Origin of the sequence: Ochrobactrum sp. RH2CCR150 (assembly GCA_014138095.1) — a bacterium.
Lineage (GTDB): Bacteria > Pseudomonadota > Alphaproteobacteria > Rhizobiales > Rhizobiaceae > Brucella > Brucella gambitense.
Genome location: JACGXE010000003.1, coordinates 114,110 through 168,538 on the forward strand (window position 1 = coordinate 114,110; position 54,429 = coordinate 168,538).

The following is a 54,429-nucleotide window of genomic DNA, read 5'->3' on the forward strand; positions in this document are numbered from 1 at the left end:
GCAGCCGGGTTTAAATATCTCCCCGGCGATCCGCAGATTGAAGCCATGGCTATCGAGGCCCAAAAAGCTTAGTTCTTATCTCCCACCGCTTTTGGCGGGACGATGCGGGACTGTGTCTGCACTGGCGCGCTTTTCGCTATCTCCGGCTTCTTGGTCACCGAACCGGTAATCAGCGTTGCGCTATCCGGCTTGTTACGACCACCGACAAGCTGATCCTCATGCACCCAGCCGATCATATTGGTTTTCGGAACAATGATACGATGCCAACGGCCAGTTTTACCGTAAGAGCGCATCTCGCGCCCTTTTTCCACGGTGCCGATGGCTGCGGATTTATCCCAGGCGTTTTTGTGAATGGTCAGCTGCGTCCGGGCATAAACCACTGAAGGCGAATGCGCGGGCGTGTTGACGCCGCGCGGTGGCATCATATGCGGGCCAGTCGGCGCTGAGGCCACGACCTGATTGGTCGGACGTGGCGGCTTTGGCGCCTGAACGGTCACTTGAGTGGGGGGGTGCACTGCTGCCTGCTGAACCGGTTTTTGCACGATAGGCGCGACAGGTGCAGATGGACGCGGCACAGGGCCAACGGCAGCACCGTAATCCTTGTCCTTGGATGGCGCGGTCGTTTCTGGTGCCTTCGCGGTAACGGTTGGCTTGCTCTCTGTACGAGGCGAGGTCGATGCGAAAGGATTGGTCGCAGACCGCTGGAACAGAGCTACCAGCGCGTCCTGCGGGCTTTTGTGCTGTGATGTGGCCCACAGACTGAAAGCGCCGAGACCGAGGATGGCTGCCAGAGCCAAAACGGGCGCAGACGAACCAGATCCGCCCTTGGCAGTGCGGGCTCTCTTTTTCGGTGCAGCCTTTCGGGCAGGCTTCCGTGCAGCCATATGTCTGACCCCTGTTCGAATCGCGATCGCTAGACGCTAACAAGTCTTCCTTCGCATTTCGTTACCTTGGGGGGATCGGGCCATGGCTGGCCCGCCAAATAGAAAACGCCGCTTTCGCGGCGTATCCAAGTCATTATGAAGAAGCTGATCAGTGTCCGGACGTCTTGCCGTCACAGGAAGTTTCACCGGAAACCTTATCCTGTTGTTTCTGGTTCGATTCCTGCTCTTCAACTGCGTCGCGCCACTGGGCCCATTCGCGCTCGTGACGACGATAAAGTTCATCGGAAACAGTCTGGATACTCATTTCGATCCTCCGTTCATCTGGCGAAGCAAATAACACGGAGCTGTCCAGAACGTTGCATCACAAAGCGTAAGCGCTTGAAATCTAAATCGGTTTATATGTTTATAACCTTTTCAGACCTCAATTTTCCTGAACGGAAACACCGCCTTCTCCGATTTTCAACTCAATCCCGGCGGGTTTTGTCTCTTCGCGATAGACGTAAAAAGCCAGACCAGCCGCAACGACGACCAAAGCGCCGATAATCAGATAAAGCCCGTTTCTGTTCACGTGTAACTCCTCATTATGATCGATAAAGGTGGAACGCCTGAACGCGGCATCGGTTCCGATAAAGAAAACCCACGCAAGCTGATGCCTGCGTGGGCTGTTGGCCGATTGATCTAAGGATCAATGTATTACGGCGGGCAGGGTTTCTGCCGGAACCATATGGGTGAATGGCGGCAGATAGGCCTGTGCCAGCACGAGAAGGCCGATGAGCGACGCCAGTGCAATCGAGTGGAAAAACACGTAGCGCAGGATTTTCGACTCATGGCCGTACCATTGGGTGGCGGTAGAGGCGACGACGATGGATTGCGCATCGATCATCTTGCCCATGACGCCGCCCGATGAGTTGGACGCAGCCATAAGCACCGGCGACAGCCCAAGCTGTTCGGCAGTGATCTTCTGCAATCCGCCGAACAGAACATTGGACGCCGTATCCGAACCGGTGAGAGCAACGCCGAGCCAGCCCAGCATTGCGCCGAAGAACGGATAGACCCAGCCAGTTTGTGCGAATGCAAGGCCGAGCGTGGCATCCGTGCCGGAATAGCGGGTGACATAGCCCAGCGCCAGCATGGCCGCGATGGTGATGAGCGAGAAGCGCACCACATAGGCGGTCTTGCCGTATTCCTTCAGGAGCTCGAGCGGATTGAAGCCGAGAACCAGCCCTGCCACGATGGCCGAAAGCAGGATGCCCGACCCGGTGGCCGACAGCAGGTTAAGCGTATAGACTGCCGCTTCTGAATGGGCGTCGGCAACGACGGGTGGCACTTTGAACACCAGATTATGCAGATAAGGCACCTGAACCTTCAGCACCCAAAGCGAGTCGAGCCATGTGCGGAACTGCGGAGTTCCCCACAGAAACACGAAGACCGACAGGATCAGCCATGGCAGCCATGCGCGAAAGACGGTCCCGCTCGCATGTTGCTGGGGCGGTGTATAGGGCGCGGCCACTTCGTCCGGATCGAGACTGGTGGACGTCCAGATGCGTTTCGGTTGCCAGATACGCAGAAATCCGGCGAGCGCTGCCATGGAGCAGACGGCGGCAATGACGTCGACCAGCCAAGGGCCATGGAAGTTTGAAACCAGATATTGCGGAATGGCAAAGGCCACACCCGCAACAAGCAAGGCAGGCCAGACTTCCAGCATGCCCTTGCGTCCGGCAAAGGCCCAGATCAGCCAGAAAGGCACAATAACCGAGAAGAACGGCAGCTGTCGTCCGATCATGCCGGAGAGTTGCAGAAGGTCGATGCCGGTCACGGCGGAAAGCGCAATGACCGGCGTTCCAAGTGCGCCATAGGCGACGGGCGCGGTGTTTGCGATCAGCGATAGGCCTGCCGCCGGAAGAGGGGCAAAGCCCAGACCCATGAGCATGGCGGCTGTCACGGCCACTGGCGTGCCGAAACCGGCCGCACCTTCGAAGAATGCGCCGAAGGAAAAGGCGATGAACAAAAGCTGGAGCCGTCGATCCGGCGTTATCCCGGCGATTGAATCGCGCAGAATGTTGAATTGTCCGGTCTGTTCGGTAAGGCGATAGAGAAAAATAACATTCAGGATGATCCAGCCGATGGGCAGAAGCCCGTAGGCCGCGCCATAGACGGCTGTTGCACCTGCCTTGTCGGCGGGCATTCCAAATCCAATGACGGCGATGACGAGAGCAGTCAGAAGACCAAGTATTGCTGCAGTATGGGCTTTCATGTGGAGAAAGCCGATGCCGCCCAACAGGACGACAATTGGCAAAGCGGCGAGCAATGTTGACCAAAACATGCTGCCCAAAGGGTCATATACTTGATTCCAGGGCATGGTTCCTCCCTTCCTGGACTGAAAAATGTTCCTCTCTTCGATGCAAAATGCTTCATCGGTCTGGGTGCCGATGAATAGGCAATGGACAGCCATCCTCTCCCAGGAGGTGCCTATTGCCGATAGTTGACTTATGTTGACGATTGATTGGTAAACTTACTTTACCAGGACTGTCAATTCTACCGCGTCTGCTACTTTAGGCATGGCGATGCTATTCAAGCCCGAAACAAGACTGTTCTTCCCGCGCTGACGTTACGTCAGAACTATGCCTTGTCGGGAAGTTACGCACCGCTAGCAGCCGCTTTTTCGTCGTTATTCCAGCGCATAATAAAAGGCTTCTTTGAGAGGAGGCTGTCATGGTCACGCGCGCATTGCCGCCGAAGGAATTCGAGGCACAGACTGTTCGTCAGGGCAGGCAGGGAACGCAGGTTCTAACCGTGTTGATTGCCAGTCTGATGGCATCCATCGTCGTGTGGATGTTTGTCGGGCTGTTCGGATAAAGCCGGGCTGATGAGCGGCATTCACCTTTAGTCGTCGTTCACCGAACAAGCGGTGCAGCGAGGGATGCTGCTAGTGCGAATCGCGCGCGCGGTAGCAGCGGGAGCCTGTTGAGGCCTTCGACGTTGCATTGAAGGGCAGGTTTGCGCATGTGAACCTGCCCTTGATCTTTGGTGCTTCAGGTCAATCGCGGGTGCTGGTCGCGGTGTAGGAGGGTCTTTTGGGGATATCCGACCTGTTATGTGTCAACCCGTCGATTTTTTTATGAAAGTTTGAAAATAGCGCTTGCCTTAAGAGAGCGAATTCTCTAGTGAACGCAACGTCCGAAAGGGCCACGGAGCGTAGCGCAGCCTGGTAGCGCACCTGATTTGGGATCAGGGGGTCGGAGGTTCGAATCCTCTCGCTCCGACCATTTTTCCCCCACCATGATTGATATAAAAAACCAAGCTATCCTGTGCTTGGCTTGAACCGCGCGTCTTTATCGCGTTGACATGGATTGGTGGGTCTACTATTGCCTTGTTGAAATTCAGAGCCTCCCACGGGGCGGCAAGAAGCATAGTCCAAGGTTCTTCAAATGGTTGCACGCATTTTCCGTCCAGCTAAGACTGCCATGCAGTCCGGTCAGGCCAAGACAGATCAATGGATCCTCGAATACGAGCCGGAAAGCCCGCGCAAGGTCGAGCCATTGATGGGCTACACGTCGTCAGGCGACATGAGAAGCCAGATTCGCCTCGCATTCGATAGCCAGGAAGACGCTATCGCTTATGCAAAGCGCTATGGCATTGCCTATCGCGTTGCCGAGCCGAATGAGCCTAAGCGCCGTAAAGTGTCCTATTCGGACAATTTCCGCTTCGACCGCACGATACCCTGGACGCATTGACAGCTTTCCCGGCCTGGCAATTTGCGCTAAGGCCGGCATATGACGCCCGGGTTTCCACGAAACCTGGGGCGCCGCAAATGTCGCCGATTTTTAAAAGACGTGGTCCCGTAGCTCAGCTGGATAGAGCACCGGCCTTCTAAGCCGTAGGTCGCAGGTTCGAATCCTGCCGGGATCGCCACTTTTTCAATAACTTAGCTTCATCAAATTGCGAAAGTTCCAACTCGATAATTTTCGAGTTCCAACTTTTCTTCTTCATTTGTTCTGATCGCGCATCCTCTGGCGTCCCCGTCGCCGCGCAGCATCTGCCTGGCGAACGGCAGTTAAATCTACCGGCTGATACGGTTTATGAATGGCGTTGGCGCTCGAAATCGAGTTCGCCATCTTGGCAGCTGTTCCAGCTGGTGTGGCTCCGCCCGCCTGGGCTTCAATCGCGCCAGAGCGCCGCATGTCGGCCAGTGTGCGCTTATCGTCGGGGAAGCAAAGTTCGCGAATTACCGCAAAATCATCTGGCAGCGTAAATCGAGAATACGGTGCGCCGCTGCGATTGCGGAGGACCGCACCAACTTCGCAGGGGCTATCTTTCAAATAAGCGTCCATCAAGGCGAGGGAACGCTTTCCCAACGTGCCAATAGCGGACCGACCTGTCTTGGCGCGTCCTACAGGGAAGTAGCGGTCTATTCCCTTTCCTTCGATTCCACTGATTGTCAGTTTGCGTAGGTCTGCTGGGGAGAACTGGGTATCCCATGCAAGTGCTATGGTGACAGCGAGGCCGTGATATTTCTCGCGCCACGCTCTTTTGGCCAGCCGCACAACTTCCCATTCGCGCCACGAACTGGAGCGGGGTTGCGGAGCACGATTGGATATTGCAGATGATGGGTCGTTTTTCTGGCCGGTGTAATTCAGCCCCTTGCAGACATTCCAAAGCGCCCGCCAGATCTTAATTGTTCGCCATGCCTCTCGCAGAGATACGTTTGTCTCGATCATCGCTCGAAAGCGAGAGAGGGTTTCAAGCGAGATTTCGGGGCTGATTGGTGGCAGATCTCCGAATACAGGTGAAATTCTCACCCAGGCGCGCTCTCACTCTTCGCGGGTGCGCGGTTTTTTGTTTTTGGACCATTCTTCTGTTTTCTTGTAGCGCTCGAACGCTTCGCCTATCGACCCGATAGGCCAACGTGGGCTAGTATCCTGCGCCCGGCCCTGCCTGTGTCTCTGCCAGCGCTCGTTCCAATCCGCAGCTATTTTCCATGCTGCGGGGCCGTCCACGCCGCAGCGGACCGGCAGGAAGCCAGCATCCTTCATCACCTTGGTGGGTTGCCAATAGCCGTACTTGCCCTTTTTAACCACGTAATAAGGGATATCCACTTTACTCACCAAGACGCTCCAATCTTGCCGCCACCAAGCCGCTAGATTGCGCAGGAGATTGATTCGTTTGCAAGATACGCTTGTGACGCGAGGCGCGCCATTCATCAATGGCGTCCAAATCGTAATACCCGGTGTCGGGATCCGACGGCGGAAAGCCGCGCTGTAGCAAGCGCGGTAAAAGTTCGCCGAACCTCTCCAGTGTGAGGCCAAGACGGCGAGCAGCCTTCTCCGGTGGCACGTCGCGTGGATCGACCAAGAACTTAATCGCCATGACGGTCGCCTCCTGATGGGCGGGTCAGCTTAAAACGGCCATGTTCTTCCATTTCCTCAAAGCTTAGCTTCGGAATTTCTGACAGCCGTTCCGTTCCCCGAACACGGATTGTGCGATTACGCGAGCGTCAAAGGAAAGCTTCCCCATCACGCCACCTCACTGCTTGGAGGAGTAGGGAGACGAGCAAGAATAGTCGAGATTTTTACGGGGCGGTACAGGATATCGTATTTGCCGTGTTCGTCCTTGTGGCTGTATTCATATCGCCACGCTTCGCCGCCGCTGTGATCGACAAGCCCGTCTCTTCGGGCTTCCAATAGTTTTTCCATCGGCCACTGGTGATGATAAAATTTCCCGCGTTCGATGCCCTGCGCCCCCGCTTCGTCGGGCTTATCCGCTACTGGATGGAGGGCGCGGATATAATGCTGCATGGATTGATGAACGGTCGCGCCGCCGCAGCCGCATTCGCGACCATTGCAGCACAATTGTAGGTCATATTCGCTGTGGGCGTCGATAACCTCGCAAGCAGCTTCCAGACCTTTCCGAAAGCTATCCTCCAACGCCAGCTCACGCGCTGCGGATGGCTCAAGCGCGGAGAGGATGGCCGAAGAAATGCGCGACCAGTCTTCAAGTGGCAGGTTCATCTGAACATGTGCAAGTTCTTCCACGGCTTTGCGGGCCGCTTCGATCTCATCCACGTTCACCCACACCGCTGCTAGGTGAGGGGCGGCAGAAGCATCTCGCAACCACTGATATTCCGGGTGTGGCTTCGACAGTTCATCAGCGTGTGCTTGTGCATCGTTCTCCGGCCAATCGGTAGGAACGGCCCACATGCGAGCGTCAATAGCGTCATTGTGCGGATGCTTCACTTTCAGGCTCAGCCACCATGCATTGAAAGCATTCGACATGCGAACAGCCGATAGATAATCTGGCGCTGCAATCAGATCGTCAGGATCGTGGGTATTGACGGCCCAGAGTGTTTCCGCCTGTACTGCCTGTTCTGGGATGGTCATGGGCGCGTCCTCGCAATCCCTGACTGCATCAGTCGGGACAATGGCAATGTGGGAAGGGCGGATTTGTCGATGCGACCGGGCTTTTCGTATTTCGGGAAGCCAGCGCTTTTGATCGTGCCTTTTGGTCGAACGATGCCCTTTGCCTTGTCGCTCATCCGTTTGGTTTTCGCAGCACGTGGTGTATCAACCGTGCGGGTTTTGTATCCATGGCAGGACATGCAAACCGCTGCGCAGTTATCGAGCGTCGGTTCCTCGCATGTAGCTGACGGCAAGCGAAGATAGCGTAGTCGGTTAATGGTGGCGTAAAGACGTTGTGAGAGCCTCGCCCGAAAGGGGCTGACAAGCGCATTAATAAATTGAATATGCGCTCTTTTCAGCCCCGCCTTGAGCGGAAGGTCAGTATGACGTGCCCAACACGAGGTACAAGCACCACATCAATATTAAGAGAAAAATGCCAATGAGTATTTTAGTTACGGTTTCTGGTTTCATCGGGTACCTGTAATAAGAAGCCATCGGCCCTCAAACGCCTCTGCGTATTTCAGATAGCTATCGCCTTTAGAGTGTTAGTCGATAGGCGCCGGTGGGCGAGTATTCCCTCAGCAAACTAGCGACGTTGTAACAGAAGATACGCTATCGCCGCAGTCACACCGACGGCGGCCCAAACAGAAATGATACCGGGATTGTCTTTGGTGTACTGAATAGCCTTTTGCCCTTGATCCCGCGCCTCGGTTGCGATGTCGCTTACGACGTCGGTTGTTGTGTGAAAGGCGTGTTCTACGCTTTCGGAGGCGCTGCTTGTTTGTTTAGCTGCTCTGGAGGACAAATCTTTTATTTGCTCACGCAGTATTGTGATCTGTTCCGCTAGTTTTTCTTCGATGCTCTGAGCCATTGTGCCCTCCTTTTAGTTTCCTGGGCTCCGCCCTCAACGTCCTACCGATCAATGGTCTCTGCCATTATCCGGTGTTTATCGATGAACGACTTTAGCGCGATCCGAAGGCTGTATTCATCATAGGTGCCTTCCTGAAAACGACGTGTTAGGTATCTCGCCGCACCGGTGCGCAAAGCCTGGGTGTCTCCCGGTTTGCGAGCATTCCTAAGAAGGCGGGAAATCATAGTAATGTTTCTGGAGTTCAAGGCTATGGAAGACATGACGTCCTCCTTCGTTGCGGGCTAGGCTTTTGAAGCCTGAACGACAGCGCCCGTTCCAAATGCTGTCGTGATATTTACTATGCGCCTTATGTGACCGGAAAGCAATTAAGGCTAAGATGTGGGCCGGGCGTGTGGAAACGGCAAACGTCAAAATTCAAGTGTAGCGCGACATCACGCTAATCTTATCAAGAACGAGAAAAGTGCTCTGCTTTTCGGCCTAAAATACGATTTCAAGAATATCTAGACATCGATGGGGGTCAAGAAGCCCAACCACACAAGTACTGTAACTAGAATAAAAAGCGCAAATATTGATATCTGAATAATGGCTCGATTTTTCCGTTTCATCGACCACGACGTGCTATTCTAGCGATGCGTTCAGCTATTATACTAGGAATTGGAAAGGGGGGCTTAGCCGGCAGCTCACCGTCCTCTTTTTGGCCCGCTGAGCCGGTGCGCGTCTGGTTTGTGGCTTCCTCGGTTTTTCGAAAGCCTAACAAATCCAGCATTTTTATCGGATCGCGTCGGGTTGCTAAGAACGCTGACATTGGCCCCTCATCTTCGTTCAATATGGATGGAGGAGCGTCGTTTGAAGAACCACTTACATGCGTGCGAAGAATTGCTTCACGCAACGACTTCAGATCAAGTTTTCGAAGGAACCGGTTGTAGATATTGGAAGACATAAAAATCTTCCTTTTGTTAGGGCTGGGGTCGTCCCCTTGTCCGCAGCGCCCGTGTCAATTGCTGCCGAGAACATCACCATGCGCCTTTATCTGCGCCATTGCAATGAAGACGGACTCAACCGCATTCACTGCCATAGCTGGAAACAGCTGATTCAAAATCATCCTGTGCGCTTCGCAATCGGCGAAACTCAGAGTAGCAATCGTCTCGGCCTTGGCTTTCGCTGACGCAATTGGCATATCGCTTAAGAGCGCTTTCTATATCGCTCGTTGCTGAGTTATAGCTGTTAACAGCGTCGTCGCAGTCAGCGAATGAGATCGTCGTGGCAGTTAGCACGAGTGCGAGCGACATAGCTGGCATCAGAACTGCTTTTTTCGTGGCCGTCATCTAAACCTCCTCCTTTTGCCCATCAGGATTACAACCGTGAGTCTCACGCCGAAACAAGAGAGATCAGCTACCCAACGAAGCGATCATCGCAAATAGAATAATGAACGATAGAAGAACAGCAGTGAGGCTACCGAACAGAGCGGCTCGGAGTGCCCGAAAGCTGGGATCCGTAAAGAATGGCGTTAGTCGGCTGAACCTTTTCCCCATACGATGACCGGTGCCCAGTTCTCGATCTTCCACGCGCTCGACAAGACTTCCCGTTTTCACCAGTACGGCGGCTATCGATATTAGAAACGTGGCTAACCCAACGAGTAGCGCTGTCGACGTCATCCAGAACGCAGCCTGAACTACAATCGAATGTTCCTCTGGTCTGAATGCCATGGCCGTCCCAACCGTTGATTTCCCCAATTCGGAGTATCCTGTGACACTTACGGCAAAGCAAGAGCGGTTTGTCGCTGAATACCTGATTGATCTGAACGCCACTCAGGCAGCGATACGGGCGGGGTACAGTGAGAAGACGGCTCAACAGCAAAGATCCCGCCTGTTGTTAAATGTTTTGGTGCAGGAAGCGATTGCCAAAGGGCGAGAAAAGACCGCAGCTAAGCTTGAAATCACGAAAGAGCGCATCGTTGATGAATTGGCGAAGATTGCGTTCGCGGACATTCGAAAAGCCGTCAGATGGGGCAAAAGCCCGATAGATACGTCATTGGATAATGCCAAGGCTGTTCGAGCCGAGCCGATCAGCGCCTTGTACGAACAAGGCAAAGTGCACCACGTGGGCATTTTCCCCGATCTTGAAGACCAGATGTGCAACTTCACGGCCTCCGGTTACGTAGGCGAAGGGTCACCTGACCGTGCCGACGCCCTTGTATGGGCAAGGCCCGATCTCGATTGGTGTGATTGCGTTGGTCCCGTTCTTCACCGGCAGGCGTGAGGGATCACAGCGTCTGCGTTCGGGCGACCGGTTTCGCAAATACTCCGATGTCGCTGGACAGTGGGAATTTTTCTGGGGCCAGAAGAAGGGCAAGGTCAATGGCTGAACGCTTCACGTACTGGCGAACGGCTCTAAATGACTATGTTCATTCGGTGATGTCGAAGCCGTTCATCTGGGGGCAGCATGATTGCGCGCTCTGGGCCGCTGGCGCTGTTCTGGCGATGACTGGACACGATCCCGCGGAAAAGTACCGAGGCCGCTACAAGACGCTTATCGGCGGTCTGAGGCTGCTTCGAAAAGACGGTTTCGAGAACCATGCCGAACTTGCAGCCTCACAGTTTGAGGAAATCCATCCCTCACATGCTGCAGTTGGCGATATCGCCGCTGCGCGTATCGATGACAGCGCTTTGTGGGCGCTAGGCGTGGTGAACGGCCCTCGCATCTTTGTGCTTCGTCCTGATGCCTCCGGGCTCGGAACGGTCGATCTTCTGGCTGCCGAAAGGGCATTCCGGATTTAGCAATGAAATCACTTCGGGTTCTGTTCTACGCCGTATGGTTCATGCTGGCGACGATTTCGCTCGCCCATGCGGGACCAGTGGCGGCGGCTGTCGGCGCGATTGCCTCGTCTATCTGCGCCATGGGTGCGCTTGGACAGTTTGTGCTGGCCGTGTTGCCGAACTCTATGCGCGCCCAGATGTCCATTCTCGAAGCCCAGAACGAAGCTTTCCGCATCGAGCTTGAGCAGCGCAACAAAGACCTCGAGGTCGCTCAGAAGACGAAGAGGAATGCATAATGGCAGTGCGCCCCGACTACGACATAGGTGTTCTGGATTTAACCTCCGGCAGCGCGAACTTCACCACGACCGGTTCAGCGCTCAAGACGGCAGCTGTACAGGCTGGTGACGCCATTATCGCGCCTTCCGGTCATGTCCTGATTATCGCGTCCATCACCGGCCAGAATAGCGGCACTATGTTTCTGCCTTGCCCAGCAGCGGCAGCAGGAAGCGGCCTAGCGCTTCGTATCCGCTTCCAGCCAGACGGCAGCCGGTCAGGGTGCGGTTCGCAATTTGATCGATCTGTTGTCCAGCGGGAATGTTGAAGCGTTTGCCGCTCTTGTCGGCTCCGCAGGACTGGTCCCTATCTTTACCGGCGTCGGCACGATGGATTTGGCCGACCCGGCCACATTTGGCATTCAAGACCCGAATGACAGTCTGGGCAAGTTGGCGGCGCTGACGCTGGCAGCACGTCAGATTTTGCAGACGGATGCAGCGGGCGCACTTAAACAGATCGCGCTCGCGGCAAACAAAGCACTTGTCACGGACGCCAATGGCGATGTAGCGCCGATTGATATCGGAACGCTTGGGCGTGCATTGTTGGCCTTGGCAACCGGAACCACTGACCAGTACTTGCAAGGCGATGGCACCTTGCAGGCCAAATCGGGCCTGCCAATCAGCACCGCAGTACAGACGGCACTTAACGCGAAGCTTACAACGAATACGCTGCTTACAGAGATAGGCGGTAGAACCGTAACAGCGGGCGTCGGTGCGGTCGGCGGAGTTGCTTGCGGCGTGATATCGAAATCGAAGGTGTCGGCACAGTCTGGCACGCTCGAATTCTGGCTTTATTGCGTTTAGTACTGATCGATAACACTTGTAGAATGGGCGGCCAGAAGGTCGCTTATTCAATCTGGTTCTGTTTGATATTCCCGCCTTACCAGATCCGCGATATTCTCACGCCAATTGGGGTTTGATGCTTGCATTTTGAGCACCAAATCCAATTCCAGCCTTATTGAAATGCTAACCTTTTCAATTGGGTTCTTGGGGCGGCCACGGCGCTCTCGCTTACGGTTTTCATTCACTTATAATTACCCCGCTTAATATTCACAGTTTACATGCTGGGAGATGAACCTTGCGCGAAGGTTAAGCGGTTGTTGATGATAAGATATCCTTTCTAAATTCGTATTCTGAATGGCCATTTAGGCAAGAAAACAATCAGCGAGGAAGTCGCCATAGCAAGAAGCACGCTGCGAATAGAGCGGCAATGACGACGCCCAATACAATCATATGATCTGAGATTGTGAGATTGAAGATCGTCATTCGCGATTCTTCTCTATCCAGATCATAAAGCCGATCAGGGCGAGCAGCGCTACAATTATCGCTCCGATAAACCACCAACTCATCTATGATCCTCCCGGCCCTATAACTCGCGTGGCGGGAGAAGGTTAATTTGGCACGTATAAATTGAACAAAAAGCCCCGGGAGGAGGGAATCCTGGTCCGGGGCCCGCGCGCCAACAATGGGTTAGAGGGTATTGCGACGCGCAACCCTGAGGCTAATAGATTAAAGCGACCCAGCCAAGCAGACGTGCTGTAACAAATTATTCAAAATCGAAACAAAAACCCCGGACCAGCCGGGGTTTAAAGTTATTGCCGCCGTCTGGTGTCCCAGACAAGCACGGATATGACACAGAGCAATGCAGCGAGGATGGGGACTTCAATCAGAAAATACCAATGCATCATTCTTCCCTCATACCGGAACGCGGCCACCACCAGTGCTACGGGAAGTCATCCACGGCATAGCAGCCTCAGGTTTTTCGAGAATGTTGCGTTTTCGAGCGAAGCCTTCAAAGGCGTTTTGCGCCACAATTAGCGGTTTCTGCCCGCTGTGAGCGTCACAACAGGCGCTCCATGCCACTTCATAAATGACGTCCCGATCATCCTGTGGCCATTCATAAAGAAAATCGATCGCGTCTATCGGTCCTGCAATCTCTCTGATCAGAAACTTGCCGTCCTTTACAAAAATTGGACTGTCAAACAAACGGTCGCTCATCGAAACCTCCATTTGATCGAACGAAGTGTGTTGGAATGACGGCTCCGATTTAGTGATGCTTCGCCGCATTTCAAGGGTCGAGTACGAAAATTTGTAGCGCCGGCCAAAGCTGGCAATAACCCTCGGCCTGCCTGCCATCCGAAAGATAAGCAACCCATGAAACTCGTTTCCGACTGGAAGCGGGTGCTCACGTGCGCGTGGAGCATCCGTTTGCTTTTGCTCGCCGGTATTCTTTCCGGCCTTGAAGTCGCGCTACCACTGATCGGTGACGCTCTACCCATCCCAACCGGCGCGTTTGCTGCTCTGTCGCTGATCATCACGGCAGGAGCCGTTGTTGCGCGCATCGTTTCACAGAAGGAATTTCGCGATGGCGAGTAGATTGAAGAAGTCGAGCGCGGCAATGGCGGCGGCGGTTGCCCTTGTCGGGGCATGGGAAGGCGTGAAACTTGTTGCCTATCCCGATCAGTTCGCGAACGGATTGCCCACGGTTTGCTTCGGCGAGACGCGGGGCGTGAAGCTTGGCGACCGATATACGATGGACGAGTGTAAGAAGATGCTCGGCAGTGCTCTCGTAGACTTTGAAATGGGTATGCGTAGATGCCTGACCACCCCGGATAAGGTGCCAGACAAGCCGTACGTGGCGTTTCTTTCTCTCAGCTATAACATTGGCACCGGCGCATTCTGCCGTTCGTCTGTGGCTCGCTATGCGAACGCGGGAGATTACCGAAAGGCTTGTGACGCGATCAGCCTCTACAATCGCGCTGGGGGGCGCGTAGTTAAAGGCCTTGCCAATCGACGGGCTGACGAACGCAAGCTTTGCCTCGAAGGGCTGAAGTGATGCTTGGCCTTCTGGATTATCTCAAAATCGGGACAGGGCTGGCGGCGGGCATCGTTCTGATGCTCGGGTTCAATGCCCTGATCCATGACCCGATGATCGAGCGCGAGGCGCGGCAGGGCTATGTTCAGGAGGCGCAAGTCATCGCTGCCGAGGCCAAAGTCGCAGAGATGCAGCGCCAGATCGCAGCAGGCCAGTACGTCATATCGGCGTATCAGGAGCAGCTTTCCAATGCACGGGCGGCAGAACAAGCCAAATCGGAACAATCAGAACAGGAGATAGCGGCCTATGAGAAACGGCTTGCTGACGAAGGCCGCGCTTGTCGGCTTGATGGCACTGACATTGAATGGCTGCCCAAGCCTTGATCGCCAGTTGAAACACGCGGCAACGGCTCAAGGGACGGCACAGGCTCGCGTCACACTGCCGGACTATCCAGAAGACTGCCGCGCCAGAGAGCCTCATGCGGTGCTTACCGACGGCGCTGAAATCCGCTCGATCCTGAAGCGCGAGCGCGATGCACTGGATCGGCAAAATGCCAGAACCGATCGCTGCGCCGGTTTTTATGATGATGTTGCCAAGGGACTGAAGTGATGGAGCATGTGATGCCGGAAGAAAACGACCTCCGTTCCCGTGTAAACGCTGCTGAGCATCAACTCACGGCACTGATCCCGCGTATCACAGCGTTAGAACAATGGCAGCGTCAGGTGGAGATTGCCGACGCACGACAAGATGAGCGGTGAAAGCAGGTGGATAATCGGTTCAATGATCTCGACAAGAAAATTGATAAAATCAGCGGCGTCCTGTCGAAGTTGATGTGGATCGTCATAAGCGGTCTGGGCGCAGCGCTCGTCGCTTTCATCGTCAATGGTGGTCTGAGGTCGATATGAATGAGATCCGCGACCTTCAACCGACCCGGCGAGGCGGAGACATATATGTCAGCATCGCCGGGCGGGAAGTGAAGCTTTCACCTATGCAGGCGAATCTGATTATGCGCGCATGGGCCGAAGCAGTGGGTGCGGCTCTTGTCGCCGACGCTCACTCTTCTGTGTCCGTGACAGCCGATGAGGCGCAGAGCAAAAAGAACCCCGCAGCGAAAAGCGCGCGGGGTTAAGCGACTGGTCCCCTCCCACAAGGGACGGTTAAATTTTAACCGTTCAGTAAAGAAAGTAAACCCCGGCAAGGAGGACGCCATGCCGGGGCTGCGCAGGTTGGGTTTTCATCGGTCTGAAAAGACTGCGCAATTCATATTTTTATGCGAACTAGCTTGGTGGTCAACACAGGCGATCAGTCGAAAAGCCTAGCAAGCTCAGCCGCGCGCATTGCCGTCAGTTCAGGATCATGGTTACTTTCCTCGAAAACCCTCATTACTAGACGGGCTATTCGGTCTTTACCCTCGTGTGTAGCTGGGCAGATTTCTAGAGTCTCACAGCAGCGGGTGTAGGCTAGCTGTAATTGTTCGAGTTCAGTCGGGTTAAATGTACCCTGATATTCTGCGGATCTGAACGGCATCGCTGGCTCCTCCTTTGCAACCACAGCGCCAATTTCGGCAAATTTCAAGTGATATTTGCGGATCGAATATCGGGTGCCTTATTTGTCGCATTGGTTCGGAATTAGGAAACCCAGCCGCTCTCCCGGCGCCGTGGTTTTGCATTTAAGATCGGACCGTCGCCGCTCTTAACGCAAGTGAAAATTCTTTGACTACTCTCAATAAAAGAAAACCCCGGTCAGTGTGCGTGCACTGGGCGGGGTCGTTCAACGCAATCAGGTCACGTCTCCGTTCACGCTGAACATGGCCAGAATAATTGACTGGCAGAAAAAAGAAACTCCGGCTCCGGGGGGGCACCGGGGTTTGCGTGTTGAGGGGCAAAACATTCAGTGATTTACCAGTCCATCACGCCTCGACACATTATCGGGTGCGAAATAAAAGAAAAGCCCCGGCGCAGGTGAAACTGCCCCGGGGCCGTACTGGGCAAGGTGTGCGGGTCCGCCCAGCACTTTATTCGCCGAGCTTCGTACGACCAGGCGAATAATGCTCTGCGAGAAAAAGCCCCGCCCTATTTGCAAGACGGGGCCGCGACAGCGAGAGTGTGGTTTGGTCGATAGTGGTGTGCTGACGCTGAGTTGTGCTCTTGCGCTGATTAAACTCTGGCTAGAGAAATTAGTTCCGTTGTCCTCCCAAAACAGAACAACGAAACCTTGTTATTCTGGTCAAAAAGTAAACCCCGGTGTCCATCCCAAAGGCACCGGGGTTACATCATCCAGACGCTTATTTCGCCGCTCGTTTAGATGAATGCTAATGATAACTGGAGGGCCGTATCGTCATGTCGGCAGCCTTTGCGGCCGCGATAAAGCGATCCCGAGCATTGCTCCGCTTTCCTTCGATATCCGCCAGACAGCTTTCTACCGCTCGCCAGTATTCTTTACCGCGAGCTTCGTATGGCCATTCTTCGATAAGGCACTCAGCAGCTCCTGCCGTGCTCGTAATAATGCGGTATTTGCCCACTTCACCAAGTTCCACGTCAACTGGATCACCCCAAGGCATGGCATCCTCCGATCTAAACGACCCACCTTGAAGAGGTAAGGTGGAGCGAATTGATATCGTTGCGACAAACTAACTTTCGGTCAGCAAAGCTGTTCCATCGGGGGTGTTGGAGTTAGCCTGCAATACACTCATATCGTGTCGGATCGCGTATCGTTGAGATGCCAGCCTCGCGGCAAGCTCGGAAAGATAGGACTGGTCACGTAAGCCGCGCGTGTAAAGCATAATCACGCAAGATGCGAGTTCCTGAGCGGAATAATTACGGTCACTCTCTTCAAGAAAAATCGCTGCGTTATTATAACACCTGCGCAAGAAATTGACTTCCGCACTTGTATATATTCGGCTTGCATCGTTAAAAAACGGCATTTCAGCCTCCTAGTACTTAGGAGACAAGCATACTCTTTTAGAAAATATTAGATACGTTAATGTTTGTATTTAAGATTAATTTATCGCTCTGCCCGAAATTAATGAACCTCGCCAGCGAGTTAGCTGATGGGCGGCGTGTATCGAGGAGGCGAGGCGCGGCTTAATCAGGCGCAAAGGGTCAAATTAAATTGGGGCCTGCAGCTCTCAGAAGCCCGGTTGTTGCCTTCAGGGTCTTTCCGTCCGCCAGCGTACCAAACTCGATTTTGAAGATATATTTTTGAAACATTCCCGCGGCAGCTCTGTTCTAACTGAGTGCCGATTTGGCACTTAACACTACTTTGGCAGTTTAGATTCTCGGGCGTGTGCCAGGAGCTTCTGACAGTGCGGGCATCTGCCGGGTGGCGACCGCATGAAGAGGTCGAGAATGGCTTGTCTAATTGCTGGCATGCTCGGTTGTGGCGGTGGACCGCCGACTCTTTTTTTCCGTCCCGCAGCTTTAAGGCGGCGGGCTTGGAGAAAGGCGTAGGCGATCATGGTCATCAAGGCGTGTCTATGTAATCCAGTCCATGATCGACCTTCGAAGTGGTCGAGACCGAGCTCTTCCTTCAATTGCTGATGTGCCTGTTCACAGATCCATCTGGCCTTAATCGTGGCGGCAAGTATCTTGAGGCTCGTATCGGATGGTAAGTTGGACACATAGTATTTTTGTTCGCCAGTCGACCGGCGTTCGCCGACGAGCCAGATCTCCTCGCCTGGCATGCATTGCATGCGATTGTCGAGCATCCGGTGCTTATGACCATCCGCAACGCGGACACGTCGAGCCGCAAACAAGCATGTCAGCCGGCCTTTAGTGCCACGTCGCCAGCTTATCTTGTGCCATTTCTCGCCAGACAGCATCGCCTCGGCAGAGACCGGCGGCTGGTCCGGGATGTGATATTGACGGCGCCTGCCGCTAGTCGCCACCGGGAAGATCAGATCAACATCGGCCGGATATACGTTTTGACGCCGCGATAATCCGACTGCCCACAGCAAACCGCGCTCACTCAGAGCCTGACGAAAAGCGCTGCTCGACCCGTAGCCCGCGTCAGCAAGCACACAGCCAAAACGCGAGCCTGAAGCGATGACACGATCAATCTCTTCGATGGCGATCTCCGGCTTTGTAAGAGCGACCTGTCGATCCTTCGGAACGCGCGCCCGCTTCATCCGCTCAGGATCATTCGTCCATGTGTCGGGCAGGAAGAGCCGAAGGCCCACCATCACGGACACTTCGCGCGAGGCCAGGGTCACAGACACCAGTGACTGGCAATTGGATGTCTTGCCAAGCGACGAAGCGTATTGAGGCGCGACGCCAACTGAATATTGTCCCTTCTTCGGTAATGCTGTGTCGTCGATGACGAGAAAGCCCGCCTGATCGCCGACCAGACGATCGGCCTCCTTCAGTAGCGCGGCCTCCAGCGGAGAGCTGTCCCAAACCCCGGCCGCAACAAAATGATGAAGCTGATCGTAGCCGACATCGTCTGCGCGCGCGGCCATCGGTTGCACGCTCTTACGGTCGCCTGGCCCAATCAGTCCCGCAATGTAAAGCGGACACATCCTGCGTCTGGCTCGATGCGAAAGACCCGCCAAAAATGGCTGAAGCCAGTGCTCGAGGTCGTCCATCCAATCAGCATTCATCACCAGCTCCCTTCAAAAGCTGGTTCCTTATGAATCACCGAAACTCCGCGGAGGGAAGCCCTAAATAATCAATCTACCAAAGTAGTGTTAAAATGTAGACTCATAAACTGATGCACCAGATGCGGACAGCGATGAGTTTGATTGCAGCGAGGAAATTGGCGGGGTTTTTATCGTAACGTGTGGCGATACCACGATAGTGTTTGATGCGGTTAAAGAACCGCTCGACCAGATTTCTCTGGCGATACACCCATGGTGAGAACGCGAAGACGCCCTTGCGGTTGGATTTGGGAGGAATATTGGCCTATACTTTGTAGCCTGCTGCTGTCTTGCGGATGGCATCGGTGTCGTAAGCTTTGTCGGCAAGCAGCGTGCTGCCTTCTTTGATACAAGCCATGAGACCTTCAGCCTGAGAGCAGTCAGCAACCTGGCCACCCGTCAGACAAAGATTGATCGGACGGCCTTCTGCATCAACAATCGCGTGGATTTTGCTTGTGAGGCCGCCACGGGAACGTCCCATGCAACCATCGTCAGCATCCCCTTTTTTCCTGTGGCTCCATGTTGGTGAACACGAACACAGGTGCTATCGATCATCACGATATCGCCGTCATAGGCCTCTGAGACAGCTTCCAGAAGCCGATCCCAGACACCGGCACGACGCCAGCGAACAAACCGGTTGTAACAGGTCGTTGCAATCCCATAGCGTTCAGGGATTTCTGACCATGATGACCCGGTGCGGAAGCGCCACAGAATACCATTGAGAACCATGCGATCATCAACCCGTGGAACGCCACGTGGTTTGCACGGCAACAGCGGCGCAATAATCGACCATTCCCGTTCTGTGAGTTCATAGCGGCGACGTGACATCAAAGACCTCCAAATCCGAGGCCTTTGAATCACTAATCTATTCAAATAGCTAGCATATTTATGAGTGCACGGCCTAGCATTACAGTTGCGTTTTTGATTTTAGATGAGCCCGTCTTGCTATGGCTTGGTGGCCCCTGCGCCAGCAGGACCATGCGATGACGTATGCCGGGTTTATACGTCGTTGGGCAAGTTTGTTTGCGATGCGTCGAATTTCTTGAACAGACCACCAGATCAAATCGTGATGGTCGGCATCCGCCGTCTTTTTTGGGGCGTCGCGTCATTGGCGCGGTATCGGATCACCGCCATCATGGCGAAGGCAAGCATGACGAGGGAAACGTGGCGATGCCAGCCATGCCATGACCGGGTTTCGTTGTGATCAAGTCCGAGCTCGTTCTTGGCAGTCTCGAAGCTGTCTTCGATTGCCCAGCGATGGCCTTCAACGGAAACGAGCGTCTGGATGTCGGTCCCGGCCGGGCACCATGTGGTGAAGAATGCCAGATCGCCATCGCTGATAATGCGCCGGATCAGGAGGCCACGGGTCCAAAGCCCCGATTTCGTCTCGTTGTATTCGTCGGCATGGAGGTCGGCGAGTTCGCAATAGGCCCAGTCATGAAGCCGTGCGCCTTTGGTGCCTTCACCGGCGGAAAGACGCTGCCATGCTTCAGGATCGAGATCACGGGCGATCTCCTGCGCTGTGCCGGCGACCGGAGGCTTGCCTGACCACGAGCCGAAATAGTGGTCTGATTTAACCCCGAGAACGTACCCTTTGCAGGCTCGGCGCAGGGTTCCCTCGACGTCCCCAACGCCATACACCGCATCGGCAGCCACCCATGAAAATGGCACATCGGCTGCCAATGCTCGCTGTATCATATCGACAGCCAGGCCTGGCTTGGTAGCGAAGGCTGTACCCTGAGGAACATGAGTTGCCGAAAGCCTTGCCGGATCGCCAGTCCAGCTCTTGGGCAAGTACAGGGCTCGATCGATAAAGGCATGACCGCGAACGGACACATAGGCGGCGAACACACCGATCTGGCAGTTCGTTATCTTGCCAGCCGAACCGATATATTGACGTGGAACACCGCACGACGTCTTGCCCTGCTTGAGGAAGCCTGTCTCGTCGATGACCAGGACTGCTTCATCTGTGGCGAGGTTTTCCACGACATACTCTCGCACGATGTCACGAAGTGCATCCGCGTCCCAACGTCCGCGCCCCAGAATGGCTTGTTGCCGCCACGGGCCGGGTCCCCGGCCGCCTCAGCGCGCATCCAACCTGTCTTACGCCGCTCGTCACCCAGTAAGCCGTCCAGGAAAAGGTTCGCAGAGGCTGCAACGCGCTCCTGCGTAAACAGTCCGCGCATGCGAGCCTTCACGTCGCGCAACGATGATGCCCAAAGCTCAAGCGTCGTCTCGATTGATGCACCTGACATCCATGACCTCCCATTCATGGAGACCCATAGATTCAGACATTGGATAAATATGCAACTGTAATGCTAGGAGGAATATCCAATGCCCGACAATAAGAATGAGAATAAGAGCGGCTCCGGTCAGCGTGGCGGTAGCCACGATCAGCATGTGAAAGCTGGCGAGCAGAGCCATAAGAATGATGGCGACAACAAGAGCGGTGGTGGTGAACGCGGCGGTATTTGTTTTCCATATACGGGCAGAACGTAAGCCAAGCTAAATCCTTGCGGCCACAGTAAATCCGGTAATATTCGGTGGATATAGCCCGATTTTCTTTCTTGTTTGCAGCTTTTGCGCGTATTTCAGCAAAGCTTAAATAAATGAAAGAGGAGAGGGCATGCGTTATATTCCAACGGCGGTGGCCGGGTTTGTCGGTCTGGTCTTGCTCAGCATTATTCTGGGTTCGTGGTACACGATCGACGAAGGTGAGCGCGGCGTTATTCTGCGCTATGGCGCTGTGGCTGGCGTCGCGCAGCCGGGGCTGGGTTTCAAGGTTCCCATGATCGATACCATCGTGCGGGTTTCTGTACAGTCGAAAGCGGCGATCTATAACCAGATGGAAGCCTATAGCCGCGACCAGCAACCGGCGACGATGAATCTGTCGGTCAACTATCGCATTCCGCCGGATCGCGTCGAGGAAGTCTACGCCAATTATGGCGGCGAGGACGGTCTGCTCTCGCGTCTGGTCGAGCGTCGTGTCTTCGAGGAAAGCAAGACGGTGTTCGGTAAATTCAACGCCGTGACCGCTATTCAGGAACGCAGCCGTCTCAATCAGGAGATTGCAGAAGCCATCCAGAACAGCGTGCGGGGACCGGTTGTCGTCGATAGCGTCCAGATTGAGAATATCGATTTCTCGGATGCCTATGAGCAGTCCATTGAGCAGCGCATGCTGGCAGAGGTGGAAGTACAGCGCTTGCGGCAGAACGCCGAGCGCGAAAAGGTGCAGGCCGAAATCACAGTGACGCAGGCCAAGGCACAAGCCGATGCCCGCCGTGCGGAAGCAGAGGCGCAAGCCGATGCGGTGCGTCTTCAGGCTGAAGCGGATTCGGAAGCCATTCGCTTGCGCGGCGAGGCAGAGGCAACCGCCATCAAGGCACGCGGCGATGCGTTGCGGGACAATCCGGGTCTGGTATCGCTGACCCAGGCGGAACGGTGGAACGGGCAGCTGCCTTCGACCATGTTGCCGAACAGCTCGATACCGATGTTGAACCTCAATCCGCAGACTGTATCGGAATAAATTAAAATGGCGGGGTTTTGCCCCGCCATTTTCTTTATCTTACCGCGGCTCGTTGCCACGCGGGCGGATATAGGCCCGCGGGCCATGATTGCCGGGACGGCCACCGTTCCAGCCCGGGCGATCCCAGTGGCGGTTACGATAACGGTGATCCGGGCGTCCGCCCCAGTGACCGCGACGATAATAGTAATCATCGCGGTCGTTGAGCGCAGAGCCGATTGCCACGCCGGCGATCAGCGGAATGCCGATGAGGGCTGCATTGCGTCCGAAATCATTGGAATAACCGTTGCCAACCGTTCCTTCCTGAAATGCTATATAGCGTGACGACGACCAGCCGTGGGTCGCGCCATAACTCACCTGACACCAGCCATAGCCCGAGGTGCAGCCATGCACCGTCACAGGAGCGCCGCCCGGAATAGCGCCCATGGAAGGATAGCCGGTACTTGGTCCGGTACGGATATTGAGATTGGCAGTGGAGATTGCATTAGCGGCCTGCGCCGCGCCTGCCGACAAGACTCCCACTACGACGAGAGCAGCTTTCAAAGCGAGTTTCATCGAACATCTCCCTGAGTGAACGCGATGAATGACGATAATCTTTTATAAAACGAAGGTGTCGGATGAAAGTTCCTCTTTTGATCTTGGTAAATAGCTGAAATGCAGCAAGCCAAGCGGAGGATTAGATTACAAACAAATGAAAAAAGCGCCGGACGATCCGGCGCTTTGGCTTCACTGTTTCTCTGTTCGTTTCGACTTAGCGTCTGCAACGCGCAACGTAAATCTGACCATGGCGGTTGCGATATTGGCAATTGCCATTGCGCAACTCACGCACCAGCAGACCGCCGAGGGCGCCAGCACCCGCACCGATCAAGGCGCCGCGTCCGCCACCGGCGATGCCGCCGATAATGGCGCCTGCGCCAGTACCTATCGAAAGATCTTTTTCAGTGGTGGTGCAGCCCGAAATCGCCATCAGCGCCACCAGTCCAAGTGCTACTTTCCGCATTTCTCTCTCCTCCATGAACCCGATAATGCAATAAGAACGATTCGCATTGAATTCGGTTGCTTGAAAATAAAAGAGAATTTGCAGAGAAAACAGTCACTAACGGCGATAACGCAAAATGACTGCAATCGCCAGAACGGCCAGGCCGATGGCGATGACGCCTTGAATAATGAAAACCGCATTCATCATGATATTGTCCTTCAGCGCCGGTGGCATGCTTAATCAAGCCACCGCGCATAGTGTGCCACTCGCAGCGCTTTCAGCAAAGTGAGAAGCGCTGCGGATTGGTCAGATGGCTGCAAAGCCCTTTTCAAGATCGGCGATGATATCCGCTACATCTTCCAGGCCGATCTGGAGGCGAATAACCGGACCCGGATAGTTGCCCTTGGCAATCAGGCGATCGGCAACACGCACCTGCAGCGCAAGGCTCTCGTAACCGCCCCATGAATAGCCGAGACCGAAAATCTCCAGCGCGTTAAGGAAGGCATGGGCTTCCGCCTGTCCGCCTTTTTTCAACACAAAGGAAAAGATACCGGACGAGCCGGTGAAGTCGCGCTTCCAGATTTCATGGCCCGGATGGCTTTCGAGGGCAGGGTGCAAAACCTGCGCCACCGCAGGATGGCTTTCCAGCCAATGGGCAACTTCCAGAGCGCTCTTGCGGTGATGTTCCAGACGGACGCCCATCGTGCGCATGCCGCGCAGGATCTGGTAGGTGTCGTCGGGGCTGGCGCAAAGTCCAAGCGTGCCGTGTGTTTCCAGAAGCTGCGGCCAGCACTTTTCATTGGCCGAAACAGTGCCGAACAGAATATCGGAATGGCCGGACGGATATTTGGTGGAGGCGTGAATGGTCACGTCGACACCGAAGTCGAGCGCCTTGAAATAGACCGCAGTCGCCCAGGTATTGTCCATCATCACGATGGCTCCGCCCTTGTGGGCGACTTCCACGATGGCCGGGATATCCTGCATCTCGAAGGTGTTGGAGCCGGGGGATTCCGTAAAGACCACCTTGGTGTTGGGTCGCATCAGCGCTGCGATGCCTGCTCCGAGTTCCGGATCGTAATATTCCACGTCCACGCCCAAGCGCTTCAGCATCGTATCGGCAAAATGGCGGGTCGGATTATAGATCGAATCGACCAGCAAAGCATGGTCGCCCGGAGACAGGAATGCCAGAAGTGGCACGGTCACAGCTGCCAAACCGGACGGCACGCAGATGGTTCCGGCGGAGCCTTCCAGCGCATTGATCGCATCGCAAAGCGCGTCGCTCGTAGGCGTTCCGCGCGTGCCATAAGTGTATTTCTGGTCGCCGGTCGCCATGGTTTCGGCATCCGGGAAAAGCACGGTCGAGGCACGGACAACCGGTGGATTGACGAAGCCGTGATAGTCGTGCGGCTGATAACCATCATGGGCCAGTCGCGTGTTTATCCCCAGTTTCGCTGTCTTGACTTGCTGCTTAGCCACGAAAATGCCTCCAGACCGTGTTGCATGCGTTCCGCCGGTTCTCTTTTGGAGAGCTCTGCATGGTCGTACCGACTCCCGGATGCGGCCAGATGCGGTTGGCAGAAAGATCATCGATTCCGATTATTGCGGAATGTTTAGAAGTTCATTCGATAAGCTGCGTCAGGGTTGGATGCAACCCCGCGTTCAGTGCTTGAAGCGCGAGACGCGATGCGAAAAGGGAATAATGAAATGTCATCACCGGATTTGAAAAACACGCTTCTCAATCCGGTATATGCAGCCAGCGAACTTGTTCGCTCATTATTGCGACCTGCCTATAAAGGCGCACCGTCTTCCTGGACCATGCAGATGACCGCGATCGTGGTGCTTTTGCCCTTCATCATCCTCATCCTGCACCTGTGGGATGCCGATATCGTGCGGGCGGCGGCTGGAAGCACCAATATTGTCATGGAAATCCTGCGAACCGTTACCGATGCGATCCGCACCATTGTCTGGCTGGCGGTCGCGCTTGTGGTCTGGCTGGTGACCGCGTTGATTCTGTCTCCGTCCTATCGCGGGCACATGCGCCATGCGCTCACGCAATGGCACGGCTGGGCGACGCTGGTTCTGGCGTCCATCGTTGCGGGCAGCATTCCGCTGGAAATCGGCAAGCTCGCTATCGGTCGCGCGCGCCCGTTTTTGCTCGATCAATATGGTGCGGCCTATTTCTCGCCGTTCAAAGGCGAGTTTCTCTATGAGAGCTTTCCATCCGGTCATTCGATGATGGCGGGTATCATGATGATGTCGCTGAGTATTTTTCTGCCGCGCTGGCGTTTTCCCATCATCGTTGTCGGCCTGTTGTTCTGCATCAGCAGGCTTGCTGCTGGGGCGCATTTCCCAACCGACATTATGGCAGGTTGTACCATAGGCTTGCTCGCAACCTGGTGGGTGGCACGCTACATGGCGACGCGAAATATTATTTTTTCATTGGACACTAAAAGAGCCCTCCCGAGAGCGTGATTCTGACCCACTTTGTAAGGTCTTCGGGCCGCAGTGACACAATGTATTTAATTTAAACATTTGTTATTGCTATGTTTTCCTTGAAGGAATTCTAGCGAGTGTCAATTATTACGCTCGAGTGGCCGCGCTCCCCAGAAATTGGGAAACTGTGTAAAAAAAATCGGCGCGCGCCCGGGCTTTTCCACGAAACACAGAATTTGCCGCCGTTATTAACTTGACCATTGCCCAATTATCGCCTTCGATAAGGCGGTGAAGGCGACAGGCGCCGCTGTGCTCGAAAATAAACATAAGGCCGGATAACCGGTCGGGGGCGAGAGGCGGTCTGCTATGCGTATGGGTTGGGGAGGAGCGCACCGCTTTTCCGGAAAGACCTATGCAACAAACAACGAGAGAGACGTTCGGGCGATTTGCGCCCCGCGTTTCCAGGGAACAAAAGGTTGCAGGCCAGATGAAAAATACGATTCTAATGGGGTTACTGGGTGCAGCAGCGCTGGTGGGCGCAGCTTCAGGGGCATCCGCCGACACACTTTCCGATGTTAAGGCAAAGGGCTTTGTGCAATGTGGCGTGAATACCGGTCTTCTCGGTTTTGCTTCCACGAATGACAAGGGCGAATGGTCCGGTTTTGACATCGATTATTGCCGCGCGGTAGCGTCGGCAATCTTCGGCGATCCGACCAAGGTGAAGTTTACGCCGCTCAATGCAAAGGAACGCTTCACGGCGTTGCAGTCCGGTGAAGTGGATGTTCTGATCCGCAACACAACCTGGACCATCAGCCGCGATACGTCGCTCGGCCTCGATTTCGCTGGCGTGAATTATTTCGACGGCCAGGGCTTCATGATCAATTCGAAGAAGCTTTCCGGCATCAATTCCGCGCTCCAGCTTTCGGGCGCTTCCATCTGCGTTCAGGCCGGCACGACGACCGAGCTGAACATGGCCGACTATTTCCGTTCCAACAAAATGGAATACAACCCGGTCGTCTTCGAAAAGGTTGACGAAGCCAACGCGGCTTATGATTCCGGTCGTTGCGACGCCTATACCACCGACCAGTCCGGCCTTTATGCTATTCGCCTGACGCTCGCCAATCCGGACGATCACGTCATTCTGCCGGAAATCATTTCCAAAGAGCCTCTGGGCCCTGCTGTTCGTCAAGGCGATTCGAAGTGGGCCGATGTTATCCGCTGGACCCATTATGCTCTGTTGAATGCCGAGGAATTCGGGATCACCAAGGCAAATGTCGACGAGATGAAGAATTCCGATAATCCGGAAATCAAGCGCTTGCTCGGTACGGAAGCCGATACCAAGATCGGTAACGATCTCGGCCTGGACAATGATTGGGTCGTCAAGATCATCAAGGGTGTCGGCAATTACGGCGAATTGTTCGAACGTAATCTCGGCGCGGGCAGCCCGCTCAAGATTGCACGCGGCCTCAACGCCCAGTGGTCGAAGGGTGGCCTGCAATACGGTATGCCGATTCGTTAAAGGCGACAGCTTTTGCGTCTGACATGAGGTGGGGCAGTGGCGCCGCCTCATGTCGGATTTGGCAGCTCTTTATTTCGCTGAAAACAGGCTCCCCCGCATGGACCGGGATCTGTTTTGCAGCACAAGCATTTGAATCGGGGCGATTGCCCGCAAGAGCGCATAGCATTTCGCTGGCCAGATATTTACCGGCCCGTCGCAAAAAATAATGGTTCGACCGCATTGTCGTTTCGAGAATTACGCTCCTGTTTTGGGGCGTCGCTTCCGTTCCGAAAGTTTGCGTCTGACCAAAGGTACAGGAAACATATGGCTTCCTATTCTGCAACCGAACGCCAAGATCGCAGTGGAACCTCACTTCTGTACGATCCGCGGGTTCGCGGTATCTTCTATCAGATTGTGGTTTTCGTCGCAGTCGTGGGTTTGATCTACTGGATCGTTGGAAACACGATTGCCAATCTTCAGCGCGCAAATATTGCGTCCGGCTTCGGCTTTCTGAACGGTCGCGCGGGTTTTGACGTCAGTCAGGCGCTGATCTCGTATAACAGCGATTCGACCTACGGGCGCGCCATTCTGGTCGGTCTGGTCAACACGCTTTATGTGGCGGGCTTGGGCGTTATCACGGCCTCGATCATCGGTTTCCTCGTCGGCATCGGCCGTCTGTCACGCAACTGGCTGATCCGCAAGCTTTGCACGGTCTATGTCGAGGTGTTTCGCAACATCCCGCCGCTGCTGGTGATTTTCTTCTGGTATTTCGGCATTCTGTCGACCTTGCCGAATGTGCGCGAAAGCATCAGCGGGCCGTTGCACACCTATATCAATACACGCGGTTTCTTCATGCCCGCACCCGTCTGGGGTGAGAAGGCATGGCTCATTCCGGTGGCGCTGGTGCTGGGTATTGTCGCGTCTTTCGTGGTGGCGCGCTGGGCCAAGCGTCGGCAAATGGCGACCGGCCAGCCCTTCCATACGATCCGCGTTGCGATAGCACTGATCGTCGGTCTGCCGCTGCTCGCCTTCGTTGTGACCGGCTTCCCCGTTTCTTTCGACATTCCGAAACTGGGCACTTTCAACCTGACGGGCGGGGCCCAGGTCAAGCCGGAATTCCTGGCTCTGTTTCTGGCTCTGTCATTCTATACGGCCTCATTCATTGCCGAAACGGTTCGCGCGGGCATTCTCGGTGTTAACAAGGGACAGACCGAAGCGGCCTATGCGGTGGGCATGCGTCCCGGGCCGACTATGCGCCTCATCATCGTGCCGCAGGCGCTTCGCATTATCATCCCGCCTCTGTCGAGCCAGTATCTGAACCTCATCAAGAACTCCTCGCTGGCAATTGCCATCGGGTATCCGGATCTCGTCGCTGTCGGTGGTACGATCCTCAACCAGACCGGCCAGTCGGTTGAAGTCGTGGCAATCTGGATGGTGATCTATCTGGGCATCAGCCTGGTTACGTCGGCCATCATGAACTGGTTCAATGCCAAAATGGCGCTGGTGGAGAGATGACCATGGAAAACGCCAATCTCCAATATATTCGCACGGAAATGGTCGATGGTGAAAAGCCGCCGCGCTCGGTGCAGGGCTTTTCGCACTGGCTGCGCGTCAACCTCTTCGCTTCTCCGACGGATGCGGCGCTGACGATCTTCGCCCTGTTTGTGCTGGTCTGGTTTCTGCCCTCGGCCCTTCAGTGGCTCTTCATCAATGCGGTGTGGAGCGGAACCGACCGCACGGCCTGTCTGACCGTCGCACAGGGTGGCGCGCAGCCTGACGGCTGGTCCGGCGCTTGCTGGGCGTTCGTTCAGGCCAAGTATGAGCAGTTCATCTATGGCCGCTATCCGATCGATCAGCGCTGGCGGGTCAATCTTACAGCTCTACTCTTCGTCATCCTTCTCGTGCCACTTATGATACCGAAGGTGCCGCAGAAGGCGCTGAACGCCATTCTGTTCTTCTTCGTCTTCCCGTTTGTAGCATTCTTCCTGCTGGTTGGCGGCTGGTTTGGCCTGTCATTCGTGGAAACACCACTCTGGGGCGGTCTTCTGGTGACGCTGGTGCTGTCCTTCGTGGGCATCGCGGTCTCGTTACCGCTCGGTATTCTGCTCGCGCTAGGTCGTCGTTCGCATCTGCCGGTGATCAAGACGTTCAGCATCATTTTCATCGAAATGGTGCGTGGCGTCCCGCTGGTGACGGTGCTGTTCATGGCGAGTGTCATGCTGCCGCTGTTCTTGCCGCCGGGCGTAACCTTTGACAAACTGTTGCGCGCCCTGATCGGCGTGGCGCTGTTCGCTTCGGCCTATATGGCGGAAGTGGTGCGCGGCGGATTGCAGGCAATCTCGCGCGGGCAATATGAAGGCGCGGATGCGCTCGGCCTCAGCTATTGGCAGAAAACGGGACTCATCATCCTGCCCCAAGCGCTGAAACTGGTGATTCCGGGCATCGTGAATACCTTCATCGGGCTCTTCAAGGATACGAGCCTTGTCTACATCATCGGCATGTTTGATCTTCTGGGCATCGTGCGCCAGAGTTTCTCAGATGCCAATTGGGCTTCTCCACAGACGCCTGCTACCGGCCTCATCTTTGCGGGCTTCGTTTTCTGGATTTTCTGTTTCGCTATGTCGCGATACTCTATATTCATGGAACGACGGCTCGACACGGGTCACAAACGATAAAAAGAACAAAAGGGAATAATGGAATGAGTGCACAAAGCGCCCTCCCGCAATCAGAGCTCGGTGTTGAGGTTGACGGCTCGAAGATGCAGGTATCCAAAACCGATGTCGCCATCGAAATCACGAACATGCACAAGTGGTATGGTGAGTTTCACGTCCTGCGCGACATCAATCTGAAGGTGATGCGCGGCGAGCGCATCGTCGTTGCCGGTCCGTCGGGCTCGGGCAAATCGACGATGATCCGCTGCATCAACCGTCTGGAGGAACATCAGAAGGGCAAGATCGTCGTTGACGGTATCGAGCTGACCAACGACCTGAAGAAGATCGATGAAGTGCGTCGCGAAGTCGGCATGGTGTTCCAGCACTTCAATCTCTTCCCGCATCTGACCATTCTGGAAAACTGCACGCTGGCCCCGATCTGGGTGCGCAAGATGCCAAAGAAGCAGGCGGAAGAAATCGCCATGCATTATCTGGCGCGCGTGAAAATCCCGGAACAGGCCCATAAATATCCGGGCCAGCTCTCCGGCGGCCAGCAGCAGCGCGTGGCAATTGCTCGTGCGCTGTGCATGAACCCCAAGGTCATGCTGTTCGATGAACCGACTTCGGCGCTCGATCCGGAAATGGTCAAAGAAGTGCTTGATACGATGGTGAGCCTCGCTGCCGAAGGCATGACCATGATCTGCGTGACGCACGAAATGGGCTTTGCCCGTCAGGTCGCCAATCGCGTGATTTTCATGGATCAGGGCCAGATCGTCGAACAGAATTCGCCGAACGAGTTCTTCGACAATCCGCAGCATGAACGCACCAAGCTGTTCCTCAGCCAGATTCTGCACTAATCCGATTGACTGCCTTGAATTGAAAACACCCGCCAGTCACGCTGGCGGGTGTTTTTATTGTTGGGGTCGTTTCGACCAAGCCGCCGCTTACTCTGCGTGCGGCCCTTCGCAGAACTGGATGCGGTTGCCGAAGGGATCGATAACGCCCATCACGCGCCCCCAGGATTCCGTCTCGATACCGGGGCGCATGAAGCGATAGCCGCGCGAAGTGATTTCCTTATGCAAGGCGTCGATGCCTTGCATGCGCACAAACACATTCGCACCGGGGCTGCCATCTCCATGATGCTCGCTCAGATGCAGGATCAGGCCTTGTCGCGATACCTGCATGTAAAGCGGCATATCCTTGGCAAACCGGTGTTCCCAGTCGAGAGTGAAACCAAGAAAGCCGAGATAGAATTCCTTGGCCTTTTCGATGTCGAAAATCCGGAAGACGGGGCAGGTTTGTTCAAACTGGATTGTCATGTTGAGCTAGCTCGCTCCGATGAGAGAGTGGACGGTGATGTGTTTCCCTATGCATTATAGACGGAAGCCATAGTTCAATCTTCCACGAAGTGGCGCAGGCGCTGCAAGGCATCGTCCCACTGGGTTGAAACGGCGGCGAGATAGGCGCGGGCATCGACAAGCGGAGCAGGATGCAGGCGGAAATGACTTTCCCGTCCGATTTTCTCGCGATGCACTAGCCCCACCTGTTCCAGAACAGACAGGTGCTTGGTCACAGCTTGCCGCGTGATGCTGCCGTTTTGCGACAGCACCACGATGGAGCGGCTCTCACCGTCACTCAATGTCTCGATGAGAGCCAGTCTCGTCGGGTCGGCAAGCGCCCCGAAAATAGCGGAAATCTCCATGGCGTGACTAACCGGACTTGCGCTCATTTTTCGACATGGGCCTTGATGTTGCCGACCTGCTCCTGCCAGCCGCCATCGTTCATGCGCAGCGCCAATGGCTGGCGCTCGGCGGGCAGGGCGTCGAAACCGCTTTCAACAACTGTCAGGCGCGTGCCGCTTTCGATCGGTTCAAGCTTGAACTCCACCAGCGTCGGCGGCTCCTTGGAATAGTCCACGTCCGGCTCGACGGCATAAGGATGCCATGTAAAGGCGAAATAGTTCGGCGCCTTCATATCCTTGACGACGGATTCCCACCGCACATGCTCAAATCCCGGATAGGTGATGTGACCGGTCGAAGCTGCGCCGACGATGAACGGGCCATCGAGCTTGACGCGAAACCAGCTTCCAAACTCGTCATGGTCGGTCAAGGCGCGCCAAACGCGGTCAATACCAGCGCGAATGTCGACGGTCTTCTCAATGCGATCTGTCTTGTTTGCAACAGTCATGGTGTATCTCCTCCGTAATTGGCAACTCAATGGTTGCTAATTTACAGGCGCTGACAAAATAAGCAACCAAAAAGTTGCATATTTATTCCGGCAGAGGTGCCTTGTCGGGCAAAGGGAAGAGCGTGCGGAGCTTCTCCGCCAGAGCGCGATCTCCTTTAACTGTCAGCAAATTGGCCTCCTCAAGCGCTGACAATGGCTGTCCTCCATAGATGGTTGCAGCGAGCATCCGCGGTGCGCCCTGCAGTGAGAGATCGTATCGTTCGGGTATGCCGCGAGCGATATCCAGCGCCTCATCATGCAGGCGGGCGGTGAAATCTTCGCCATCCAATTGCAAGTGAATGATGGCATTCATCCCATGGGCGCGTCCGCTATCCAGCATGGTGCGCAGAGAAAGCAGGAAAGAAACCGTTGAAATCGGCAGGTTCGGATCGTGCATTGGCGAACGCGCGGCCCAACGACCGAGTGCTTGCAGGATCGGCTCGCTTTCATAGCCCCATTTGGTGAGTTCATAGACCTGCACCGAAGCAGGCGGCGGCAATTTGGTCTTGTGGAGAATGCCGGCCAGTTCCAGCCCTTCGAGCCGTTGCGTCAGTACATTCGCGCTCACGCCCGGCAGATCGGCGCGCAAATCACTGAAGCGCTTCGGACCCAGCAGCAGTTCTCGCATGACGAGCAGCGCCCAGCGTTCTCCAATTAAATCAAGGCCATGCGCTGCAGCGCACGCATCGTCGTAGCTGCGCTTCGCGGCCTGTTTTTCGCCTTTAGTTATTTTTTCTAACTTCATGGTTGCCTAATATAACTTATCTGTCATTATGTTCAAGCAAACTTAATCCGGACATCGCCAAAACACGTGAAAAATGTCTGGTGCTGCGGCGGGGCGCAGCGGCGACAAACAATCATAATGGATACAGGGCAGCGCCCTGCCAATGGAGGAAATGTCATGCCGAAAATGATTTTCGTGAACTTAGCCGTAAAAGACGTCGCGCGCTCGACAAGCTTCTATGAAGCCATTGGCGCGAAGAAGAATCCAATGTTCTCGGACGAAACCGCATCCTGCATGGTTTTTTCCGACACGATCCACGCGATGATCCTGAATCATGACAAGTTCAGCCAGTTCACGCCGAAGAAAATCGCCGATGCCAGTGCAGTCAGCGAAGTGCTGGTCTGCCTATCAGCCGACAGCAAGGCCGAGGTGGATGATACGGTCGAAAAGGCTGCGAAAGCTGGCGGTCGTGCCGATCCTGCGGCCAAGCAGGACTATGGTTTCATGTATGGGCGCAGCTTTGAAGATCTGGACGGCCATATCTGGGAGCTGATGTGGATGGATATGGAAGAAGCCGCCAAGGTTATGGGCTGAGCCCACAAACTGGATAAACAGGGAGGAATTGACCATGTCTGGTCTCACCATTTGCCTGTGGTTCGACGGGCAGGCGGAAGAAGCCGCCAATCATTATGTCTCGATTTTTCGCGCCTGCGGGCGCCCGGCTTCAATTGATGGTTTCATCCGCTTCAAGCATGGCAACCAGCAAAACGAAGAACAGGCGGTCACCGCGAATTTCACGCTTGATGGACAGAAAATCTGTGGCCTCAACGGAGGTCCGCATTTCAAGTTTACGCCAGCGGCATCGTTGATTGTTCGCTGCAAGGATCAGGCGGAAGTGGATGCCTTCTGGGAAAAGCTTCTGGAAGGCGGGACGCCGATGGAATGCAGCTGGCTGACCGACAAATACGGCTTCGCATGGCAGATCGTGCCCGACATGTTGCTCGATACCATGGAAAATGGTGCGCCTGATGTGCGTCAGCGCGTGGCGGACGCCATGATGAAGATGGTCAAAATCGATGTTGCGACATTGGAAGCTGCGCGCGACGCGGCGTAACTTTTGACCGACTATCCGCGTATGGCCGCAACGGCATCATAGCCATAGAGCCAGTCCAGATCCTTCAGGAAAGTATCCGGGCGGCGCAGGGCAAACAGCATGTTGCGGCCAAGCGCCACCGGACCGGTGGCGTGATAGGCAAAGCGGTTAAGCTGGCCGCGCTTGGCAACCGCTGCTATCCGTTCCTTGCGAACTGTGTCGAAGCGGTGCAACCCCGCCGATTGATCGGCGGCATCAAGCGCTTCGGCAAGGGCGGCAGCATCTTCAATCGCCATTGCCGCACCTTGCGCGGCAAATGGCGTGACGGCATGGGACGCATCGCCCAGAAATATGGTGCGGTTCGGCCCCAGAAACTGCGGTTCCGCCATTTCGAAAAGCGGCCAATAAGTCCAGTCTTCGGCAGTCGCCAGCACATCACGAACGGGCTTGGCCCAGCTTCTATAAGTGGCTTGCAGTTTTGTTCGATCGCCGGTTTTCGACCAGCTTTCGCCAGGATTTTCGCCCGCTGTGATGGCAACGAAGTTGAAGAATGTTCCGGCTTTGACGGGATAGGCGATGAAGTGAATGTCGGGGCCGAGCCAAGCGGATACGGCCTTGCGTTCGGGGAGAGCGTTCAGGAAAGAGGCGGGCAGGGCATTGGTTGCCAATGTTGCGCGCCATGCAATATGACCGCTGAATTGCGCCTTGTCGTAACCTCCAAGGGCGCGCAGCGCTGACCAGACACCGTCACAGGCAATCAGGTAATCGGCCTCAACGGTGTTCGTCCCGCTTTCGCTTTTCACGGTCGCCACAATGCCGTCGGCGCGGGCGGTATGGTCGAGGATTTCACTGCCGAGGCTGATCTGGATCGCCGGGTTTTCCTCGCAGGCTTGCAAAAGCGCCGATTGCAGATCGGCGCGGTGGCAAACCACATAGGAATGGCGCCAGCGGAGACGAGCCTTGTCGCCCAGTTCCATGGCGAGCAGGGGACGCGCCTTGCGACCATCCATGAGATAGAGCTTTTCAGGCGTCACAGTGTGAGGAACAAGTCTATCGGCGACACCGAGGCGTTCGAGGTGACGCATTGCGTTGGGGGCCAGTTGCAGGCCCGCGCCGACTTCAGAAAGAGCGGATGCTTTCTCGATGAGCTGGATGGACCAGCCCCGCGCTGCAAGTTCCAGCGCCGCGCTCAATCCCGCGACACCGGCTCCTACTATCAATATGTGGCCTTTGCCCATATCGGTCTTCTTGCCCAATGCTGTGATGAGATGGGCTGAGATATACGCTGTTCAGGCCGCTTTATCGGCTGGAGCGTCGTAGGTGCAGCCTGCCGGGAGAGTTTCGTCGGCATGCAGCTTGGCATTGTAGCGATAAAGGGTCGAGCAATACGGGCAGACCACTTCGCTTTCGTCGCCCATGTCGAGGAAGACATGCGGGTGATCGAAAGGCGGGTTTGCGCCGACGCACATGAATTCCTTCACACCGATTTCAATGGCGCTATGACCGGCGTCGTTCTGGAAATGAGGAATGATGTGATCGGACATAATACGCTCCGGCTGTCGTTCGCGGTATATAGCACGCTTCAGACCAGCGCGCTCAAAACTCTGCTTGCGTTTACCGCGAAACTCTTGTTTCCGGAAGCGTTTTCATCAATTCTAGGGATATTTAAGTGATTTGCTATCAAACTGTCATGCGACAGCCATAGGCTTTACGATGAGCCGGTTTGTACCGGCAGATTCCGGATTAGGAAAAATGAACGAAAACAGTGCGTTGGCGAGCGAAACCCAGAGCGGGGCCCATGAGATGACAGCTGAACCAACCAGCACCTCCGAAATCGGTTCGGAGATGCAAAACGCACCTGATGCTCACAAAGCTTTGAATGAAGCTAAGATCGCAGAGCTGATGAGCAGCGCGGATCGCTTCGTCAATCGTGAGTTTTCCTGGCTTCAATTCAACCGCCGCGTTCTGGACGAGGCCGCAAATATGCGCCAACCCTTGCTGGAGCGCCTGCGTTTCCTGTCCATCTCGGCCACCAATCTCGATGAATTTTTCATGGTGCGCATCGCGGGTCTCGCCGCACAGGTTCGCGCCGGTGTGGTGCTGCGCAGTGCCGACGGTCGCACGCCGCAGGAGCAGCTCGATTTCGTTCTGGATGAAGTGAGCCGCTTGCAGGCCGAGCAGCAGGGGCGTTTCCGCATATTGCGTGACGAGCTGGTGCAGGAAAATATCGAAATTGTGCGCCCATCGGGTTTGGCAGAACCGGAGAAGGACTGGCTGGAAAGTCATTTTCTCGAAACGATTTTCCCGGTTCTCACTCCGCTTTCCATCGATCCGGCGCATCCGTTTCCGTTCATTCCGAATCTGGGCTTCTCGATTGCCTTGCAGCTGGCGCGCCGCGCTGACAATCACCCGATGACTGCGCTGTTGCGCATTCCGGTGGCCCTGAAGCGGTTCATCCAGCTGCCGACGGATCAGCAGAATGTCTATCGCTTCATCACCATCGAAGATGCGGTGAGCCTGTTTATCGGGCGGCTGTTCCCCGGTTACGAAGTGCGCGGGGCAGGCACATTCCGCATCATTCGCGACAGCGATATTGAAGTGGAAGAAGAAGCCGAAGACCTCGTGCGTCTCTTCGAAACGGCGCTGAAGCGCCGCCGCCGCGGTCAGGTTATCCGCATTGAATTCGATGGCGAAATGCCGGAAGCCTTGCGCGTCTTCGTGGCGACGGAACTTGGCGTATCCGAGAATCGCGTCAGCGTGCATGAAGGGCTTCTGGCCCTCAACATGATCTCGGAAATCGTCTCGATCCCACGCGATGACCTGAAATTCGTATCCTACAATCCGCGTTTCCCGGAACGTATCCGCGAACATGGCGGCGATTGCTTCGCCGCGATTCGCGAAAAGGACATTGTGGTTCATCACCCTTATGAGTCGTTCGATGTTGTGGTGCAGTTTCTGCGTCAGGCGGCGGCGGACCCGGATGTGCTGGCCATCAAACAGACGCTCTATCGCACCTCCAACGACAGCCCGATCGTGCGTGCGCTGGTCGATGCGGCGGAATCCGGCAAATCGGTGACCGCGCTGGTCGAGCTGAAGGCGCGTTTCGATGAAGAAGCCAATATTCGCTGGGCGCGCGATCTCGAGCGCGCTGGCGTGCAGGTGGTTTTCGGCTTTATCGAGTTGAAAACCCACGCAAAAATGTCGCTTGTTGTACGGCGCGAAGACCAGAAACTGCGCTCTTACGTGCATCTGGGTACGGGCAACTATCACCCGATCACCGCGCGTATTTACACGGATCTTTCCTTCTTCACTTCGGACGCTGATATCGCCCGCGATGTAGCGCATATCTTCAATTTCATCACCGGCTATGCGCAACCGGCAGAAGAAATGAAAATCGCCATTTCGCCCTTCACCTTGCGGGCGCGCATCATCAAGCACATCGAGAACGAGGTGACCCACGCCAAGGCCGGGCGACCGGCGGCAATCTGGATGAAGATGAATTCGCTGGTCGATCCACAGATTATTGATGCGCTCTATAAGGCAAGCCAGGCGGGCGTTCACATCGATCTGGTTGTGCGCGGCATTTGCTGCCTGCGTCCGGGTGTGCCGGGGCTCTCCGATAATATTCGCGCCAAGTCGATTGTTGGACGTTTTCTTGAGCACAGCCGGATTTTCTGCTTTGGAAACGGGCATGATCTGCCTTCCGACAAGGCGATTGTCTATATCGGTTCTGCCGACATGATGCCGCGCAATCTCGACCGTCGTGTGGAGACGCTGGTGCCCATCACAAATGCCACAGTGCACCAGCAAATCCTGTCTCAAATCATGTTTGCCAACATAATTGATAACCAACAGAGCTATCAGCTACTTGCGGACGGCACCTCTCGCCGGATAGAAAAAGAAGAAGGAGAGGAAGCTTTCAACGCGCAGGAATATTTCATGACCAATCCCAGCCTGTCGGGTCGCGGAAAGTCGCTGAAGTCTTCGGCCCCCCGTCTCATCGCACATCGTAAGCGTGCGCAGGCGGAAAGAAAAACGACTGTATGAGTCCAGCTATAGCACAAGGCCGTCTGAAGGGTCTCAAGCCCATCGGGGTCATTGACATCGGCTCGAATTCGATCCGTCTCGTCATTTACGAAGGTATCGTCCGTTCACCGACGGTGCTGTTCAACGAAAAACTCCTTTGCGGTCTCGGCAAGGGACTGGCCAAGACTGGCCGGCTCAACGACAAGTCTGTCGATATCGCCTTGCGCGCGTTGCGGCGCTTTCGTGCGCTGGCCGAGCAGGCAGGCGCGGTGTCGGTTCATGCGCTGGCGACTGCTGCTGCGCGCGAAGCGAAGAACGGCCCTGATTTCATCGCGCAGGCCGAGGCCATTCTCGGGCGGCACATTGAAGTGCTGTCCGGCAAGGAAGAAGCCTATTATTCGGCGCTCGGTATCATTTCCGGTTTTCACAAGCCTTGCGGCGTTGCGGGCGATCTCGGCGGCGGCAGTCTTGAACTGGTGGCGATCAACGATCACGATATCGGCGAGGGCATCACCCTGCCGCTTGGCGGCTTGCGTCTTCAGGACATGTCCGACGAAAAGCTGACCGAAGCTGCGAAGATCACGCGCAGTGAACTTGCAAAGGCCTCGCTGCTTGAAATGCATCAGGGGCAGGTCTTCTACGCGGTTGGCGGCACATGGCGTAACCTTGCCAAGTTGCATATGACGGCCAAGCATTATCCGCTGCTCGTCATGCATGGTTATGAGATGGACCCGGTCGAGGCGCAGAGCTTTCTCAAGCGCGTCGCAAAGGGCAATATCGACACGATGCGCGGCATCGAGGCGGTATCGAAAAACCGTCGCCAGCTTCTGTCTTATGGCGCGACTGTGATGCTGGAAACCATCCGCCGCATGAAGCCTTCGAAGATCGTCTTCTCGGCTTTGGGCGTGCGTGAAGGTTATCTCTATTCGCTGTTGCCCAAGAACGAGCAGAAACTCGATCCCCTGCTGGCTTCTGCGGAAGAACTGGCGATCCTGCGGTCACGCTCACCGCGTCATGCGCGCGAACTGGCGGTCTGGACGACGCTTTCTCTGCCGCTGCTCGGTTATGATGAGACTGAGGACGAAGGGCGTTATCGCGAAGCCGCATGTCTCGTGGCGGATATCAGCTGGCGCGCACATCCGGATTATCGCGGTTCGCAGGCGTTGAATATCATCGCGCACGGCTCGTTCGGTGGCATCGATCATCCGGGCCGTTCTTATATGGCGCTTGCCAATTACTATCGCCATGAGGGGCTGATCGAAGACGAAATCGCGCCGGAAATCGTGCAGCTGGCCACGCCGCGTCTGCGTGAAAGGGCGAAGCTGCTCGGCGCGCTGCTGCGCGTTGTCTATCTTCTGTCGGCATCGATGCCGGGGGTCATTCCGCGCCTCTACTGGCGTGAGGAAGAAAACGGTATCGCGCTGGTCGTACCGAGCGATCTGGCCGATCTTGTATCGGATCGCCCCGAAGGCCGTTTGCAGCAGCTGGCCAAATTGACGGGAAAGAACCTGTATTTCGCGATAGGCGAAAAAGAGTAGGGCATTGAGTGAGTAGGGGAATAAGGGAATAGGGAGTATGTTTATACAGCCCTTTTCACCTATTCCCCTACTGCCTTACTCCCCTAATTCCACGGCCCGGATGCGGCGGTTTTCGAACTTGATGCCGATCTTGCCGTCGATCAGGTCCAGTGCCTTTTGACCGAACACCTCGCGACGCCAGCCTTGCAAGGCCTGTACTTTCGCTTCATCGCCTTCGGCTGCAATCTTGTCGATATCGTCCGAACTGGCGACGATCTTGGCGGCAACGCCATGCTCTTCGGTCACCAGTTTGAGCAGAACCTTCAGAAGATCGGCTGCGGCAGCGCTACCTTCCGGCGAATGCGACGGCTTGGGCAGCTTCGGCAGGTCTTCCTTCGGAATAGCAAGCGCTGACTGGATTGCGGCAACCAGACCTGCGGCCTGCGCCGAGCGTTCCCAGCCCTTGGGGATCGAGCGCAGGCGACCGAGCGCTTCGGCATCGCGTGGCTGCTGCTGGGCGATTTCGGCAATCGTGTCGTCCTTGATGATACGACCACGCGGCACATTGCGTTCACGTGCTTCCCGCTCGCGCCATGCAGCAACAGACTGCATGATGGCAAGCTCGATCGGCTTGCGCACGCGGGCTTTTACACGCCGCCATGCATCGTCCGGATGCAAATCATAGGTTTCGCGGGCGGTCAGCACCGCCATTTCCTCATTCACCCACTCGCTGCGACCTTCCTTCTCAAGCTCTTCCTTGAGATAGAGATAGATGTCGCGCAGATAGGTGACGTCAGCCAGCGCGTAGTCGAGCTGCTTGTCCGAAAGCGGGCGTCTGCGCCAGTCGGTAAAGCGGGATGATTTGTCGAGATGCTTGCCGGTGACTTTCTGGACGAGCTGGTCGTAAGAAATCGCATCGCCGAAGCCGCAGACCATCGCCGCGACCTGACTGTCAAAGACCGGCGAGGGGATGAGGTCGCCGAGATGGAACACGATTTCGATATCCTGCCGCGCAGCATGGAAAACCTTGACGATTTTCTCGTCGGCCATCAGGCGGAAGAATGGTGCAAGGTCAAGTCCCGGCGCAAGAGCATCCACCAGCGCGGTGTGATCCGGCGAAGCCATCTGGATAAGGCACAATTCCGGCCAAAAAGTCGTTTCGCGGATGAACTCCGTGTCGACAGTGACGAAATCTGACTTGGACAGGGCGGATACGGCCTCTTCAAGGGCCTCTGTGGTCGTGATGAGTTGCATAGGTTTCTTTTAGACAAAGCGATGCTGGTTGTCCCGAAAGAATGCGCAAAACCCGCAGCATAACAAGTGCAAATCGTGTTTTTTGTCGATACGTTACGTCATGCGGTCCGAACCGCGACACTTGTAGAGAGTGCAGACTTGACAAAACCCGGTCAAAATGCGCTTTTCCGCCAGAATTTGCAGCGCTTTGCCTGCACTGACTTATCTTACCAAAAGGCAGAAATCATGCACCGTTACCGCAGCCATACCTGCGCAGCCCTCCGCAAGACGGACGTCGGTTCGAACGTTCGTCTGTCCGGCTGGGTTCACCGCGTCCGTGACCATGGCGGCATTCTCTTCATCGATCTTCGCGATCATTACGGCATTACCCAGATTGTGGCCGATCCCGATTCGCCTGCTTTCAAGGTTGCCGAAACGGTTCGCGGCGAGTGGGTTATCCGCGTCGATGGTGAAGTGAAGGCCCGCGCAGGTGATGCGGTCAATACGAACCTGCCGACCGGCGAAGTGGAAATTTTCGCAACCGAGATCGAAGTTCTGGCCGCAGCCAAGGAACTGCCGCTGCCTGTCTTCGGCGAGCCGGATTATCCGGAAGATATCCGCCTGAAGTATCGCTTCCTCGATCTGCGCCGCGAAACGCTGCACAAGAACATTATGAGCCGCACCAAGATCATTGCCGCGATGCGTCGCCGCATGACCGAAATCGGCTTCAACGAGTTCACCACGCCGATCCTGACGGCCTCGTCGCCGGAAGGCGCACGCGACTTCCTGGTGCCGAGCCGTATCCATGAAGGCAAGTTCTATGCATTGCCGCAGGCGCCGCAGCAGTACAAGCAGCTTCTGATGGTTGCCGGTTTCGACCGTTATTTCCAGATCGCGCCTTGCTTCCGCGATGAAGACCCGCGCGCTGATCGCCTGCCGGGCGAATTCTACCAGCTCGACCTTGAAATGAGCTTCGTAACCCAGGAAGAAATCTGGGAAACGATGGAACCGGTCATGTGCGGTATTTTTGAAGAGTTTGCCGAAGGCAAGCCGGTCACGCAGACTTTCCGGCGTATCGCCTATGACGATTCGATCCGCACCTATGGTTCGGACAAGCCGGATCTGCGCAACCCGATTGAAATGCAGGCTGTGACCGATCATTTCGCCGGTTCGGGCTTCAAGGTCTTCGCGAACATGATCGCCAATGATCCCAAGGTCGAAGTCTGGGCTATCCCGGCCAAGACCGGCGGTAGCCGCGCATTCTGCGACCGCATGAATTCCTGGGCGCAGAGCGAAGGCCAGCCGGGTCTCGGCTATATCTTCTGGCGCAAGGAAGGCGACAAGCTTGAGGGTGCAGGCCCGATTGCGAAGAACATCGGCGAAGAACGCACTGAAGCAATTCGCGTGCAGATGGGCCTCGACGATGGCGACGCCTGCTTCTTCGTGGCTGGTCAGCCGTCGAAGTTCTATAAGTTTGCCGGCGATGCACGCACCCGCGCAGGCGAAGAACTGAACCTCGTGGACCGCGATCGTTTCGAACTGGCCTGGATCATCGACTTCCCGTTCTACGAATGGGACGAAGACAACAAGAAGCTCGACTTCGCGCACAACCCGTTCTCCATGCCGCAGGGCGGTATGGATGCGCTGGAAAATCAGGATCCGCTTGCGATCAAGGCCTATCAGTACGATCTCGTCTGCAACGGCTTTGAAATTGCTTCGGGCTCGATCCGTAACCAGCTGCCGGATGTCATGGTCAAGGCCTTTGAAAAGGTCGGCCTCAGCCAGCAGGATGTGGAAGAGCGCTTCGGTGGTCTCTACCGTGCGTTCCAGTACGGCGCGCCTCCGCATGGCGGCATGGCTGCCGGTATCGACCGCGTCATCATGCTGCTGGTCGGTGCAAAGAACCTGCGTGAAATCTCGCTGTTCCCGATGAACCAGCAGGCGCTTGATCTTCTGATGAACGCGCCTTCGGACGTGTCGCCAGCCCAGCTGCGGGATCTGCATATCCGCTTGGCTCCCCCGGCTCAGAAGGCCTAAGCTCTTTTTCAGAGAACAAAAAACCCGGCCTTGAGCCGGGTTTTTTATATGCGAACACCAAGAAAAAAGCCCGGTGATTGCACCGGGCTTTTTCGATTTTAGTTGTTGGCGTCGACGCCAACCTTCAGGAGCTGGATGATCTTCGTTGGATCGAGCGAAGCGGTTGCAACGATCGATGCGAAGGTGACCGGCTGGTCAGGCGAGGCGCTCAGCGTCAAAGACTTCGGATCGGTGAAGTACTTGTCCGATGCCGCTTTCAGCTGCTGTGCGAAATCCGGGTTCTTCAGCTGTGTGGCCATCAGCGGCACCATCATCTTCAGCTGTTCGCCAAGCGCCTTGGCGTCCGAACCCTGCTGCTTGGCATAATAGGTCAGCAGCTTTTCCGTCAGCGATGCATCATCGAAGCGGATCGTCAGGTTCTTGAGGTTCAGCTGTTCTGCAAGGCCCAGAATGGCAAGACCGGCGGCGTCCTTGTCGGCGTCCGACTTGGTCATTGCTTCCTGCGTCTTCTGCACGGCTTCGACAAAGGCCAGGTCATAACCGCCAAGGCTGCCGGTGATGTTGATCTTGCCGAGATCCTGCGCATCAACTTCCATCTGGTCGAGCGTGGCATCGCCCGACTTCGGCGACCACTGGCCCTTCATGTTGACGGCGGCCTGAAGGCTCTTCATGCCAAGCGGCTCAAGCGGGTTCTGGCCTTCCTTGCCGAAGGTGGCGTCAATGCTGGCGACCGAGGCGGTGTAGCCGATCTTCTCGGCCTTGTTCGACGTGTCGAGCGAGACGTCGACGCCCTTTACCGTGGCGCCATCCGTGCCCGGCTTGCCAAATGCCAGTTCGTCGATCTTCATCTTGTCGTAGAGGATCATGCTGTCGAGCGGACCCTTGGCAGATTCCGATGGAATATGCAGGTTCAGCATCGACATGCCCTTGATGGTGGCCTGGTCGTTCTTGCCATCGGTGCTGTCGAGTGTGAGGTCAGGAACTGCAACCTGTCCGATGGTGAAACCGCCATCCGGTGCGTCCTGAACGTCTTCCAGCGTTACATCGCCGATTTCCACGTCTTTGGGAGACAGCGTGGCGAGCTTGACCTTGGTGCCTTCGAGCACGATGTTCGAACCGTCAGCCTTCACATTGGCGAAGCTCAGTTCACCGCCCTGTTTCGCATAAAGGGCCTTGAGGCGCTCGGCGACGGCATTGGCATCCGCAGCCATGGCGGCGCTGCCGAAAATCAGCGAAAGCGCTGTGCTTGCAGCAAAAATGCGCGCCGCTGGCTTGATATTGACGAAAACCTGCATTCGAAGCTCCTGCCTAATCTCTTGATTTTAGTGCGGCATTCATAGGCTTAAATCTTCTGATTTAACAACCCGATTTGCTTAACCTGTGCTTGCAACATAGGAAAACCTGTTTCCGATTGCTCTATAGTGCGTAAATGGCGGCAGATTTGCGACTGAAGCCTGCCTCCACGCTCCAATTTTGATTTGTGCAACTATGCAGTGGATTTCAAGCGCTGCCACGCTCTTTGCGTGCCATATTTAGCGCAGCGCACTGTAATGTACTGGTTTAGTTCTCCTGAACGCTTGCTGACGATTCGCGCACTTGGTACTGGGAAGTATGGGAAAAAGTCTGATTCCGCCGGGCGACGGCGAAGAACACATCGAACGGGTCGATCTTAAGTCGGCCCTCGAGGAACGTTACCTCGCTTATGCGCTGTCCACGATCATGCATCGTGCGCTGCCGGACGTGCGCGACGGTCTGAAGCCGGTGCATCGGCGCATCATGCATGCGATGCGTCTGCTGCGTCTCAATCCCGATCAGGCCTATGCGAAATGCGCGCGTATCGTGGGCGACGTGATGGGTAAGTTCCACCCGCATGGCGACGCTTCGATCTACGATGCGCTGGTGCGTCTGGCACAGGATTTCGCGGTGCGTTATCCGCTGGTCGACGGGCAGGGCAATTTCGGCAATATCGACGGCGATAACGCCGCCGCCATGCGTTATACCGAAGCCCGCATGACCGAAGTGGCGACGCTGCTGCTCGAAGGCATCACCGAAAACGCTATCGATTTTCGTCCGACCTATAATGAGGAAGACGAGGAACCGATCGTTCTGCCGGGTGCATTCCCGAACCTGCTGGCCAATGGCTCGGCAGGCATCGCGGTTGGCATGGCGACGAATATTCCGCCGCATAACGTGGCGGAGCTTTGCTCGTCGGCGCTTTATCTGATCAATCATCCCGATGCGGGCGTGGAAGAACTCATCACCTCGCCGGAACAATGGGAAGAGCTGAAGCGTGAGGCGGAAACTGATCCGTCCGCACTGCTGAAAGCCAAGGTGCGTGGCCCGGATTTCCCGACGGGCGGCATTCTGGTTGAAGAACATGGCAATATTGTCGAAGCCTATCGTACCGGTCGCGGCGCGTTCCGTGTCCGCGCGCGTTGGGAAAAGGAAGAAGGCAATCGCGGCACCTGGGTGATCGTCGTCACTGAAATTCCGTATCAGGTGCAGAAGTCGCGCCTGATCGAGAAGATCGCCGAATTGCTGCTGGCCAAGAAACTGCCGCTGCTTGACGATATTCGCGATGAATCTGCGGAAGATATCCGCATCGTTCTGGAGCCGAAGAACCGCACCGTTGACCCGGAATTGCTGATGGAATCGCTGTTCAAGCTCACCGAGCTTGAAAGCCGCGTTTCGCTCAACATGAATGTGCTGTCGCACGGCAAGGTGCCGAATGTTCTTTCGCTGGGCGGCGTGCTGCGCGAATGGCTGGAACACCGCAAGGAAGTTCTGGTTCGTCGCTCGCAATATCGTCTGGCCGAGATTGAACGGCGCCTGGAAATCCTCGGCGGCTTCCTGATTGCCTATCTCAATCTGGATGAAGTCATCCGCATCATCCGCGAGGAAGACGAGCCGAAACAGGAATTAATGCGGACATTCGAACTGACCGATGTTCAGGCCGAGTCGATCCTCAATATGCGCCTGCGTTCGTTGCGCAAGCTTGAGGAATTCGAGATCCGCAAGGAATTTGACGCCCTGACGGTGGAAAAGGCCGATATTGAAGGACTGCTCGCTTCCGGCACACGCCAGTGGAAGAAGATCAGCGCCGAGATCAAGGCGGTGCGTGAGAAATTTGGCCCTGCGACCAAGCTTGGCAAGCGTCGCACGAATTTCGCCGAAGCGCCGACCCACGATCTGGAAGACATCCACAATGCGATGATCGAGCGCGAGCCGGTTACGATTGTTGTTTCGGAAAAGGGCTGGCTGCGTGCGATGAAGGGCCATATGGCCGACTTCTCGACGCTCTCCTTCAAGGAAGGCGACAAGCTCAAGCTGGCTTTCCATGCGGAAACGACCGACAAGCTTCTGTTCTTCACGACCGGCGGCAAGTTCTTCACCATCGGCGCGAACACCCTGCCGGGCGGTCGCGGCCATGGCGAGCCGATCCGCATTCTGGTCGATATGGAAAACGATCAGGACATTCTGACAGCCTTCGTTCACGATCCATCGGCAAAGTTGCTGCTGGTTTCGCATGAGGGCAATGGTTTCATCGTTCCGGAGAATGAAGCCGTCGCCAATACCCGCAAGGGCAAGCAGGTGATGAATGTGAAGGCGCCAGACGAAGCGAAGATTTGCACGCGTGTTTCCGGCGATCACATCGCGGTCGTCGGCGAGAATCGCAAGATGGTTGTCTTCCAGCTATCGGAAATTCCGGAAATGACACGCGGCAAGGGCGTCCGTCTGCAAAAGTATAAGGATGGCGGCGTTTCGGACATTCGTACATTTGCGATTGCCGAAGGCCTGTCATGGCAGGATTCGGCAGAACGGACTTTTACGCGCAACAAGGAAGAACTCGTCGAGTGGATTGGCGCTCGCGCTTCCGCCGGGCGCGTTGTTCCGAAGGGATTTCCACGTTCGGGTAAATTCTGACAGCTACAGCATCCCCTCATCCTGAGGAGGTGCCCTGAGCGGAGCGAAGGAAACCGTCTCGAAGGATGTGGGTGACAAGGGCAGACCCTGTGCGTTTGCCCTCAGCTCTTCGATCCTTCGACAAGCTCAGCGTGAAGGAAAATAGCTTCGCCCATTTTGGGCGAGCAAGATCAGGAAAACGCGACGTTAGCCCTCAAACCGCTGCCAGCCGCGAGGGCCAAGATGTTCCTGCGGCGTGAAGCGGATTTTATACTGCATCTTGCGTGATCCCTCGACCCAATAGCCGAGATAGACATGCGGCAAGCCCGCGGCTCGCGCCCGTTCGATATGATCGAGAATCATATAGGTGCCGAGCGAACGGTCGTGCATATGCGGCGAGAAGAACGAGTAGACCATGGAAAGGCCGTCGGCCATCACATCGGTCAGCGCCACGGCAATCAACTCACCATCGCCCTTGGGATCGATAAAACTGTCGGGGCCGCGACGGCGATACTCGATGATCTGCGTGTTGACGTGGGTATCTTCAACCATCATCGCATAATCGAGCACGGTCATGTCCGACATGCCGCCTGAACGGTGGCGCGCATCGAGATAATCGCGAAACAGCGCATATTGCTCGGTGCTGGGTTGCGCCTTGTGCACGCGACCGACCAGATCGCGATTCTGGTTCCAGACGCGGCGCATATTGCGCGTCATCTCGAACTCTCCCGCCAGAATGCGCACGGAAACGCAGGCGCGGCAAAGCTCGCAGGCCGGGCGATAGGCGATATTCTGGGAGCGGCGGAATCCGCCTTGGGTCAGGAGATCGTTGATCTCGTTGGCTTTATCGCCCACGAGATGCGTAAAAACTTTGCGCTCCATCTGCCCATCGAGATACGGACAGGGCGATGGGGCCGTCAAAAAGAACTGCGGAGACTGTTGCGGTTGATGGGTCATTCAATATCCACGAAATGGTAATACCGAAACCATCACGATATCTGACAAGGATCGAACCGACGGCGCAAAACGTCAAGTGGCATTTTGCGCAGCCGGCTCTGAATTTTTTTGATCTTAAGTTGAACTAGGTCTGTTTCCCTCCACATCGGTTGGTTTCGGGAAACAGGAAACCGTCTTTTAGCGCGATCTTAACGATCCGAGCGGATGACCGCCGTACCAAGCAGAAGATCGTGCACCGTGCGCTTGCGGTCGAGAACCAGCGTTGCCAGCAGGATCAGCGGCGTCAACACGACGTTGAGACCCCAGAACAGCACCGAGTGAACAATAGCGAGCATCGGGTCCACCATGCCGCCTTCAAGCCGGACGAGCTTGAGGTTCATCATCTGCATGCCCTTGGTGGCTTGCTGCGGGCCGCCCATGGTGCGCGACACATAGATCAGCGCCACGATGGGGAACATGATGCCGTAAAGCATCCAGCCGATGCCAAGCGTGAGTATGCCAAACAGCGCAATGATAATTGCAGCCGGGATACACAGCAGAAAGACGATGAGATAATCGATGAGAAAAGCCATCATCCGGCGCGTACGCACGCCCTCGAAGAAAGCTCGGCTGTCGTAACGCGGAGCCATGATCTCGCCGTGCAGGATATGGTCGGACATTTTTCCTTCCAGTCGTTTAAAAAGACAACCGGAGACAAGACAACGTCCGGCGCCGCTCCGCCTTCCGGGCGGAACGCTACGAACATGGTAAATGAAGTGGGCCGTTTCAAGGAAGCTGCCAGAGAAAGCACGGGCAACCTGTCGGTGTCTGACATAAAAGTCGCTATGCCGGGGCTACGAAGGGCCCGTTGCTCTTTATTCTGACCCTCAGACTAACCGCGCTGTTTCAGCTTTTCGGCGACCTCAATTGCGAAATAGGTGAGGATGCCGTCGCAACCGGCACGCTTGAAAGCCAGAAGGCTTTCCATCATCACTTTTTCTTCGTCGATCCAGCCATTGATACCGGCGGCCTTGATCATCGCGTATTCACCCGACACCTGATAGGCATAGGTGGGCAGGCGGAATTCGCTCTTCAGCCGGTGGATGATGTCGAGATAAGGCATGCCGGGCTTGACCATCAGCATGTCCGCACCCTCGGCGATATCCTGCTCGGCTTCGCGCACCGCTTCTTCCGGATTGGCCGGATCGAGATAATAGGTCTTCTTGTCGCCTTTCAGCAGGCCCTGCGTGCCAATGGCTTCACGATAGGGGCCGTAGAAAGCCGATGCGAATTTCGTCGCATAGGACATGATCGGAATGTGATGATAGCCGTGCTCGTCCAGCGCCTGACGGATTGCGCCGATGCGGCCGTCCATCATGTCGGATGGCGCGATGATATCGGCACCGGCTTCAGCCTGCGAAAGCGCGCCGCGGACCACCATGGCGACGGATTCGTCATTGACGATTTCACCATCGCGCAAAATGCCGTCATGGCCATGCGTGGTGAATGGATCGAGCGCAGCATCGGTGATGATGCCAATCTCCGGCACTTCTTTTTTGATCGCGCGCACGGCACGATTGATCAGATTGTCGGGGCTGGCGACAAACGCACCGTCATCGGTCTTCACTTCCGCTTTTTCTCGCGGGAAGGGGGCAATGGCCGGAATGCCGAGCTTGGCGGCTTTCTCTGCCATGCGCACCGCCATATCGACCGAATAGCGCTCCACACCGGGCATGGCTTCCACAGGTTCGGAAACCCCGTCCCCGTAGGTGAGGAAGAATGGCAGGATCAGATCGTCCACCGTCAGCTGCGTTTCCTGCACCAGCCTGCGCGACCAGTCGGCCTTGCGCATACGGCGCAAACGGCAGCTGCCGGTCACGTCATCGACATGTCTGCCGATATGAGGGGGGAGATATTTGGATTGACGGTCGCTCATTGAATTATTCCCGAGAATGGAAGCCGCGATGCAAATGCAATCAAAGGGCTGACTTCGGATGCGCACCGTTTATCACGGGAAAAGTGGTGAAACCAAGAAGATTGGCCGGTACGCACCTGTGTGGGATTGACGCGGGGCGTCTCACTTTCTACCCATTTGTTGGAACGGGAGACAAGATATGCAGATTGACTTTGGCGGTGGCGGCGAAATCAGCTTCGAACGCAAGGGAAAAGCCGGTCTGGTAAAGCTGACGCGGACCGCAGCGCTCAACGCGCTGACGCATAAGATGATTCTGGCGCTCGACCGCGCATTGCAGGCCTGGGAAGACGATCCGGAAGTCGCCTGCGTGATTCTGGAAGGCGAGGGCCGTGCATTCTGCGCTGGCGGCGATGTTGTTGCGGCCTACAAGGCTGGCCGCGACGGAACGCCCGCTTACGAGTTCTTCCGCGACGAATATCGGCTCAATGCCCGCATCGGTCGGTTTCCCAAGCCCTACATATCGCTGATCAATGGGATTGTCATGGGCGGCGGCGCTGGCATTTCGGTGCACGGTTCGCACCGTATCGTGACCGAAAACACCATGTTCGCCATGCCGGAAACGGGAATCGGCTTCTTTCCCGATGTCGGTGGAAGCGCGTTCCTGCCGCATCTCCACGACAATTTTGGTTATTATCTCGCCTTGACGGGAAACCGCATTCGTTGGGGCGATTGTCTCCAGAGTGGAATTGCCACCCACGCAGTTGCGGCCAGCGACCTGCACGACGTGCGTGACGATCTTATCGCATCGGCCGATATTGATGCGGCTCTGACTCGCAGCCAGTACCCGGATTTCGAAACATCCGCCGACACACGGCATGTGATCAATGAGTGCTTTTCCGGCGCGACGCTTGCCGATTGCATGAACTTGCTGGACAAGGCCGCCGCTTCGGGCAGTAAACCGGCGACGGACATTTTGAACGTCATAGCAACGCGGTCGCCGACCAGCGTGTCGGTAACTTTCCGGCAGATCGCCGACGGTCGCCCGCTCGACCTCGATGATTGCATGCGTATGGAATATCGCATTGCCAGCCGGATGCTTGAAGCCCACGACTTCTATGAAGGCGTGCGGGCGCTGCTGATCGACAAGGATGGCGCGCCATCCTGGCAACCGGCTTCAGTCGAGGACGTAAAACCGGAACAGGTAAACGCCTATTTCGTAAATCTTGGCGAAAAGGAACTGACGTTCTCATGAGGAATTGCTGATGCATATGGATGAGCTGCGCCAGCACGCGCAACCGACCGGCCTTGAATGGACATTTACATGGTTCATTCGATTGCTGGCGCTGACTGCGCTGGCAAGTGGCGTTCTCTATTGGGTGCGGCTCATCGGTATTCATCCGGGATTGCTCTGGCGGTTCGATCTGATGCCGTGGATGTGGCAGACCGCTGTTGTCGCGCTGGCAGTGTTAATGCCTGTTGCCGCAACGGGTCTCTGGATGCGGGCAACCTGGGGGCCGGTTCTTTGGTTCGTGGCCGCAGTCGGCGAGATCAGCATCTATTCGGTTTTTGAACGGAACTTTGAAAGCAGACCGTTGACGGTTACCTTCAATGCGCTGTGCATCGTTATTTATATCGTGTTCCGCATCCTGTTGGTTCTGGAAAAGCGGCGGCAGGCAAAGGCCAGCATTTCCGCCTGATCGCGGGTGCCAGTAAGTAAACATTAAGCCTGAATTTGCATTCCTCTCGGTAAGCTACTGTTAAGTCTGACTTTTAAGTCGAATTTTATGCATCTCCCCTAAAGTCCTCTCAAGACAGCGAGAAACATCGCTGCATAAAACAGGAAGAGAGCTGCATCAAGGGTTTCCCGAATGCGGCTCCGACAGAGAGGCAAAGACAATGATGAATGCTCAGCGCAAAATCGACGCTCCGCTCTATGCTCCGGAAGCCGCACTCCGCAGCCTGTATCTGGAAGCCCTTCAGCTGGTGGAGCGTCTGCATCGCCGCCTGCTCGATGTTGTGAAGGATGAGTTCGACCGCAATGGTCAGCTCGACATCAACGCAACGCAGGCGCTGCTGCTTTTCAACATTGGCAATTCGGAACTCACCGCCGGTGAACTGCGCTCGCGTGGTTACTATCTCGGCTCGAATGTTTCCTACAACCTCAAGAAGCTTGTCGAAATGGGCTTCATTCATCACCAGCGTTCGCGTGTTGATCGCCGTTCGGTGCGTGTCAGCCTGACCGACAAGGGCAATGAGATCGCCAATCAGGTTGCCGCTCTTTACGAACGTCACGTCCTGTCCATCGAACAGGTCGGCGGAATTCAGGTTGAAGAATTCATGGCGATGAACAAGTCTCTGCAGCGCCTCGACCGCTTCTGGAACGACAGCATCGCTTATCGTCTCTGATAAATCGACCAGTGTTCCGGGAAGTTTGTTGCAGAACGGACACAACAGACCTGCATTTGCTGAAGCGGATGGGCAATTATGCTTCGATCTTGATGCGCGTGGCTTGCAAACTGGGCCGCGCGACATGATTAAGCCATAAAAACCGACATAAGCAGTTCTCAAGACTGCACGGGCAAGAATGTGCCATCTTCCAACAGGTCGGGAGATATAAGCTGGCGCGCATGTTTGCGGGTCGCCTATCGCCTTGACACCCTGTTGCTGATATTCTCGGACGACTGCCGCCGACATTGAGCTATGAGCGGCGTGCCTTTTTGGGACTAAGCAAATGACCAAGCCAATAACCAAGACTGACAAGAATGCCGAAGCTTTCAATGTAGACCGCCGTCGCTTCCTGCGTGGTGCTGCAACAGCTGGCCTTTCCGTGGCAGCCTCGGCTTTTGCAACCTCGTCCTTTGCGCAACAGGCATTTAACGATGTGCTCGCGTCGCCGCGCCGCGGTAACTGGGATGACCAGTTCGATGCGCGCGCGACAGGCGGCCAGAAGGTTGCGACCAACCAGCCGGTGCTGAGCCAGCAGACCATTGGCAATATTCAGGGCGCGATCGCCCAATATAGCGACATTGCCGGTCGCGGCGGCTGGCCGACGGTTCCGGGCAATGCAAAGCTTCAGCTCGGCGTGAATGACCAGTCGGTCCAGTATCTGCGCAAGCGTCTCATGGTTTCCGGCGATCTGCCGCAGGGCGCTGGTCTTTCCAATGCGTTCGACACCTATGTCGATGCCGCAGTGAAGCGTTTCCAGTCGCGTCATGGTCTGCCGGCAGATGGCGTGATGGGCCAGTTCACCTATGCAGCCATGAATGTGGACGCGAATACGCGTCTCGGCCAGCTCCAGACCAATTTGCAGCGCTTGTCGCCGCTGGTCAGCGCCGGTATGCAGGAACAGCGCTTCGTGATGGTGAATATCCCCGCCGCACGGATCGAAGCCGTTGAGAACGGCAGCGTCATGCAGCGTCACACCGCCGTTGTCGGCAAGATCGACCGTCAGACGCCGCTTCTTAATTCGAAGATCCACGAAGTCATTCTCAATCCTTACTGGACGGCGCCGAAGTCGATCATCCAGAAGGACATCATTCCATTGATGCGGAAAGACCCGCAATATCTGGCGAAGAACAAGATCCGTCTTTACGATCAGTCGGGTCAGGAAGTTGCGCCGGAAACCATCGACTGGAACACGGATGACGCTGTGAAGCTGATGTTCCGTCAGGACCCGGGCAAGATCAACGCTATGTCCTCGACGAAGATCAACTTCCACAATCAGTATGCCGTCTACATGCACGATACGCCGCAGAAGAGCTATTTCAACAAGCTCATGCGTTTCGACTCGTCGGGCTGCGTGCGCGTGCAGAATGTTCGCGATCTGGACGTGTGGCTGCTTAAGAACACGGCTGGCTGGGATCGCCAGAATATCGAGGAAACGATCCGTACGGGCAACAACACGCCTATTCAGGTTGTTGACCCTGTGCCGCTGCACTTTGTCTATATCTCGGCCTGGTCGACGGGCGACGGCGTCGTGCAGTTCCGCGACGACATCTACAAGATGGATGGCGCAGCATCGCTGGCGCTTGGCACCGATACCTGATTTTTCGGTATTTATTGCTGAACAAAAGCCGTCCCGAGCATTCGGGGCGGCTTTTTTAGTTTCAAAGCATTTCCAGCAAAAGTGTGAAGCGGTTTTGCGTTCGGAAATGCGTATAAATAAGCAAAAGTCGGTATCAAATCGGTTTGCCGCATTTTGGAACATGCTTTTCGCTTTGCGGCCATTGGCCTAGGGCATTCAAGTGTGATAATGCGCCTCATCCAATAGCTTTTACCGGCTGACCCGGAGGGTGTGAAAATGTCTCAAGCCAATGCCGCCACCAAGAATGCGTTTTCCGACGCTTTCTTCAATGCAAGCCTCGAGGACATCGATTCCGAAATTTTCGGTGCAATTCGCAACGAACTCGGTCGTCAGCGCCATGAAATCGAGCTGATCGCCTCGGAAAACATCGTCTCGCGCGCTGTTCTTGAAGCGCAGGGCTCCATCCTCACCAACAAATATGCCGAAGGCTATCCGGGCAAGCGCTATTATGGCGGCTGCCAGTATGTCGACGTGGTGGAAGAACTGGCGATCGAACGCGCGAAGAAGCTCTTCGGTTGCGAATTCGCCAATGTTCAGCCGAATTCCGGCAGCCAGATGAACCAGGCCGTGTTCCTGGCTCTGCTTCAGCCCGGCGATACCTTCATGGGTCTCGACCTCAATTCGGGTGGTCACCTGACGCATGGTTCGCCGGTCAACATGTCAGGCAAGTGGTTCAATGTCGTGTCTTATGGCGTCCGTCAGGACGACCATCTGCTGGATATGGACGAAGTGGCTCGTCTCGCCCGCGAAAACAAGCCAAAGCTGATTCTCGCTGGCGGCACCGCCTATTCGCGCGTCTGGGACTGGAAACGTTTCCGTGAAATCGCCGATGAAGTCGGCGCTTATCTCATGGTTGATATGGCGCATATTGCCGGTCTCGTTGCCGGTGGCCAGCATCCGTCGCCGATCCCTCATGCCCATGTCTGCACGACGACGACGCACAAGTCTCTGCGCGGCCCGCGCGG

General features: G+C 55.7%; 61 protein-coding genes, 2 tRNA genes and 3 pseudogenes (2 of these 66 only partly in view). 34 read left to right on the forward strand and 32 right to left on the reverse strand.

Translation table 11 applies throughout. The features are described 5' to 3' along the window. Positions 1-72, forward strand: the end of a protein-coding gene (locus tag FHW03_RS07975; protein ID WP_182520167.1) for an NAD-dependent epimerase/dehydratase family protein. The gene continues 804 nt to the left of window position 1, outside the view; 72 of the gene's 876 nt are visible here — the last part of the coding sequence; its start codon lies beyond the left edge, outside the window; its stop codon occupies positions 70-72. Here the strand turns inward: FHW03_RS07975 and FHW03_RS07980 are convergent. From FHW03_RS07980 to FHW03_RS07995, 4 genes are all read right to left on the reverse strand, one after another. After that, a complete protein-coding gene (locus FHW03_RS07980) occupies positions 69-884 on the reverse strand; it encodes a hypothetical protein (RefSeq protein WP_182520168.1) in 816 nt (271 codons plus the stop codon). The genes FHW03_RS07975 and FHW03_RS07980 overlap by 4 nt on opposite strands. Positions 885-1,032: 148 nt before the next feature. Further along, complete coding sequence (locus FHW03_RS07985; protein ID WP_167836021.1) at positions 1,033-1,188, reverse strand: hypothetical protein; 156 nt, start codon at positions 1,186-1,188, stop codon at positions 1,033-1,035. A gap of 117 nt (positions 1,189-1,305) precedes the next feature. After that, entirely contained in the window at positions 1,306-1,452 is a 147-nt protein-coding gene (locus tag FHW03_RS07990; protein WP_182520169.1) for a hypothetical protein, read from the reverse strand. 117 nt (positions 1,453-1,569) lie between these two features. After that, positions 1,570-3,243 carry an L-lactate permease gene (locus FHW03_RS07995; protein ID WP_182520170.1) on the reverse strand — a complete coding sequence of 558 codons (1,674 nt, stop codon included), beginning with the start codon at positions 3,241-3,243 and terminating at the stop codon, positions 1,570-1,572. Between the two features lie 353 nt (positions 3,244-3,596). Here FHW03_RS07995 and FHW03_RS08000 point away from each other — a divergent pair, with 353 nt between their 5' ends. From FHW03_RS08000 to FHW03_RS08015, 4 genes are all read left to right on the forward strand, one after another. Further along, on the forward strand, positions 3,597-3,740 hold the full coding sequence (locus FHW03_RS08000) for a hypothetical protein (protein ID WP_182520171.1): 144 nt from the start codon (positions 3,597-3,599) through the stop codon (positions 3,738-3,740). Between the two features lie 333 nt (positions 3,741-4,073). Continuing rightward, positions 4,074-4,150: transfer RNA gene (locus FHW03_RS08005), tRNA-Pro, on the forward strand. Positions 4,151-4,312: 162 nt separating this feature from the next. Further along, positions 4,313-4,618 carry an ETC complex I subunit gene (locus tag FHW03_RS08010; RefSeq protein WP_182520172.1) on the forward strand — a complete coding sequence of 102 codons (306 nt, stop codon included), beginning with the start codon at positions 4,313-4,315 and terminating at the stop codon, positions 4,616-4,618. Between the two features lie 101 nt (positions 4,619-4,719). Then, positions 4,720-4,796, forward strand: a tRNA-Arg gene (locus FHW03_RS08015). A 74-nt stretch (positions 4,797-4,870) separates the two neighbouring features. Here the strand turns inward: FHW03_RS08015 and FHW03_RS08020 are convergent. From FHW03_RS08020 to FHW03_RS08055, 8 genes are all read right to left on the reverse strand, one after another. Continuing rightward, positions 4,871-5,602: a hypothetical protein gene (locus tag FHW03_RS08020; RefSeq protein WP_182520173.1), complete on the reverse strand. Its 732-nt coding sequence runs from the start codon at positions 5,600-5,602 to the stop codon at positions 4,871-4,873. 93 nt (positions 5,603-5,695) lie between these two features. Continuing rightward, a complete protein-coding gene (locus tag FHW03_RS08025) occupies positions 5,696-5,989 on the reverse strand; it encodes a hypothetical protein (RefSeq protein WP_182520174.1) in 294 nt (97 codons plus the stop codon). Next, on the reverse strand, positions 5,982-6,251 hold the full coding sequence (locus FHW03_RS08030; protein WP_182520175.1) for a hypothetical protein: 270 nt from the start codon (positions 6,249-6,251) through the stop codon (positions 5,982-5,984). The genes FHW03_RS08025 and FHW03_RS08030 overlap by 8 nt, the downstream gene beginning before the upstream one ends. A 146-nt stretch (positions 6,252-6,397) precedes the next feature. Continuing rightward, complete coding sequence (locus FHW03_RS08035; protein ID WP_182520176.1) at positions 6,398-7,261, reverse strand: hypothetical protein; 864 nt, start codon at positions 7,259-7,261, stop codon at positions 6,398-6,400. Further along, positions 7,258-7,416 carry a hypothetical protein gene (locus FHW03_RS08040; RefSeq protein ID WP_182520177.1) on the reverse strand — a complete coding sequence of 53 codons (159 nt, stop codon included), beginning with the start codon at positions 7,414-7,416 and terminating at the stop codon, positions 7,258-7,260. Before FHW03_RS08040 ends, FHW03_RS08035 begins: the two co-directional genes overlap by 4 nt. 449 nt (positions 7,417-7,865) lie before the next feature. Continuing rightward, the gene (locus FHW03_RS08045) at positions 7,866-8,150 is read right to left on the reverse strand and encodes a hypothetical protein (RefSeq protein WP_182520178.1); all 285 of its coding nucleotides are present in this window, start codon (positions 8,148-8,150) and stop codon (positions 7,866-7,868) included. Between the two features lie 601 nt (positions 8,151-8,751). After that, entirely contained in the window at positions 8,752-9,090 is a 339-nt protein-coding gene (locus FHW03_RS08050) for a hypothetical protein (protein ID WP_182520179.1), read from the reverse strand. Between the two features lie 115 nt (positions 9,091-9,205). Further along, positions 9,206-9,475 carry a hypothetical protein gene (locus FHW03_RS08055; protein WP_182520180.1) on the reverse strand — a complete coding sequence of 90 codons (270 nt, stop codon included), beginning with the start codon at positions 9,473-9,475 and terminating at the stop codon, positions 9,206-9,208. Positions 9,476-9,854: 379 nt separating this feature from the next. Between FHW03_RS08055 and FHW03_RS08060 the strand changes: the two genes are divergently transcribed. The 5 genes from FHW03_RS08060 to FHW03_RS08080 all read left to right on the forward strand — a co-directional run bounded on the left by FHW03_RS08060 (position 9,855) and on the right by FHW03_RS08080 (position 12,042). Beyond that, a complete protein-coding gene (locus tag FHW03_RS08060) occupies positions 9,855-10,409 on the forward strand; it encodes a terminase small subunit (RefSeq protein ID WP_210277208.1) in 555 nt (184 codons plus the stop codon). Between the two features lie 98 nt (positions 10,410-10,507). Then, complete coding sequence (locus FHW03_RS08065) at positions 10,508-10,927, forward strand: DUF6950 family protein (RefSeq protein WP_210277209.1); 420 nt, start codon at positions 10,508-10,510, stop codon at positions 10,925-10,927. Between the two features lie 2 nt (positions 10,928-10,929). Further along, positions 10,930-11,202, forward strand: coding sequence for a hypothetical protein (locus tag FHW03_RS08070; protein ID WP_182520494.1), 273 nt, complete (start codon positions 10,930-10,932; stop codon positions 11,200-11,202). Then, the gene (locus FHW03_RS08075) at positions 11,202-11,507 is read left to right on the forward strand and encodes a hypothetical protein (RefSeq protein WP_182520182.1); all 306 of its coding nucleotides are present in this window, start codon (positions 11,202-11,204) and stop codon (positions 11,505-11,507) included. The genes FHW03_RS08070 and FHW03_RS08075 overlap by 1 nt, the downstream gene beginning before the upstream one ends. After that, on the forward strand, positions 11,476-12,042 hold the full coding sequence (locus FHW03_RS08080) for a hypothetical protein (RefSeq protein ID WP_182520183.1): 567 nt from the start codon (positions 11,476-11,478) through the stop codon (positions 12,040-12,042). The genes FHW03_RS08075 and FHW03_RS08080 overlap by 32 nt, the downstream gene beginning before the upstream one ends. An 891-nt stretch (positions 12,043-12,933) precedes the next feature. Here the strand turns inward: FHW03_RS08080 and FHW03_RS08085 are convergent. Further along, a complete protein-coding gene (locus FHW03_RS08085) occupies positions 12,934-13,236 on the reverse strand; it encodes a DUF982 domain-containing protein (RefSeq protein ID WP_182520184.1) in 303 nt (100 codons plus the stop codon). A 156-nt stretch (positions 13,237-13,392) separates the two neighbouring features. Here FHW03_RS08085 and FHW03_RS08090 point away from each other — a divergent pair, with 156 nt between their 5' ends. Genes FHW03_RS08090 through FHW03_RS08115 form a run of 6 tightly spaced genes read left to right on the forward strand, consistent with a single transcriptional unit; the run spans position 13,393 to position 14,958 of the window. Further along, positions 13,393-13,614, forward strand: a complete 222-nt coding sequence (locus FHW03_RS08090; protein ID WP_182520185.1) for a hypothetical protein — start codon at positions 13,393-13,395, stop codon at positions 13,612-13,614. After that, on the forward strand, positions 13,604-14,074 hold the full coding sequence (locus FHW03_RS08095; RefSeq protein WP_377514415.1) for a lysozyme: 471 nt from the start codon (positions 13,604-13,606) through the stop codon (positions 14,072-14,074). Before FHW03_RS08090 ends, FHW03_RS08095 begins: the two co-directional genes overlap by 11 nt. Next, entirely contained in the window at positions 14,074-14,436 is a 363-nt protein-coding gene (locus tag FHW03_RS08100) for a hypothetical protein (protein WP_182520186.1), read from the forward strand. Before FHW03_RS08095 ends, FHW03_RS08100 begins: the two co-directional genes overlap by 1 nt. Continuing rightward, positions 14,402-14,662 carry a hypothetical protein gene (locus FHW03_RS08105; protein WP_377514417.1) on the forward strand — a complete coding sequence of 87 codons (261 nt, stop codon included), beginning with the start codon at positions 14,402-14,404 and terminating at the stop codon, positions 14,660-14,662. The genes FHW03_RS08100 and FHW03_RS08105 overlap by 35 nt, the downstream gene beginning before the upstream one ends. Positions 14,663-14,673: 11 nt before the next feature. Beyond that, a complete protein-coding gene (locus FHW03_RS08110) occupies positions 14,674-14,811 on the forward strand; it encodes a hypothetical protein (protein WP_182520187.1) in 138 nt (45 codons plus the stop codon). A gap of 6 nt (positions 14,812-14,817) precedes the next feature. Then, on the forward strand, positions 14,818-14,958 hold the full coding sequence (locus FHW03_RS08115; RefSeq protein ID WP_182520188.1) for a hypothetical protein: 141 nt from the start codon (positions 14,818-14,820) through the stop codon (positions 14,956-14,958). A 1,406-nt stretch (positions 14,959-16,364) separates the two neighbouring features. Here FHW03_RS08115 and FHW03_RS08120 read toward each other — a convergent pair. The 5 genes and pseudogenes from FHW03_RS08120 to FHW03_RS08140 form a co-directional block, all read right to left on the reverse strand. Further along, positions 16,365-16,613 (reverse strand): DUF982 domain-containing protein, encoded by a 249-nt coding sequence (locus tag FHW03_RS08120; protein WP_182520189.1) that lies wholly within the window; start codon positions 16,611-16,613, stop codon positions 16,365-16,367. Between the two features lie 69 nt (positions 16,614-16,682). After that, positions 16,683-16,976 carry a hypothetical protein gene (locus tag FHW03_RS08125; RefSeq protein ID WP_377514420.1) on the reverse strand — a complete coding sequence of 98 codons (294 nt, stop codon included), beginning with the start codon at positions 16,974-16,976 and terminating at the stop codon, positions 16,683-16,685. Positions 16,977-17,322: 346 nt separating this feature from the next. Further along, positions 17,323-18,650: pseudogene (locus tag FHW03_RS08130) on the reverse strand (IS701 family transposase). 100 nt (positions 18,651-18,750) lie between these two features. Next, a pseudogene (locus tag FHW03_RS08135) lies at positions 18,751-19,514 on the reverse strand (IS5 family transposase). Between the two features lie 231 nt (positions 19,515-19,745). Continuing rightward, positions 19,746-20,941 (reverse strand): annotated as a pseudogene (locus tag FHW03_RS08140) (IS701 family transposase). A 79-nt stretch (positions 20,942-21,020) separates the two neighbouring features. On the opposite strand from FHW03_RS08140, the gene FHW03_RS08145 reads away from it, so the two are divergent. Further along, positions 21,021-21,185 carry a hypothetical protein gene (locus FHW03_RS08145; RefSeq protein ID WP_182520190.1) on the forward strand — a complete coding sequence of 55 codons (165 nt, stop codon included), beginning with the start codon at positions 21,021-21,023 and terminating at the stop codon, positions 21,183-21,185. A 127-nt stretch (positions 21,186-21,312) separates the two neighbouring features. Beyond that, a complete protein-coding gene (locus tag FHW03_RS08150; protein ID WP_182520191.1) occupies positions 21,313-22,212 on the forward strand; it encodes a prohibitin family protein in 900 nt (299 codons plus the stop codon). 39 nt (positions 22,213-22,251) lie between these two features. On the opposite strand, the gene FHW03_RS08155 is transcribed toward FHW03_RS08150, so the two are convergent. The 3 genes from FHW03_RS08155 to FHW03_RS08165 all read right to left on the reverse strand — a co-directional run bounded on the left by FHW03_RS08155 (position 22,252) and on the right by FHW03_RS08165 (position 24,664). Next, positions 22,252-22,764, reverse strand: a complete 513-nt coding sequence (locus FHW03_RS08155; protein WP_182520192.1) for an SH3 domain-containing protein — start codon at positions 22,762-22,764, stop codon at positions 22,252-22,254. 196 nt (positions 22,765-22,960) lie between these two features. Then, the gene (locus tag FHW03_RS08160) at positions 22,961-23,209 is read right to left on the reverse strand and encodes a YMGG-like glycine zipper-containing protein (RefSeq protein ID WP_113533938.1); all 249 of its coding nucleotides are present in this window, start codon (positions 23,207-23,209) and stop codon (positions 22,961-22,963) included. A 285-nt stretch (positions 23,210-23,494) separates the two neighbouring features. Beyond that, positions 23,495-24,664 carry a cystathionine beta-lyase gene (locus FHW03_RS08165; protein WP_182520193.1) on the reverse strand — a complete coding sequence of 390 codons (1,170 nt, stop codon included), beginning with the start codon at positions 24,662-24,664 and terminating at the stop codon, positions 23,495-23,497. A gap of 228 nt (positions 24,665-24,892) precedes the next feature. Between FHW03_RS08165 and lpxE the strand changes: the two genes are divergently transcribed. The 5 genes from lpxE to FHW03_RS08190 all read left to right on the forward strand — a co-directional run bounded on the left by lpxE (position 24,893) and on the right by FHW03_RS08190 (position 30,627). After that, positions 24,893-25,660 carry a lipid A 1-phosphatase LpxE gene (gene lpxE, locus FHW03_RS08170; RefSeq protein WP_182520194.1) on the forward strand — a complete coding sequence of 256 codons (768 nt, stop codon included), beginning with the start codon at positions 24,893-24,895 and terminating at the stop codon, positions 25,658-25,660. Positions 25,661-26,108: 448 nt separating this feature from the next. Then, the gene (locus FHW03_RS08175) at positions 26,109-27,140 is read left to right on the forward strand and encodes an amino acid ABC transporter substrate-binding protein (RefSeq protein WP_182520195.1); all 1,032 of its coding nucleotides are present in this window, start codon (positions 26,109-26,111) and stop codon (positions 27,138-27,140) included. 303 nt (positions 27,141-27,443) lie between these two features. Further along, entirely contained in the window at positions 27,444-28,634 is a 1,191-nt protein-coding gene (locus FHW03_RS08180; protein ID WP_182520196.1) for an amino acid ABC transporter permease, read from the forward strand. 2 nt (positions 28,635-28,636) lie between these two features. Further along, complete coding sequence (locus FHW03_RS08185; protein ID WP_182520197.1) at positions 28,637-29,794, forward strand: amino acid ABC transporter permease; 1,158 nt, start codon at positions 28,637-28,639, stop codon at positions 29,792-29,794. A gap of 23 nt (positions 29,795-29,817) precedes the next feature. After that, entirely contained in the window at positions 29,818-30,627 is an 810-nt protein-coding gene (locus tag FHW03_RS08190; protein WP_182520198.1) for an amino acid ABC transporter ATP-binding protein, read from the forward strand. Between the two features lie 87 nt (positions 30,628-30,714). Here FHW03_RS08190 and FHW03_RS08195 read toward each other — a convergent pair whose 3' ends face one another. From FHW03_RS08195 to FHW03_RS08210, 4 genes are all read right to left on the reverse strand, one after another. Continuing rightward, on the reverse strand, positions 30,715-31,089 hold the full coding sequence (locus tag FHW03_RS08195) for a glyoxalase superfamily protein (RefSeq protein WP_182520199.1): 375 nt from the start codon (positions 31,087-31,089) through the stop codon (positions 30,715-30,717). A gap of 74 nt (positions 31,090-31,163) precedes the next feature. Beyond that, on the reverse strand, positions 31,164-31,499 hold the full coding sequence (locus FHW03_RS08200; RefSeq protein WP_280991911.1) for a helix-turn-helix transcriptional regulator: 336 nt from the start codon (positions 31,497-31,499) through the stop codon (positions 31,164-31,166). Further along, positions 31,496-31,957, reverse strand: coding sequence for an SRPBCC family protein (locus FHW03_RS08205; protein WP_078340483.1), 462 nt, complete (start codon positions 31,955-31,957; stop codon positions 31,496-31,498). The genes FHW03_RS08200 and FHW03_RS08205 overlap by 4 nt, the downstream gene beginning before the upstream one ends. Positions 31,958-32,039: 82 nt before the next feature. After that, a complete protein-coding gene (locus FHW03_RS08210; RefSeq protein ID WP_182520200.1) occupies positions 32,040-32,741 on the reverse strand; it encodes a helix-turn-helix domain-containing protein in 702 nt (233 codons plus the stop codon). Between the two features lie 156 nt (positions 32,742-32,897). On the opposite strand from FHW03_RS08210, the gene FHW03_RS08215 reads away from it, so the two are divergent. Beyond that, positions 32,898-33,314 (forward strand): VOC family protein, encoded by a 417-nt coding sequence (locus FHW03_RS08215; RefSeq protein ID WP_182520201.1) that lies wholly within the window; start codon positions 32,898-32,900, stop codon positions 33,312-33,314. Between the two features lie 34 nt (positions 33,315-33,348). Beyond that, positions 33,349-33,834, forward strand: coding sequence for a VOC family protein (locus FHW03_RS08220; RefSeq protein ID WP_078340486.1), 486 nt, complete (start codon positions 33,349-33,351; stop codon positions 33,832-33,834). Positions 33,835-33,845: 11 nt separating this feature from the next. On the opposite strand, the gene FHW03_RS08225 is transcribed toward FHW03_RS08220, so the two are convergent. Both FHW03_RS08225 and FHW03_RS08230 read right to left on the reverse strand, forming a co-directional pair. Next, positions 33,846-35,051: an FAD-binding protein gene (locus FHW03_RS08225; protein ID WP_182520202.1), complete on the reverse strand. Its 1,206-nt coding sequence runs from the start codon at positions 35,049-35,051 to the stop codon at positions 33,846-33,848. 51 nt (positions 35,052-35,102) lie between these two features. Then, positions 35,103-35,357: a zinc-finger domain-containing protein gene (locus FHW03_RS08230; protein WP_078340488.1), complete on the reverse strand. Its 255-nt coding sequence runs from the start codon at positions 35,355-35,357 to the stop codon at positions 35,103-35,105. Positions 35,358-35,616: 259 nt separating this feature from the next. Here FHW03_RS08230 and FHW03_RS08235 point away from each other — a divergent pair, with 259 nt between their 5' ends. Both FHW03_RS08235 and ppx read left to right on the forward strand, forming a co-directional pair. Beyond that, positions 35,617-37,860, forward strand: a complete 2,244-nt coding sequence (locus FHW03_RS08235) for an RNA degradosome polyphosphate kinase (RefSeq protein WP_377514529.1) — start codon at positions 35,617-35,619, stop codon at positions 37,858-37,860. Continuing rightward, complete coding sequence (gene ppx / locus FHW03_RS08240; RefSeq protein WP_182520204.1) at positions 37,857-39,377, forward strand: exopolyphosphatase; 1,521 nt, start codon at positions 37,857-37,859, stop codon at positions 39,375-39,377. Before FHW03_RS08235 ends, ppx begins: the two co-directional genes overlap by 4 nt. A gap of 75 nt (positions 39,378-39,452) precedes the next feature. On the opposite strand, the gene rnd is transcribed toward ppx, so the two are convergent. Further along, positions 39,453-40,610: a ribonuclease D gene (rnd, locus tag FHW03_RS08245; RefSeq protein ID WP_182520205.1), complete on the reverse strand. Its 1,158-nt coding sequence runs from the start codon at positions 40,608-40,610 to the stop codon at positions 39,453-39,455. Positions 40,611-40,835: 225 nt separating this feature from the next. On the opposite strand from rnd, the gene aspS reads away from it, so the two are divergent. Then, positions 40,836-42,626 carry an aspartate--tRNA ligase gene (gene aspS, locus FHW03_RS08250; RefSeq protein ID WP_182520206.1) on the forward strand — a complete coding sequence of 597 codons (1,791 nt, stop codon included), beginning with the start codon at positions 40,836-40,838 and terminating at the stop codon, positions 42,624-42,626. A 98-nt stretch (positions 42,627-42,724) separates the two neighbouring features. Here aspS and FHW03_RS08255 read toward each other — a convergent pair whose 3' ends face one another. Continuing rightward, positions 42,725-43,921: a hypothetical protein gene (locus tag FHW03_RS08255; RefSeq protein ID WP_182520207.1), complete on the reverse strand. Its 1,197-nt coding sequence runs from the start codon at positions 43,919-43,921 to the stop codon at positions 42,725-42,727. Between the two features lie 316 nt (positions 43,922-44,237). Between FHW03_RS08255 and FHW03_RS08260 the strand changes: the two genes are divergently transcribed. Then, positions 44,238-46,550: a DNA topoisomerase IV subunit A gene (locus tag FHW03_RS08260; RefSeq protein WP_182520208.1), complete on the forward strand. Its 2,313-nt coding sequence runs from the start codon at positions 44,238-44,240 to the stop codon at positions 46,548-46,550. Between the two features lie 186 nt (positions 46,551-46,736). Here FHW03_RS08260 and FHW03_RS08265 read toward each other — a convergent pair whose 3' ends face one another. The 3 genes from FHW03_RS08265 to hemB all read right to left on the reverse strand — a co-directional run bounded on the left by FHW03_RS08265 (position 46,737) and on the right by hemB (position 49,401). Next, positions 46,737-47,486, reverse strand: coding sequence for an arginyltransferase (locus FHW03_RS08265; protein ID WP_078340494.1), 750 nt, complete (start codon positions 47,484-47,486; stop codon positions 46,737-46,739). Between the two features lie 188 nt (positions 47,487-47,674). Next, complete coding sequence (locus FHW03_RS08270) at positions 47,675-48,145, reverse strand: RDD family protein (protein WP_078340495.1); 471 nt, start codon at positions 48,143-48,145, stop codon at positions 47,675-47,677. 212 nt (positions 48,146-48,357) lie between these two features. Continuing rightward, positions 48,358-49,401: a porphobilinogen synthase gene (gene hemB, locus FHW03_RS08275; protein ID WP_182520209.1), complete on the reverse strand. Its 1,044-nt coding sequence runs from the start codon at positions 49,399-49,401 to the stop codon at positions 48,358-48,360. Between the two features lie 178 nt (positions 49,402-49,579). Here hemB and FHW03_RS08280 point away from each other — a divergent pair, with 178 nt between their 5' ends. From FHW03_RS08280 to glyA, 5 genes are all read left to right on the forward strand, one after another. Then, positions 49,580-50,632 (forward strand): enoyl-CoA hydratase/isomerase family protein, encoded by a 1,053-nt coding sequence (locus tag FHW03_RS08280; protein WP_182520210.1) that lies wholly within the window; start codon positions 49,580-49,582, stop codon positions 50,630-50,632. 10 nt (positions 50,633-50,642) lie between these two features. After that, complete coding sequence (locus FHW03_RS08285) at positions 50,643-51,077, forward strand: DUF6163 family protein (RefSeq protein ID WP_182520211.1); 435 nt, start codon at positions 50,643-50,645, stop codon at positions 51,075-51,077. A gap of 199 nt (positions 51,078-51,276) precedes the next feature. Continuing rightward, positions 51,277-51,786: a transcriptional regulator LdtR gene (ldtR, locus tag FHW03_RS08290; RefSeq protein WP_078340499.1), complete on the forward strand. Its 510-nt coding sequence runs from the start codon at positions 51,277-51,279 to the stop codon at positions 51,784-51,786. Between the two features lie 337 nt (positions 51,787-52,123). Continuing rightward, positions 52,124-53,425, forward strand: a complete 1,302-nt coding sequence (locus tag FHW03_RS08295) for a L,D-transpeptidase family protein (RefSeq protein ID WP_182520469.1) — start codon at positions 52,124-52,126, stop codon at positions 53,423-53,425. A 255-nt stretch (positions 53,426-53,680) separates the two neighbouring features. Then, positions 53,681-54,429, forward strand: partial view of a serine hydroxymethyltransferase gene (gene glyA / locus FHW03_RS08300; protein ID WP_182520212.1) — the 5' portion only. The gene runs 571 nt beyond the window's last position; 749 of the gene's 1,320 nt are visible here — the first part of the coding sequence; the start codon lies at positions 53,681-53,683; the stop codon falls past the right edge of the window.

Excerpts from the sequence above, each read along its gene's own strand:
- FHW03_RS08225 (WP_182520202.1), bottom strand. The coding sequence starts at position 35,051 with ATGGGCAAAGGCCACATATTGATAGTAGGAGCCGGTGTCGCGGGATTG.
- FHW03_RS08195 (WP_182520199.1), bottom strand. The coding sequence starts at position 31,089 with ATGACAATCCAGTTTGAACAAACCTGCCCCGTCTTCCGGATTTTCGAC.
- FHW03_RS08110 (WP_182520187.1), top strand. The coding sequence starts at position 14,674 with ATGCCGGAAGAAAACGACCTCCGTTCCCGTGTAAACGCTGCTGAGCAT.
- FHW03_RS07980 (WP_182520168.1), bottom strand. The coding sequence starts at position 884 with ATGGCTGCACGGAAGCCTGCCCGAAAGGCTGCACCGAAAAAGAGAGCC.
- FHW03_RS08150 (WP_182520191.1), top strand. The coding sequence starts at position 21,313 with ATGCGTTATATTCCAACGGCGGTGGCCGGGTTTGTCGGTCTGGTCTTG.
- FHW03_RS08185 (WP_182520197.1), top strand. The coding sequence starts at position 28,637 with ATGGAAAACGCCAATCTCCAATATATTCGCACGGAAATGGTCGATGGT.
- aspS (WP_182520206.1), top strand. The coding sequence starts at position 40,836 with ATGCACCGTTACCGCAGCCATACCTGCGCAGCCCTCCGCAAGACGGAC.
- FHW03_RS08205 (WP_078340483.1), bottom strand. The coding sequence starts at position 31,957 with ATGACTGTTGCAAACAAGACAGATCGCATTGAGAAGACCGTCGACATT.
- FHW03_RS08055 (WP_182520180.1), bottom strand. The coding sequence starts at position 9,475 with ATGACGGCCACGAAAAAAGCAGTTCTGATGCCAGCTATGTCGCTCGCA.
- FHW03_RS08090 (WP_182520185.1), top strand. The coding sequence starts at position 13,393 with ATGAAACTCGTTTCCGACTGGAAGCGGGTGCTCACGTGCGCGTGGAGC.
- FHW03_RS08160 (WP_113533938.1), bottom strand. The coding sequence starts at position 23,209 with ATGCGGAAAGTAGCACTTGGACTGGTGGCGCTGATGGCGATTTCGGGC.
- FHW03_RS08270 (WP_078340495.1), bottom strand. The coding sequence starts at position 48,145 with ATGTCCGACCATATCCTGCACGGCGAGATCATGGCTCCGCGTTACGAC.
- FHW03_RS08175 (WP_182520195.1), top strand. The coding sequence starts at position 26,109 with ATGAAAAATACGATTCTAATGGGGTTACTGGGTGCAGCAGCGCTGGTG.
- FHW03_RS08120 (WP_182520189.1), bottom strand. The coding sequence starts at position 16,613 with ATGCCTTGGGGTGATCCAGTTGACGTGGAACTTGGTGAAGTGGGCAAA.
- FHW03_RS08260 (WP_182520208.1), top strand. The coding sequence starts at position 44,238 with ATGGGAAAAAGTCTGATTCCGCCGGGCGACGGCGAAGAACACATCGAA.
- FHW03_RS08255 (WP_182520207.1), bottom strand. The coding sequence starts at position 43,921 with ATGCAGGTTTTCGTCAATATCAAGCCAGCGGCGCGCATTTTTGCTGCA.
- FHW03_RS08010 (WP_182520172.1), top strand. The coding sequence starts at position 4,313 with ATGGTTGCACGCATTTTCCGTCCAGCTAAGACTGCCATGCAGTCCGGT.
- FHW03_RS08040 (WP_182520177.1), bottom strand. The coding sequence starts at position 7,416 with ATGAGCGACAAGGCAAAGGGCATCGTTCGACCAAAAGGCACGATCAAA.
- FHW03_RS08145 (WP_182520190.1), top strand. The coding sequence starts at position 21,021 with ATGCCCGACAATAAGAATGAGAATAAGAGCGGCTCCGGTCAGCGTGGC.
- FHW03_RS08065 (WP_210277209.1), top strand. The coding sequence starts at position 10,508 with ATGGCTGAACGCTTCACGTACTGGCGAACGGCTCTAAATGACTATGTT.
- FHW03_RS08155 (WP_182520192.1), bottom strand. The coding sequence starts at position 22,764 with ATGAAACTCGCTTTGAAAGCTGCTCTCGTCGTAGTGGGAGTCTTGTCG.
- FHW03_RS08045 (WP_182520178.1), bottom strand. The coding sequence starts at position 8,150 with ATGGCTCAGAGCATCGAAGAAAAACTAGCGGAACAGATCACAATACTG.
- FHW03_RS08075 (WP_182520182.1), top strand. The coding sequence starts at position 11,202 with ATGGCAGTGCGCCCCGACTACGACATAGGTGTTCTGGATTTAACCTCC.
- FHW03_RS08125 (WP_377514420.1), bottom strand. The coding sequence starts at position 16,976 with ATGCCGTTTTTTAACGATGCAAGCCGAATATATACAAGTGCGGAAGTC.
- FHW03_RS08020 (WP_182520173.1), bottom strand. The coding sequence starts at position 5,602 with ATGATCGAGACAAACGTATCTCTGCGAGAGGCATGGCGAACAATTAAG.
- FHW03_RS08180 (WP_182520196.1), top strand. The coding sequence starts at position 27,444 with ATGGCTTCCTATTCTGCAACCGAACGCCAAGATCGCAGTGGAACCTCA.
- rnd (WP_182520205.1), bottom strand. The coding sequence starts at position 40,610 with ATGCAACTCATCACGACCACAGAGGCCCTTGAAGAGGCCGTATCCGCC.
- FHW03_RS08210 (WP_182520200.1), bottom strand. The coding sequence starts at position 32,741 with ATGAAGTTAGAAAAAATAACTAAAGGCGAAAAACAGGCCGCGAAGCGC.
- FHW03_RS07985 (WP_167836021.1), bottom strand. The coding sequence starts at position 1,188 with ATGAGTATCCAGACTGTTTCCGATGAACTTTATCGTCGTCACGAGCGC.
- ldtR (WP_078340499.1), top strand. The coding sequence starts at position 51,277 with ATGATGAATGCTCAGCGCAAAATCGACGCTCCGCTCTATGCTCCGGAA.
- FHW03_RS08220 (WP_078340486.1), top strand. The coding sequence starts at position 33,349 with ATGTCTGGTCTCACCATTTGCCTGTGGTTCGACGGGCAGGCGGAAGAA.
- FHW03_RS08285 (WP_182520211.1), top strand. The coding sequence starts at position 50,643 with ATGCATATGGATGAGCTGCGCCAGCACGCGCAACCGACCGGCCTTGAA.
- FHW03_RS07995 (WP_182520170.1), bottom strand. The coding sequence starts at position 3,243 with ATGCCCTGGAATCAAGTATATGACCCTTTGGGCAGCATGTTTTGGTCA.
- FHW03_RS08200 (WP_280991911.1), bottom strand. The coding sequence starts at position 31,499 with ATGAGCGCAAGTCCGGTTAGTCACGCCATGGAGATTTCCGCTATTTTC.
- lpxE (WP_182520194.1), top strand. The coding sequence starts at position 24,893 with ATGTCATCACCGGATTTGAAAAACACGCTTCTCAATCCGGTATATGCA.
- FHW03_RS08095 (WP_377514415.1), top strand. The coding sequence starts at position 13,604 with ATGGCGAGTAGATTGAAGAAGTCGAGCGCGGCAATGGCGGCGGCGGTT.
- ppx (WP_182520204.1), top strand. The coding sequence starts at position 37,857 with ATGAGTCCAGCTATAGCACAAGGCCGTCTGAAGGGTCTCAAGCCCATC.
- FHW03_RS08000 (WP_182520171.1), top strand. The coding sequence starts at position 3,597 with ATGGTCACGCGCGCATTGCCGCCGAAGGAATTCGAGGCACAGACTGTT.
- FHW03_RS08100 (WP_182520186.1), top strand. The coding sequence starts at position 14,074 with ATGCTTGGCCTTCTGGATTATCTCAAAATCGGGACAGGGCTGGCGGCG.
- FHW03_RS08050 (WP_182520179.1), bottom strand. The coding sequence starts at position 9,090 with ATGTCTTCCAATATCTACAACCGGTTCCTTCGAAAACTTGATCTGAAG.
- FHW03_RS08215 (WP_182520201.1), top strand. The coding sequence starts at position 32,898 with ATGCCGAAAATGATTTTCGTGAACTTAGCCGTAAAAGACGTCGCGCGC.
- FHW03_RS08265 (WP_078340494.1), bottom strand. The coding sequence starts at position 47,486 with ATGACCCATCAACCGCAACAGTCTCCGCAGTTCTTTTTGACGGCCCCA.
- FHW03_RS08105 (WP_377514417.1), top strand. The coding sequence starts at position 14,402 with ATGGCACTGACATTGAATGGCTGCCCAAGCCTTGATCGCCAGTTGAAA.
- FHW03_RS08070 (WP_182520494.1), top strand. The coding sequence starts at position 10,930 with ATGAAATCACTTCGGGTTCTGTTCTACGCCGTATGGTTCATGCTGGCG.
- hemB (WP_182520209.1), bottom strand. The coding sequence starts at position 49,401 with ATGAGCGACCGTCAATCCAAATATCTCCCCCCTCATATCGGCAGACAT.
- FHW03_RS08280 (WP_182520210.1), top strand. The coding sequence starts at position 49,580 with ATGCAGATTGACTTTGGCGGTGGCGGCGAAATCAGCTTCGAACGCAAG.
- FHW03_RS08030 (WP_182520175.1), bottom strand. The coding sequence starts at position 6,251 with ATGGCGATTAAGTTCTTGGTCGATCCACGCGACGTGCCACCGGAGAAG.
- FHW03_RS08060 (WP_210277208.1), top strand. The coding sequence starts at position 9,855 with ATGGCCGTCCCAACCGTTGATTTCCCCAATTCGGAGTATCCTGTGACA.
- FHW03_RS08035 (WP_182520176.1), bottom strand. The coding sequence starts at position 7,261 with ATGACCATCCCAGAACAGGCAGTACAGGCGGAAACACTCTGGGCCGTC.
- FHW03_RS08085 (WP_182520184.1), bottom strand. The coding sequence starts at position 13,236 with ATGAGCGACCGTTTGTTTGACAGTCCAATTTTTGTAAAGGACGGCAAG.
- FHW03_RS08190 (WP_182520198.1), top strand. The coding sequence starts at position 29,818 with ATGAGTGCACAAAGCGCCCTCCCGCAATCAGAGCTCGGTGTTGAGGTT.
- FHW03_RS08230 (WP_078340488.1), bottom strand. The coding sequence starts at position 35,357 with ATGTCCGATCACATCATTCCTCATTTCCAGAACGACGCCGGTCATAGC.
- FHW03_RS08235 (WP_377514529.1), top strand. The coding sequence starts at position 35,617 with ATGACAGCTGAACCAACCAGCACCTCCGAAATCGGTTCGGAGATGCAA.